This window comes from uncultured Nostoc sp. (genome assembly GCF_964245445.1).
Lineage (GTDB): Bacteria > Cyanobacteriota > Cyanobacteriia > Cyanobacteriales > Nostocaceae > Nostoc.
Genome location: NZ_CAXTNE010000030.1, coordinates 1 through 43,194, shown reverse-complemented (window position 1 = coordinate 43,194; position 43,194 = coordinate 1). Strand labels below are relative to the sequence as shown.

Here is a 43,194-nt window from a genome sequence, read left to right as displayed (position 1 = left end):
GCTGGGGACTGAGGACTGGGGACTGGGGACTGGGAAAGAGTTATTTTAATCCTAATCCCTAATCCCCAATCCCCAATCCCCAATCCCCAATCCCCAATCCCTAATCCCAGGACTAAAATTTGTGTTTAGCATTGCAGTTCAACAGCAACAGTACAAGACCTACATTCTTTCTGATGAAGCCGCAGGTTCTCAATTAGAAGTCGTACCAGAACGCGGTGGTATCATCACTCGTTGGCGCATTCAAGGGCAAGAAATTTTTTACCTGGACACTGAACGTTTTACTCATCCTGAGTTGAGTGTCAGAGGTGGGAATCCAATTTTGTTTCCTATTTGTGGCAATCTACCAGATAATACTTACATTCATAACGGGCAACAATATACTCTCAAACAACATGGCTTTGCCCGTGAATTGCCGTGGAAAGCAACAGAACAAGAAACTGGAGATAAAGCTAGTCTCACTGTCGTTCTTGATAGCAATGAGCAAACCAAGGCTATTTATCCTTTTGATTTTCAGCTGGCTTTCAGCTACGAACTTCAAGGTAATACGCTAGAAGTCCGCCAGCAGTATAAAAACTTGTCATCCACACCAATGCCCTTTTCGGCTGGTTTCCATCCCTACTTTCTGTGTGGTGATAAAACTCAGTTAGAGCTTGAAATTCCCTCTAAGCAGTATCAAGACAATCAAACTAAGGAAATTCACTCTTTTGATGGCAATTTTGACTTTAGTCGTGATGAAATTGATTTTGCTTTTGGACAGTTAACGAGTCAATCGGCCACTGCGATAGATCGCAGCCGGAAGTTAAAACTCACCTTAGATTATGATGATTTCTCTACCTACCTGGTATTTTGGACAGTCAAAGGCAAAGAATTCTACTGTCTAGAACCGTGGAGTGCCACCCGTAACTCTCTCAATACTGGTGATAACCTGACTGTGTTAGCACCAGGAGCTAGCCATACAGCATCTATAAGGTTGACTGCTAATTTTTTCTAAACCTCTTTACAAATCTACAGATATCTGTGCTATGATGGCAAAGTTGCGAAATGCAGCGAAAGGGTCGCTAACTCAACGGTAGAGTACTCGGCTTTTAACCGATTAGTTCCGGGTTCGAATCCCGGGCGACCCATATAAAAGTTTAAGGAGTACTCGCTGAAGCTTATGAGATGAGCGCAGAGGCGAGTTTTATTGTTAGTAAAATTTTGTGAATGTGATCGCTCTAGGGAATAAAAAATCAGATGAGCGATCGCTTTTTGCTGAAGATAAAAGAAAGATTACAGATTAATTGAAATTACTAAGTTTTCAGCTTATCTCAGTAATTTTACGGCTACTTTAGTGCGGGCTGAATGTGAATAACTAAATTTGAGCTTTTCAATAGGAAGTAACAGATGCAGGTGAATTTGAGTAAAAAGCTTTTATTTCCTTAGCAGGTCTGGAAACTCAAAATGCTTATTTACTGATGTTGGCTGTAAAATATGGCTTAAAAACCCAAATTTTGTATATAAGTATACTATACAAAAATCATAAAAACTTAAATGTTAATTCTTTAATACTTAAGGGAATACTAATTAAAGTTGTGCAAGACTGACTCTTTTCCTTTTATAAGAACAAAAAAAGAGTATTTATATCAGGTTCGGTTAAACACTTATAATAACCGTAGGTTGGGTTGAGGAACGAAACCCAACATTTTATCCTTGTTCATGTTGGGTTTCACTGCCGTTTAACCCAACCTACTTGAGAGATTTTATTATAAGTAATCACCCGGACTTGATATTAGAACGCACAATAGTCAAGAATTTAGGTATGCCCTTTATCTATTAATTTAGGAAGTAAATTAATATGGAAAATTTGACAAGCGAGCAAGCTGAAGAAGCTTTGTTTCGCCTAGCGGCAATTGTAGAGTCCTCTGAAGATGCCATTATCAGCAAAACCTTAGATGGAGTAATTGTTAGCTGGAATCTTGGTGCAGAAAGAATATTTGGCTATAAGGTAAAAGAAGTGCTTGGTCAACATGGGACAATAATTATTCCTCCCGATCGCATCAACGAGGAAACCCAAATTGTTCAGAAATTGAGGCAAGGAGAACGAATTGAACATTTTGAAACTGTGCGTCAACACAAAGATGGGACACTGATTGATATCTCGCTAACAATTTCTCCGATTAAAAATTCGACAGGTACAATCATTGGTGCCTCTAAAATTGCTCGTGATATCAGTACTCGTAAACAAATTGAAAAAGCTTTGCAAGAGTCAGAAGCTCATCTGCGTCAGAAAGCAACTGAGTTGGAAACTACCTTACTTGAACTGAAGCGAACGCAAACTCAGCTAGTGCAAAATGAGAAAATGTCTAGTTTAGGACAGTTAGTCGCTGGGATGGCGCATGAAATTAATAACCCAGTGAACTTCATCTATGCCAACCTCAAGCCTGCCAATGACTATACTCAAGACCTATTAAGACTGCTGCGGTTGTATCAAAAGCATTATCCCAGTCCGGTAACGGAAATCCAGTACGAAAGCAAGGAGATCGACCTAGACTTTCTGCTAGAAGATTTGCCCAAGTTACTTTCCTCAATGGAAGTTGGAGCAGTGCGGATTCAAACGATTGTGCGCTCTTTACGGAACTTCTCCCGTATGGACGAATCTGAGATCAAACAGGTCAACATCCATGAGGGCATTGATAGTACGCTGATGATTTTGCAGCATCGCCTGAAAGGCAAGTTTGACCGGGAAATTAAAGTGGTTAAGAATTATAGCAACCTGCCGTTGGTTGAGTGCAAAGCTTCTCAACTGAACCAGGTGTTTATGAATATCATTTGCAATGCAATCGATGCCCTTGAAGAACGAGACCTACAGCGTACATTTCGCGAGATTGAGCAACAGCCCAGTCAAATTCTGATTTGTACTAAGATGCTTGATTCACATCATGTACAGATTCGGATTGTAGATAACGGTCAAGGTATCCCAAAATTCGCTCAAGAACGATTGTTTGACCCATTCTTTACCACTAAGCCAGTTGGCAAGGGGACTGGATTGGGGTTGTCGATCAGCTACCAGATTGTTACTGAGAAGCATAATGGCTCATTGCGGTGCCATTCCATACCCGGTCAGGAAACCGAGTTTGTAATTGAGATCCCGATTCGACAGAAGTGTCTAAACAATGTTTTAGAAATGTAAGTATCTAATCTTAACTTTAGTGCAGAACTTTTCGGTCTACTGAATTTGAAGACTTAGAAAGAGCGATCCCCGATCATTCATTTAGGAAATGCGATCGCTTTTGATTTTAATTGAAATTTTGCAGATGGTTTGAGTTTGAGTGCGATCGCGATCGCGTAGCGTCTCGCAGAAAAGCGTTCCCAACCGTCGTAGGCGCTTACCTTTAGTCAGCAATCTAGGATACAGAGCTACCAAAGCCTTTAAACGTAGGGTAGCTTACCATACAGTAGAATAGGTGAAGTATAGGGCATGTTTATGAGCGATGGCGTAAACTTTTTCAACATAGACACACGACACTAGTTATAATTTCCTATAAGTTGAAAAAACTCTTAAGATTTAGCGTAATAATTACGCTTCTCTCACACAGACTAGCTGACAACCACATTAGGAGGACTATCTATGGCGCTTGTACCACTGCGGCTGCTGTTGGATCATGCAGCTGAAAACGGTTACGGCATCCCAGCTTTCAACGTTAACAATTTGGAGCAGATTCAGGCAATCCTGAAGGCTGCTGTCGAGACAGATAGCCCCGTAATTTTGCAAGCTTCACGCGGCGCTCGTAATTATGCAGGAGAAAACTTTTTACGCCACCTGATTTTGGCAGCAGTAGAAACCTATCCTCACATTCCCATTGTCATGCACCAAGATCATGGGAATGCTCCTGCTACCTGCTACTCAGCAATTAAGAACAACTTCACCAGCGTAATGATGGATGGTTCTTTAGAAGCTGATGCTAAGACCCCCGCTAGCTTTGAATACAACGTCAATGTTACCCGCGAAGTTGTAAATGTAGCTCATGCTTTGGGTGTCAGCGTTGAAGGTGAACTCGGTTGTTTGGGTTCTCTAGAAACTGGTGCTGGTGAAGCTGAAGATGGTCACGGCTTTGAAGGTACACTCGACCACTCACAACTGCTAACCGACCCCGATGAAGCTGTTGACTTCGTAGAAGCAACCCAAGTAGATGCTTTGGCTGTTGCCATTGGCACAAGCCACGGTGCTTACAAGTTTACTCGCAAACCGACTGGCGAAATTTTGGCCATCAGCCGCATTGAAGAAATTCACCGCCGTTTGCCCAACACCCACTTGGTAATGCACGGTTCTTCTTCTGTACCTGAAGATTTGCTTGCACTGATTAACCAGTATGGTGGTGAAATTCCTGAAACCTACGGCGTACCTGTAGAAGAAATCCAAAAAGGTATTAAGAGTGGTGTACGTAAAGTAAACATCGACACCGACAACCGTTTGGCTATTACTGCTGCTGTACGTGAAGCTTTGGCTAAAAAACCAGAGGAGTTTGACCCCCGTCACTTCCTCAAGCCTTCTATCACATACATGCAGAAGGTTTGTGCTGAACGCTATCAGCAATTTGGCACAGCTGGCAACGCAAGCAAAATTAAGCAAATTTCTTTAGAAGATTTTGCTACTAAGTATGCTAAGGGTGAACTCAACGTTGTTACCAAGGCAGCTGCTAAAGTTTAATTTTGACAACAAACAAATAGGAGCATAGTTTTACTATGCTCCTAAAAAACTGATGATTTTAATGTTGTCAGAAACCGGGTGTTTACCCGGTTTTTTGTTTTCTTATAAAGGCTGGGAATGGGGCACTGAAAAGAGGCAGAGGGGCAGGGTGCGGCGGGCAAAGGGGAAAACTCTGCTCCCTACTCCCTGCTCCCCACTCCCTAGAACACCCGATGTTGTAAAGATGGCATTTGACGACGGACTTGTTCGAGCCTAGTGGGCTTGATTTCTGCGATCGCAATTCCCGGTTTTTCCCCAGCATCGGCTAAAATTACGCCCCAAGGGTCGATAATAACGGCGTGGCCGTGAGTTAGACGGCGGGCGTAGTTATTGCCTGTTTGGGCAGGAGCAATGACGTAGGCGGTATTCTCGATGGCTCTGGCTTGTAGTAGTACTTGCCAGTGGTCTTTGCCAGTAAAGGCGGTAAAGGCGGCGGGAATAAAGATAACATCAGCTCCCTTATCTGCCAGATGACGGTACAGTTCAGGGAAGCGGACATCATAACAAATGGAAAGCCCTAAATTACCAAGCTTTTCTGAAAAATGCACAGGTGGTAGTTGCGTACCAGCCACAACCGTGCTGGATTCCCGATAGGTGTTGCCGTCGGGGACATCAACATCAAATAGGTGTACTTTGTAGTAGCGGGAAAGTTCTTGACCGTTTGGGTCGATAAGTAGAGTGGTGTTATAAACTTTGCCTGTATTGTCTACCGGAACTGGAAAGCTGCCGCCCAAGATCGTAATTTGAAAGCGTTGAGCCATTTTTTTCAGAAATTTTTCACTTTCAAGAGCGATCGCATCGCCTTGCGCGAGTTTGTCTTTTTCTTCTCCCATATAGGAAAAGTTTTCTGGCAAACCTACCAATTCAGCACCTTGACGCACTGCAAGCTCTATTAATTCTTCAGCCTGTGCCAAATTTTTTTGTAAATCGGACACACTGGTCAATTGAATAGCGGCGGCTAAATAAGACTTCATAGATTCAACAACGAACAGTTGATTTATGGAAGATAGATTATCAAAATATATCGCTACTTCAACATCTGTGGAACTTAATTAGAAATGCCTCAGCCAAGATTTTCTTTACCAGACTTGTTTTATGCTGATCTTAATCTTCCTCTGGGTTATAGCAAACTGAGCAAGATAAAGATTAGGTTGTGATCAAACCTTGATAAAAACTGTCTACTGTGGATATTTCTATTCTCATTCAAACATTTATCGCTGTGTTTGTCTTGGCGGATGCTGTGGGCAATATACCGATTGTTTTAGTTTTGACTAAGGGCATGATGCCAGACCAAAGAAACAAAGTTATAGATAAAGCAATTGTCATTGCGATTGTAGTTCTTTTGCTATTTGCCTTTGCAGGGCAAATAATTTTAAATTACTTAGAAATCAGTATCGGCTCTTTGCGAGTAGCAGGAGGACTATTGTTGCTGTTAATTGCTTTGCAAATGCTGCGGGGAGAATTAGATCAGCCGATTATTGAAGAAGGACGCGATGTTGCAATTACTCCACTCGCTTTACCACTGTTAGCTGGGCCGGGGACTTTGACAACGGTGATGTTGTTGATGTCGAAATCACAGAGTCCGCATATTGCTGTCGTGGTAGGTATCTTAGGAGCGATGTTTGTCACTTGGTTAATTTTGCGTTTAGCAAATCTGATTGACCAGTGGATTGGTGCAGAAGGTGGAGTGATTGTGACTCAACTTTTAGGTTTTTTGTTGGCGGCGCTAGCCGTGGAAATTGGTAGTACGGGAATTAGGGAGTTGTTTTTGAGCTAGAAAACTCCTAAAAATATTCTGAAAGTGTATACAAATGTAAACAAGTTTGAGAGGCGCGAATTTCTCGTCTCTCAAACTTGTTTATAAAAATTAACCTAAAGTTAGAACAAGATGGATAACTCAAGAAGAGTTTATTGCCAATTGAGTTTCAAAGATACTTTTCGAGAGTGGAAGCTAATGTAGTTTTAGGCACAGCGCCGACTACCATATCCACTTTTTGTCCATCTTTAAAAATCATTAATGTGGGAATACTGCGGATGCCGTACTGACTAGCAACTTGAGGATTTTCATCCGTGTTGACTTTGACGACCTTAATTTGACCTTTGTACTGTTCGGAGATTTCATCGACAACAGGAGCTACCATACGGCATGGTCCGCACCAGGGTGCCCAAAAGTCAACTAAAACGGGTACCTCGCTGTCGAGTACTTCTTGCTTGAAACTAGAATCGGTAACTTGCGCGGCTGTTGACATGCCTAAAACCTTCGTCAATAATATCTGAACTTGGTGAAAATTCTACCATAGCAAAAACCTCAGCTTGGAAGTGCGAGGATGTACATTTGCAAAGAAGCTCTAGAATTTATTTATAAACATAAGGAACCGCCCGAACAGTAGTCCGGGCGGAGTGTGGTGTGAGGAGTGAACGGAAACATTCGTCTCCGCTATCTCTATTGTAGGTGACATATCGGATTTTTCCAGCAATTGTTTAGGGGGCTGGAAAAATTTATTGAAGAATTGAGGAGTGGAAAGAGGCAGAGGGGCAGGAAGCAAGGAGCAGAGGGAAGAGAGAAAGAGGTAATTTTTTATTCTACCCCTTGCCCCCAGCAAGAACTGCTTCTTCATCTCTCCCTGCTCCCTGCCCCCTGCTCCTTGCCCCCTGCTTCTTCATCTCCTTCATTTTTCCCCATTCTCTATTCCCTTATTTCCCCATACCTAATTGTTGAGCTTTTTGATAAACTTTACCCTCGGTTAATAGGGAAGGCGCAATCACAACTTCTACTTGTTGCATTTCTTTAATATTTTTGGCTCCTAAAGTGCCCATACTCGTCTTTAAGGCTCCTAAAAGATTGTGAGTGCCATCATCTAGTCCTGCTGGGCCAACGAGTATTTGCTCTAGGCTACCGGTGGTGGCAACGCGAATCCGGGTGCCACGGGGCAACACTGGGCTGGGAGTCGCCATGCCCCAATGATAACCTCGTCCTGGGGCTTCTGCTGCTCTAGCAAAGGGGGAACCAATCATCACACCATCAGCACCACAGGCAATGCATTTACAAATATCACCACCGGTGATTAAACCGCCATCAGCGATGATAGGAATATAGTTGCCAGTTTCCTTGTAGTAATCATCTCGTGCTGCTGCACAATCTGCGATCGCAGTTGCCTGTGGTACACCCACACCCAACACCCCACGGGACGTACAAGCGGCACCAGGCCCAATTCCCACCAGTACCCCAGCCGCCCCAGCTTTCAATAAATTCAAAGTGACTTCGTAAGTTACACAATTCCCCAACACCACGGGGATGGGCATGGAACGGCAAAATTCTGCTAAATCAAGTGGTACTAAAGACTCTGGTGACAGATGTGCAGTAGAAACTACCGTAGCCTGTACAAAAAATAAATCTGCCCCAGCTTTGGCTACTGCCTCACCGTATTTACTTGCACCGGCTGGAGTTGCACTTACCGCCGCAATACCACCTTGTTGTTTTATTTCCTGAATCCGTTGTTCAATTAATTCTGACTTTATTGGTTCGGCATAGAGTTCTTGCATCAGGGCAACAAATTCATCTTTCCCCACAGAGGCAATCCGATCTAATATTGGCTCTGGGTCAGTATAGCGAGTGTGAATACCCTCTAAATTCAGGACACCTAATGCTCCTAACTGTGACAAACGTACAGCCATGCGAACATCTACGACACCATCCATCGCACTAGCAATTATCGGGATTTCTCGCTCAATATTACCAATACGCCACTTAGTATCTGCCAAACTGGGGTCTAGTGTTCTGTTACCAGGGACTAAAGCAATTTCATCTATTCCGTAAGCTCTGCGAGCTGTTTTTCCCCGCCCAAGTTGAATTTCCACGCTTTAATTTTTCTCAAATCTGTTTAAGCTAGGGTATCAAATTGTGAGATAAGTTGGGGCGTTTTTTCCCTGAACTACACAGATAAATTCGAGTTCCCCAAGCCGCCGCTCGAAACTTTTATGGACGCAAAGTATTTACCAGGCAAACAAATGAGCAAAAATTGTTAATTATTTTTTATATTGTGTTCTTTGAAGGTTGGTGTTGCGCTAGTTTCCGGCAATTGTACAATGATAGTGTCTATTATTACTTAGCTAGTCTCAATATTATTAGCATTAGTTTTCTGAATTTGCCTATATTGACTTAGATCAAGATCGGGCAAATTCTCATAAATGATACCAAATTGAAAAAGTTTGTATAGTTCCAAATCGATAAACCTTTTGAATCTGAAGATTTTCAATTCCATAATCCAAAGTCCAAAATCCAAAATCCAAAATCCAAAATTAGTTTGATTTACCGTTTATTTTTGACTACATTCACACCAGTATAACCAGTTGCTATCCAAAGTATCGCTCTAGCTCCATCGCGAACAGATTTTCCAATAGATTCAGGGGGTTTTTCTGAAGGAACGGGCACTGGTTTTAAATAAATACCTCGACTACCCAAAATAATTTCGCCGATGACACAAGCCCGGCGCATGTGGAAATCTGAAGTAATCAAATAAACGCTCTTAATGCCACGAGCTTGCAAATCATCTACTAACGTAGTAAAATTAGTAACTGTATCTACGGCCTCATAATCCAAATGTAAACGTTTGGGATCAACACCAGCTTTGGTAAACACTCGTTGAGTAAATGTAGGTGGACTACCCCCAGTAATCCAAATTGGTATATTTGGATGCTGGCGGACAAATTCGGCCGTAAACTTCTCTCGCTCTAAACGTCTCGTTGAACCACCCAATACTACAACTGCTTGCGGCTGTACAAATTGGTTTTGTACTTCTTTGTATCCCCACCAAATGATTAGCGGTAGAACAAAAGCCATAAAACGAAAAGATTTACCCGTAAAAAATAGCTTATTCAAGGCTCGATAATTTTATATACTGAGTCCAAAATTTCCTCTGGCTAGAAGAAAAACAACAATTGATAGTAGAGTAGCAAACTCCTATAAAGTCTGTCCAAATTTATATTTGGGTGGTTTTCATGTTGCAGCGCGATTAAGCGCGCTTGAAGTTTTTCCTCTAATTGATGGATTATCCTAACCGATATCGAACAATCCATCAAAGGGTTTTAGCATCTTCTCAAAGAACCCCATTTATACCAATTCACAATTCGCAATTCGCAATGACGCTCGCGGACTCGCTAACGCTACGCTAACGCAATGAAAAAACTTAGATGCAGCAAAGCTTTCAGGGTTTGCATCTGTATCAGATTTTTCGTGAAATGGTATTAGAAGATGAAAATTTAGGTCATTTGGAAAACCTCACTTTTATAGCGTTTTTTAAGCAACTGAGGTACACCCAAATCTTGCTCACCAAGCTTAGTAGCTTTAGAAACGTACCTCACTAGGTCGGGAACCACTATATTTCTCTTTCCTAAAAGGAGGAGCCACTGCGTAGGGCGGCTTTGCCGACTTGAAGCATCTGGTATCAGAGACTTTAAAATTTCCTCCTTAGAACGTCGGGAAGGGGGTTAGATAGATTGATTGACTCATATCTCAACTGTAATTCGTTGAATACCAACAAAGAAATCATCGAAAACTAACTGAATCCCAAAGTTATCAATTAAATAGCGTAAGTCAATGACCTTTGGTTGGATTGTTTGCGTCATATAAAAATCGTATTTGATTTTTGAAATTATCTATGTGGTGCGCGTTCGCAAACCGTCTCGCAGAGAAGCGCAGCGCAAGCGCGATAGGTGGGGAGTGAGGACTTGTACTGAGTGAAGCTGAAGTAGTAGAGAATAGGAAATAGGGAATTAGGCTTTTCGAGTTGTACCGAGCTTTTTCAGAAATCAAATATTAGTCCTATAAATTGTGGGAAGGAGAAAATAGGACTTATATAAAATACCTCTAAAACTTTAATTTCTACCGTACCCCTACGGGGAAGCAAGCTACGCGCAGCGTCTCACTTTGGCAGAAATTCTGAATAATTGTTAATTACGAATTACGAATTACGAATTATTTTAACCTACTCAGTAGTTGCTGGTTCTAGCCAGACTTCCACATCATCGGCTAGCAACTTCTGTGCTGCATCCATCATTGATGCTGCTATGTCTTTAAGGTCTTCGCGGTTGTTCAAGTAAGTTTTCAAGGCTTCCATTGGGTCGATGCTGCTACTTGCAGTCAATTCAGGAATGCGAGGTCGAGCTAATTGACTCACTAATTCTGCTTGAATGGTGTAGGTGTGAGCGGGACTTAAAGCAGTATGTAAAGAGGAACTGTCAATTAAATCCATTTGCTCAGAGCGGAGTTTGTAAATTAGCCGTACTACAGCATCTTGAATATTATATTTAGCGATCGCACTCATTAACACCGCTTGCGGCTCATCTGCTTTCGAGACATCCACTTCAATGGTGCGGAAAGTCCGAACTGTTAAGGGACAAAATTCCCATTCAGCCTTTCCCCGCTCCAGTTCTATCATCACATAGCCTTTGTCTTCTTTTTCTTCACTAAAATCTACCCGCTCAATGCTTCCGGGGTAAATCACTGGCGGGTTATTGGATTTATTCAGATTTTGGTGGCGGTGGACGTGTCCCAAGGCTACATAATCAAAACAAGGTCGCGTTAGCAAAGATAAGGGCAGAGTAAAGCCTTTACCTACTGCCAAAAAGCGTTCTGCGCCCAAGGTGGCATTGTCAGACATCAAATGAGCCAAAAGGATAGTTGGCACATTGGAGTCAAGACGGCGAATTTCCCCTTCTAAAACAACTCGCAGGCGTTCGGTTAATAGTTGGTTGACTTCCGCCAAAGATGAACCTTCAGTCTCTTGGCGAGTCATCAGAGTTGAACGGGTGAGCCAAGGAAGGGTGATTACTTGCACTTTACCATTGCGGGTTTCGATGCAGTGAGTAGTTAATGTGTCACCGACAACAAATCCTGGCACTCCCAAAGTGCGGTAAATATTTAAACTTGCACCTCCCTGCCCTTGGGAATGTTGGTCGTGGTTGCCTACCAACAGCACTGTTGGAATATTGGCATCCATAAGACGGCGAAATTGGCTGGCAAAAGCTTGTTGTACATAAGGCGGTGGTGTCGCATCCGGGAAAGCATCGCCACCGAATATCACCATATCAACAGCATCTGTCAGCGCTCGGTCAATACATATAGATAAGGTATTGACAAAATCCTCCAGTCGTGTATTTAATCCCGTTTCTGGATTAATTCGTCCGTGGGAGAAGCCACTTCCCATGTGGATGTCGGAGAGATGGAGGATTTTAATCATATTTTTCCTTAGTCCTTAGTCATTTGCCCTTTGTTTAATACTAATGACTAATGACTAATGACCAATGACTAAATATGAATTCCGCATTCTGTTTTATCACTTCCCCGCCAGCGTCCGGCGCGTTCGTCTTCGCCTTCACCTACTTTGGTGGTAATGGGTTGGTCGCCGATGCTGGGATAACCTTTGTCGTGTAGAGGGTTGTAGATGACTCCGTGTTCAGCTACGTAAACCCAGCTGTCTTGGCGTGTCCAGGTAGCTATAGGATTTACTTTCAGCCGACCTTTACCGTCTAATTCAAATATGGGCATATTGGCACGGGTTACTGCTTGGTCACGGCGGCGTCCAGTAATCCAAGCGACGCTATTGAGTTCGTCTAGACCCCGTAGCAGTGGTTCAATTTTTGTAATGTGGTGAAATTGGGCAATATCCTTGTCCCAAAGTTTGTCGCCGTACTTGGCTTCAAAGGCTTCGCGGGTGTCTACATCTGGAGTTTTGAAAGTTTGCAGATCCAGGTTGTAGATTTGTATGGCTTTGGCTACTAATTCTAGGCTTTCAGGGAAGTGGTGCAAGGTATCGAGAAAAATCACAGGAACGGGATGCTTCAGTTCACTGTAAAGAATATGGGTAATTATCATATCATCCACATTAAAGGCGCTTGTTTGCACCAGTCCCGTTGGGATATTCTCTATAGACCATGCCAGTATTTCTTTGGGAGTGGCAGTTTCAAATTGCTGATTTAATTTTTCTAAGTCAAAAGCGATCGCTTGGTTTCTAGATGCCGTAGATACTGTCATGATAATCTTCTGTTCAAATATTTTTACCTTGACCTAAGATTTATTTTAATCCACAAAGGTACATATTCCGCTCGGAGATAAGGTAATTCTTCTGTTCGGAAAATACTACATTATCGGCATGGGGAATGGGGCATTGTCTTATTTTTAGGATTCAGTCAAAACGAATACGTAAGTAAAAACAACAGGATTTACTAAGAAACTTTACGGTAATTTAAGTTTTACAATATTTTTATAGATATTTATACTGATTTTGATATGGTTAAGAAACAATTAATAAAAAGGGTTTTACTTAAATGAACACTTCAAAATCCCCCAATCGCTTAGGTGAATCTATAATCATGGGCGCTTTAATGATGTTGACCAGTGTTAGCGTTATTACAATAATGAACTTTTTCTAAGATAAACATTTCTAATTTTAGCAATAAAACTTCACATAGCCCTGCTCAAAACTGAGTGGGGCTTTTAATTTTATTATCCAGAAAATCTGTGTATATTAACTTTCTTCTATGACTTTCAGTAGAAAATAATTTGGAAGGCGTGTTTTTACGTAGTTTTGCAATTAGAGAATTTAAAATTGGGATGCGATCGCTATTTACCCCTAGTACAGCAGGCGCGGAAATAAACATACCATTTTAAATGGCACAAGAAACTCGGAATACAATTATTATGCGTAACTTTTGACTTTTGACTTCCCCGTAAGGGTTGACTTCCGCCTTGCGTTACTAGTGACCGATTGGCGCTTTCGCTTCTGCACCGCCTTTACCCAGGAATAATAACAGAGGTAATGAGCAAAGGAACCCTACCCCTACGACTCGAAAGCAATCTGCGTAAGATAAAACAGCAGCTTGAATATCTACTGTTTGACTTAATAAAGCTAGTGCTTGTTGTTGCGCTGTTGTCGCATCCATGCCTTGGCTTTGGAGTGCCCCATTGAGCAAGTCGAGACGCTGATTGGTTTCTGGGTCATAAGGGCTAAGTTTTGCTAATAGGATGGCTCGATGAAAAGTCTGTCTTTGGTCAAGCAGAGTAGTAAGTAGGGCAATGCCGATACTGCCACCTAGTTGTCGAGTCAGGTTGTAAAAACCAGAACCGGCAGAAACATCTTGTTTGGGTAGCGGCCCTAAAACTGCCAAACTCAAAGGCAGAAACATCAACACAGTAAAAGCTCCGCGCCATACTAATGGCCAGAATAAATCGTCTGTGCCGGTTTGTGGGGTAATTGCTGCCAATTGAAACATGACTCCAGATGATCCGACAGCGCCCATTGCAATTAAAAATCGAGCATCAACTATACTAGACAGTTTGCCTAATAAAACCATAATGATCGCAGACGCTAAAGCCCCAGGTGCTAATAATAATCCTGTTTGTGTTGCCGTAAATTGAAGTACGCTCTGAGCAAATATTGGCACAGCAAAAAGTGCGCCATAAAGCCCCATACCCACCACTGCTGAGAGAACGCTTCCCGCAGCTAAAGAACGGTGACGCAAAACTCTCAAATCCACAGCAGGGTGATCTGTTTTCAGTTCTCGCCAAATAAACAACCCCAAGCCGATAATACCCAGGATAGCCAGAGTGACGATGAAACCAGAAGAAAACCAGTCGTCTGTCTCCCCTTCTTCTAATACAGTTTGTATGCTACCCACAGCCACGATTAAAAACCCAATTCCCCACCAATCAACAGCTTGGTTTTGAGCCTTGTTCCTGTCTTTATTCTTTGGCAAAAACGCCAAAGACATCGCTACTGCAATGATTCCAAAGGGAATGTTAACAAAGAAAATCCAGCGCCAGCCTAAACCATCTACTAAGAATCCTCCCAAGGTTGGGCCAATTGCCGGGCCAGCAATTACACCTACACCAAAAACTGCTTGGGCCAAACCTTGTTCAGCCGGGGGAAAAGTCTCGAATAAAATCGCCTGGGCTTTTGCTAGCAACCCTCCACCGCATAAACCTTGGAGAATTCGGGCAACGATCAACATCGGTAGATTCAAGGACAGCCCACATAAAACGGAGGAAATGGTAAAACCAATCAGTGAGAAGATAAAGTAGGTTTTACGCCCAAAGTAATCTCCCAACCATGCCGATAAGGGAATTAAGACGACGTTAGCGATCGCATATCCGCTAACTACCCAACCCACTTCACTGACAGTTGCACCCAAAGTCGCTTGGATATCGGTGAGAGCTACGTTAACAATACTAGTATCAATTACTTCTAAGACCGCACCAAGGGAAGCCGTAAAAGCGATCGCCCACTTCAATGGCCCGTGGACATAACCAAATTGGTCAAAACTAGAACTTTTAATATTGGTAGCCATTGTTACATAAATAATATTTGGGAGATGTTAAGCAATGCCTTGGTTGGGACACTAACGCCGAAGCTAAAATTAAATTTTGTATACAAACGCTACGGTAGCGTATCATATTAAAACGGTCAAGGGAGAATTTAATGAAAAGTGGCAGAAATACCTATGCTAAGGATGGATGGTCACTGCTGCTGTTTTCATGCATGAGAATTGGGTTATAGGGCTTATTTGTTTTTTATAGGCTATGTTCTATGCCCGAAGGTAGGAGTAAATGGCAAAGAAGATATTGCTTGGGGATGATATTTTATGAGTAAGCAAATCAACAGCCTTTCTGGACGACCACGCAGCATCCACGCCGATCAGGCTATTGTGCAAGCGACTTTGGATTTGCTTGCAGAGGTAGGATATGAAAGCATGAGTATAGAAGCGATCGCTTCTCGTGCTGGAGTTGGTAAAACGACTATCTATCGGCGTTACACTTCCAAAGAAGAACTAGTTGCAGACGCAATAGAAAGTTTGAGAGATGATTTAGTGATCCCTGATACTGGCAGGTTTTGGGGAGACATGGATATTTTGATAAATAATGCCGCCAAAAAAATAGATAGTCCCCTTGGTCGTCAGACACTCGCCTTAATAATTAGTACAGCGTCTAAGAATCCTCAGTTTGCAGAGGTTTACTGGACAAAATATACGAAACTCCGACGTGAAGCCTTTTCTAAAGTACTTGAGCGTGCCAAGTCTAGAAGCGAAATTCACAAGGATGCAGACGTAGACTTAATTATTGACCTTGTAAGCGGGTCACTATATTATGCACTGATATTCAAACCCACAACCGAGCCAGTAGAAGCATATATGCGCCGCACAATAAATCTTCTTTTGAAGGGTATTAGTGTTAGTTAAAAGGGAGTCGAGAAAGATAAGGGAGATGAGGAAGAAGCAGAGGAGCAGGGGGTAGGGGGAGAATAAAAAATTACCTCTTTCTCTTTCTCCTCTGCTCCCAGCTAAGAGCCCCTCTGCCTCTTTCCACTCCCCACTCCCAACTTGTTGCCAAAATAACTTTCCAGCAAAGGTCATAAATGAGATGATGGATTAATTAGAGAAAAAGGTAAACAATTGTTATTTTTCTCCTTCCGCTTCTGGTTCCAGGATGGCATTACAGTATTGAATGAGGGTTGTCAAGCGATCGCTAATCGTTTGAAGTCTCGTTTGTGCAGTAGATGCTTGCCGCGCTCCTTGCAAAAACATCACATCTATTGCCAACAAGCGCAGTTGCTTGCTCATTTCGGTTTGATAAGACTGCACTCGCCAGTTCTCATCAGCCAAAGGTACAATCTCCTGCCCAAAGAATTGCTGCAACGAGGCTACACGCTGCCGCAGTTCAGACGCAATGATTGGGGTAGTTGTGGCATCGGAGCGTAATTGCTCTAGTAAGGTTACGAGTGCCAAATATTTCTCACGGTTTAAAGACATCCAGTGCTAGTTAAGATAGTATTAATGTCAAGTAATTTTTCTTCTACAATAAACTTTCTTAAAGACTTATCAGCACTAAAAGCCTCAAATCAGCATTTGAGGCTTTGTTTGCCATCAATGGATTTTCTTTCTTTATAATCCTTGAAACTCAAACTGGATGACTACCGTCGGCAATTGGAGAATCTATCCTTACACTGTTTTTTCTACCCCTCTCTGGGCAACAGCATCTTCTTAGTATGATGCTGCCAGTTTTATTTATCATTCACTTAATCTACCGATCCTATCCAAACTTAATTGTATGAGCAGTCTAGCTATAAATTCATCAATTGATATAACCATTCCAGAATGGCTAAAGAAATGTTTGAAGGAGTCATCCACAACTAGCGGCGCACCAGAAGATGAGCGAAGGCATAGTGATGCAGTCTTAATTGGTCGCGCATTTGAATTTGCTTTCCAACTGCATCAAGGTCAATTCCGCAAATCGGGAGAACCATACATCGCTCATCCCATCGCTGTAGCCGACTTGCTACATGACTTGGGAGGCAGTGCTGCCATGATAGCAGCTGGATTTCTTCATGATGTCGTTGAAGATACAGAAGTCACAAGTCAAGAAATAGAAGAACGCTTTGGCCCAGAAGTGCGGCAATTGGTTGAAGGTGTCACCAAGCTTTCTAAAATCAATTTCACCAGCAAAACCGAAAGCCAAGCCGAAAACTTCCGGCGAATGTTTTTGGCAATGGCGCAAGATATTCGGGTAATTGTGGTGAAATTGGCAGATCGTTTGCATAATATGCGAACTTTACAATATATGTCAGAAGCCAGCCGCCGCCGCAGTGCCCAGGAAACGCGAGATATTTTCGCACCTTTAGCCAATCGCTTGGGGATTTGGCGAATTAAATGGGAACTGGAAGATTTGGCTTTTAAGTATTTGGAACCGGAAGCTTTTCGGCAAATGCAAGAGCATGTTTCTGAAAAACGGACGGCACGAGAAGAGAAATTGGCTAAAGCTACGAAAATGTTGCAAGAGCGTTTGCAGCAAGCTGGAATCCGCTTTCAGGATATTAGCGGTCGTCCCAAGCACCTTTATAGCATTTACCAAAAAATGCACCGCCAACAAAAGGAATTTCATGAAATTTACGATTTGGCGGCGCTGCGGATTATTGTTCAAAGCAATGAGGAATGCTATCGGGCGTTGGCGGTGGTTCATGATGCTTTTCGCCCAATTCCTGGGAGATTTAAGGACTACATTGGACTACCAAAGCCTAACCGTTATCAATCGTTGCATACTGGGGTGATCGGACTAACTGGCCGTCCTTTAGAGGTGCAAATTCGGACAATCGAAATGCATCATATCGCCGAGTATGGGATTGCTGCCCATTGGAAGTACAAAGAAACTGGAGGTTCTAGTATTAGCCATTTGACAGGCACAGATGACAAGTTTACTTGGCTGCGACAACTGCTCGAATGGCAAACCGATCTCAAGGATGCACAAGAATATCTTGATAGCATCAAAGATAACTTATTTGAAGATGATGTCTATGTCTTCACCCCTAAGGGGGATGTTGTTCCTTTAAGCCCAGGTTCCACCACTGTAGATTTTGCATATCGCATTCATACGGAAGTGGGAAACCATTGTTCAGGGGCGCGGGTGAATGGGCGAATGGTATCTTTGTCAACGCGGCTACACAATGGCGATATTGTAGAAGTTCTCACCCAAAAGAACTGCCATCCAAGTTTGGATTGGTTGAACTTTGTCAGAAGTTCGGCGGCGAAATATCGGATAAAACAATGGTACAAGCGATCGCGTCGGGAAGAAAATGTCGCCCGTGGACGGGAATTGTTAGAAAAGGAACTTGGTAAAACTGGTTTTGATAGTTTGCTGAAGTCGGATGCAATGGAGACTGTCGCCCAAAAGTGTAACTACCACAGCGTGGACGATTTACTCGCTGGTTTGGGTTACGGAGAAGTGACATTGAACTTGGTGCTAAATCGTTGGCGAGAAGTGGTGAAGGCACAACAACCAATTTCCACCGTGTCGCCATTTATCCCCAAAGAACCAACTACATCAAAAGCTTTGCGGGATGCACCTGCACCTATCTCCCGCGCCAGTGATTCGCCAATTATTGGGGTAGAGGGGTTGGTGTATTATTTAGCTGGGTGTTGTACCCCGATTCCTGGCGAACCAATTATTGGTGTAGTGACGCGAGGTAGGGGGATTTCAATTCATCGCCAAGGCTGCAATAATCTGGAAACTGTGGAGTATGAGCGCTTAGTACCAGTTAGATGGAACCCAGCCGCCGAAAATAGTGGTCGTCCGCATACGTACCCAGTTGATGTTCAAATTGAAGCTCTTGACCGCGTAGGGGTACTAAAGGATATTTTGTCACGGTTGAGCGACCAAGGAATCAATGTCCGCCATGCTCAGGTGAAAACCTCTGTTGGTCAACCTGCATTGATGGACTTAGGAATAGATATACGCGATCGCTCTCAATTAGAGCAAGTGTTTGTCCAAATTAAGAAAATGAGTGACATTTTGAATATCCGCCGCGTTGGTCAAATTGACGAGTAGATCCGCCATTAGGGTGCGTTAACGCAGTGTAACGCACCAGTTTAAGTTGCGATTTTACTTTCAAATTTCCTTAAAATAGTCAGCCCTGGTCATAGGCGATGGCTTCTAATGGCAAAATTACTGTAAATGTAGACCCTTTTCCTAGCTGTGAATCTACTTTAATTTCACCATCCATTAACTGAACGAATCGAGAGACTATTGCTAAACCTAATCCTGTACCATCAGAACTTTGTACTTGGGGAGCAGTTACTTCACGAAAATAGGGATTGAAGATTTGTGTTTGAGCATCTAAAGAAATACCAATACCACTATCAGTAATGGAAATAGCCCACTGCTGTTGAGATAGCGTCCAGCACTGCAAATGAATTGAACCAGATTCTGTGTAGCGAATTGCGTTACTCAGCAGATTTGTCAGAATTTGTTGAAGCCGAAGAGGATCTGTGATAACTTGACTTGGAGCGCGATCGCATTCAACAACTAAGGATAATTCTTTAGCACGCGCTAATGGCTCAATCATCTCTAAAACAAAGTTGATTAAACTACGCACATCGGTTAAAGTAGGCTGCAATTTCATCTGTCCGGCATCATAGCGCGAAATTTCCAGAGTATCGTTAATCAACCGGACAAGAAGTCTACCACTCTTGAGAACTCGCTCGATACTTTCAAGATTTCCATAGGTATCTTTAATATCTGATTGTTTACGCTGCTGGCGTAGAAATAAGTCTGCGTAACCTATGATTGAAGTGAGAGGCGTTTTCAGTTCATGAGCCAAATGAGAGAGACTATCTTTATTAGCGCGAACTAAACGAGTTAGTTCTTGGTTAGTCAACCGCAACTGACTTTGCAGTTGTTTAAGCTCTTGTAATCGTCCTTGAGTATAACTGTTAAAGCAACGGCCGATCGCTTCATCAATTACTGTATCAATTAGGCGAACAGCCCTTAGCACATCTTGTGCAGATCCTTGTAATAAATCTTCTTCTAAAAAGGAAAAAATCACAAACCGGAGTAAACGATACTCTCGCGCAATTTCGGCTGGCTCAAATCCCTGTTGGGCGCGGAGTGTACCGTGTTCTAAACTTGCATCTACTACTGTCTGCAAATCGCTCGTTTCCGATTCAGAAAGTACTGTTGCTAATGCTTTCAAAACGCGGGGTAAGCTATCCCGTACAGCTTTGAAAGTAAGTTCATTAGTAGCTTCAATTTGTTCATCTTGGTAAACCGCTTCTACCCATTGATCAAGAATGGCATCACTTTTTGCAATTAAAGTTTGACTAAAATCCATTTTTTGCCCAACCAAACAGAGTCAGCGCGAAGCCCCTTGCGCTAGAGCTAGCTTAGTGCATTTGATGTCAAGTTGGCAACTGACGGAAGATGGAGGTTAGTGAAAAGATAGTTGATTACTGAACTAATTACTTTAGCTTATTTCACGATCAATACAAGAACGATCGCTTAACCAAGTAGATATAGAGTAAGATAACTCAACTTCTTCAAGTCTTATTTATCTAACATACTATTGTTGAAAAATTAAATACATATTGCTTTGCAGATTATAAAAAAAGTGAAGAGATTTATTACAAAGAGTCTGCACCGTAACCGAGAACTCTTTTTCACACTGCCAAAATGTTACATTTATTGTCGCTTCAGTAGGCCGTAGAGATTATATCTCTAGCATAAATGTTTTGTGGTGTAATTGAGAGTTATTTTTTTATCTCAATTTTAGCAATTAAAAATATTAATAAATTACCAATTTTTGCTATTAACTATTGTTTTAAAGCACCAAGCAAAAAACTGACATTACTAATTGGTTCAGCCATATTAACTATATGATAATAAGTGCGATAGATATTTTATTCAGCATTGAAGAACCATTAAAATTTACTCAAGAAGATAAATCATGCCAGTAGACTTCTGGATCGATCCAAAGGGACAACCTTGGTTCTTAGAAGCCGGATTGTATTGTTATTTTGTTCCCAAAAGTGTGATTTATTCTATGGCGAAAGCAGCAGGAATCCATCTCAATGATTTATTAATAACCGCTATCAATGAAACGTTGGGTAGTAATAAAAAGGCGTTGCAAAATTGATAGTGAATTTGTTGAAAAAATGAAGAGAGTAAGGCTGCACTCAATAGAAGCAAGACTTACGCACAGGTAAGGGAAAATCAAACCGCAGAGGACACAGAGGACACGGAGAAATAAGAGTTTCAGAGAGTTTTTATTCTGAGTACTGGAGCGATCGCAGAAAAAATAAAGAGCATGAATAAAGCAATCAAGCGGACATGATATTACTTAATCGCCCCCTAATTCCACGAGTTTACCGATATTGAAGTCAATCTTGACCCTGCCTTTGAGTTGTTGCAGATTTTGTAGCAAAAGTAAAGTAATCTGCCAATGATGCAAAGTTAAAAATGGTAGAGAATCATCTATTTTAAAGAGATTGATTGAGCCATAAGTTTTTCCTTTACGTGGAATGCGGTTTTTTGTAGGAGCGCACAACTGTGCGCCCCTACGGGTATTGCATCCAAATTAGAATCGCTATAAAATTCCCTTTTTGTGATGCTTTGAATTGAGAAGCGCCTGTTACACCAAGCGTCTAATCAGGGTTATACCATCTCGGATCGGTAACAGAACTTGCTCTACACGAGAATCTGCGGCGACTATGCGGTTGAATTGAGCGATCGCCTCACCATTAGCAGTACGCTGTTCTGATGGTAAATAAACTTGTCCCTGCAACAAAGTATTATCTACGCAGATTAATCCGTTGGGAGCCAGCAAATAGCTATCCAAGATAATTTGGAAGTACTCTACATACTCCTTTTTGTCGGCATCAATGAAGATCAGATCAAATGATTCTTCTGCCGCCGCCAGCTTGTGCAGTGTCTCTAGTGCGGGTGCTACTTCTACAACAATCTTGTCGCCGTGGGGAGACTCCTGAAAACAAGTTTGAGCAAATTCGGCCACATAGGAGTCTACCTCACAAGCAATGAGTTGCCCATCGGCTGGTAACGCTTCCGCCATCGCTAAAGCTGAATATCCTGTGAACATTCCCACTTCTAGGATGCGCTTGGCCTTGGTCAGATGGACAAACATCTTTAGTGTCTGTCCTTCAAGATGTCCTGAGAGCATTTCCTGCTCTAGTTGACGCACTGTTTCACCATCACTGAAGCGTTTACTCCAGTCTTCTTTGCTGGTCTTCTGTGCTAGTGCTGTCAATGCGGCCGATTCGTGGGTAGTGCAATCATCCAGGTAGGGATCTAAACCTGCTGCTAATTGCAAGCCTTGACGCAGAGAAGTCAATATCTCTAAAGGTATATTGCTTTCTTCTGCCATTCTGAGGGTTTTTTGTAACTGCGCTACCAGAATGCTGTGTGGGGTTATCGGTCTAGCGGTATCTCGTCCTAAAATACTGGTCATGTTTTCACACTCCCAATAGTTCGGATTCTTCTTGAGTTTCTATGTAAGCGTCAATCCCATCTCCGCCACGAGGGTATGTAGCACATAAACGTTTGTGTTCAGCTAAAGCTGCATCTAATTCTTCACGGGTGAAATCGTTGACAAAGAAGCACTCACCAATGGGTTTTGGCATAGCTGCACGTTGTTTACCATCTCGCGTCAAGCTGATAGATTCGGTAGCATCCCAGAGCAAATCGCTATCTAGTAGAGGATGATCGATTGATAAACCTATACGACTCATCAAGCCCAAAATGCGATCGCGTTCTCCTGATGTAATGTAGCCACGTTTTGCAGCAATAGTTGCAGACAAAGCCATGTCTATATTGACTGCATGACCGTGAAACAACGGTATCATCGGAGCTAACTCTAAGGTAGGACTCCAAGTGTGGCCGTAGGCAATGACGCGATCAAGGTCTAACTCATGCAAATTAGGAGTTTCTAGCTCCAGCATAGTTTTAATTGCCTCGTAATTGAGTTTATGAGCGATCGCTTTCAGTTCATTTGTGCCATTCACATATCCAAAGTGAGTACGCAGCAACTCTTCGCCATACTCATCCAGCATTTCAAAGACTTCAGAGTTTGAAACAACAGCAATTTTGACCAACTCCGCCATACCATTACGAACTTGAGCCGTTGGTAATGTTTGCAAAAAGGAGAAATCAAGGATAACTTTCAAAGGAGCATGATACGCTCCCAAGCGATTTTTTAACTTGCGATGGTTGACCGCAACCTTAATCGCCACACCTGCATCAATCAAACCAATCAGTGTAGTAGGAATACGAATGTAGTTGCTCTTGCGGCGGTAAGAAGCACACGCAAACCCAGCTACATCAGTCATTAAACCACCACCCACTACTAACACCGGTTCTTTGCGGATTAAGCCAAAATCAGAAAAAGCGTCAACAATTTTTTCAAAGGTTGCAAGGGTTTTAGTCGGCTCGGTAATGACAATGGGAACTACAGTTAGATCAATGTCATAGTGTTTAAAATATGACTTAATTTGCTTACCGTATAGCCTATTGACATTGGCATCAATCACCGTCAGACAGCGGCCAAACTTCTCATAGCTGTCTGCAATTTCTCTGTTATTGATATCAAATGCGCCGTTTACATAGACAAGACTAAACTCAATTTTTTCGTAACCTTCCACGCGAAATTCAGCTTCTGTTGCTTGAAACGATGCTTGAACATTACTCATTATTTTTGACCTTGATAGAACTGAAAAATTTGTAAGAATTCAGGCAATATTTTCGATTTAACCTAGTGCATGGCAATAACAAATGATGCTCTTAGTCGCCCTAAATTAAAGGCACTCTAAAGCAAGCTTTCCCTATAAAAGCTCATTCTATTGATGGCTTGCGATGTTACTCAACAAGTCCATGTACTTAGATAAATTCTGTTGTAGGCTAACCTCTAATTTTAGATCGCCTTAAGACTAATCAACTAGTCCCATTAAAAATTTATCGTCATAACGCTTGCGCTCTTTTGGGATTGTTGACCTGAGTTCAGCAAGTTAACCTTAATTTAGATTAACTCCAGTATAAACTTCTAGGAAATGAACCTGAATGCAGATTAACTTCACGATGAACTTGCTATATCTATGCTATGGATATAGAGTTACAAATGTTTTAATTCGCAATATTTCTAACAGAGAAAACTGGATAAATAGTTTATCTCCGGGCTTCCATTTAAGATTACAGCCCTGATTAACCTTCAGTTCGCTGTTTTTTAGCATTATTCTCGAACCTTTTATCGCTAAACTTGCTACACTCTGTTTTATTCAGAATGCCAGTGGACTTTTAGTTTGTTTTAGTTAACTTTCTGTTCAGTATTTAATATACCAACGTCAGTAACTTTTGAAAACCCAAAATTTTAATTTATTAGAGTTACTAATTACACATATCAGTTTAACTCAATACACGATCAATTATATATTTACAAATCTTAAAAAAGAGTTAAGTTGGCTTTTTCGTTCCAAATCATGGGATTTTTTCATTCTAAAGTAATAGATTACTTGCTGGTGACTAACATAAAATGTGATACATGTATTCTGCCAAAAGTATATTAAGTGAATATTTTTTAATACTAAAAGTTGCTCCTGCCGATGTAGCGTGTACCTCAGTAGTGATAGATGATTAATATTGATTAATATGTATATTTGTTCCAATCACCATGCAACAGCTATTTCCCGGAGAGGTATTTGTCAACCTGCTGATTTTGGCACTGGTATTCGCCAACTCTTACCGAGATATGATAAGATGTTGGAGGTAATTAGCAGTTGTTTACCTACCACAAGTCGGCGTATTTTAGAATTAGGTTGTGGTACAAGCGAACTTAGTCTCAAGATACTCAACTGCTTTCCAGATGCCCAAGTAGTTGCCTTAGATTACTCACTGTGAATGCTGCAATTTGCCCAAGATAAAATCACAGCAGCAGGATATCAACAACACTGGACTGGTACACAAGCAGACTTTGGCGATTAGGCAGATAATCCAGAGAAATTTGATATTGGTAGAGAATTTGATGCTTGTGTCTCATCTTTAGCAATCCACCATCTCCAGGACGAGATGAAATTGAAGTTATTTGGACGAATTGCTGCTAGCCTCAGTAAAGACGGCTGTTTTTGGAATGCAGACGCGATTTTACCGGAATCACCAGCCTTAGCAGAAGTTTATAAGGCGGCACGAGAAGAATGGTCAGTTCAACTGGGAACTAATTTAACAAATATTCACGCAAAGCTTGGTGCAAGTAGCACCCAAGGTTACTCCAGTCAAGACCAGCTAGCTAGCTAAGATGCTCATTTAGAAATGTTAACCAAAGCTAGATTTAAGAGAGTTGCAGTACTTTGGAAATATTATGGTCTGGCGGTGTTTGGTGGCTGGCTGTGAAAATTTTAGATTTTGGATGCCTGAATTTGGGATTTGCCTGTCTCCAATGGATATTTATAGCATTAACAGCTTGATAGTAACAAAACACAATAAATAACATTATTTCCCTTGATTAAAATTAATATATAAACGCATTAGGTCTGTAAAGGAGGTTTTGCTAACTCACGCAAGGATTTTAGCTGAAACTTGCGGTCACTAAGCTTGCCTTGTGTTTTTATGCAATATTTCCACATCAGAAGTACCCGTGACGGTACTTATCCATCCTCCACAGACCTATCCGAAAATACAAAGTAGAAAAATTTTTTCAGAAAACAAACCAGAAACATACGATTTGGCTTCGTTTTTCTGCTCCTTTGTTTGTCAATATTTAATTTTAAAAGGAGAATATCTTGAATGGCTCGAAATAAAAAAAAATCAGCCGGATTCAAGTCTGAGCATCCACTTAACTCTAGATGCCCTATTTGTTGTATTATCCCACCCCATATCCTGGAAAATGTCGTTGTAAATGGCAACCCCCAGCAGCGTAGTTGGGCTTTTCATACATTAAATATTTCGGCACAGCTTCGTGGACGGAGAGATGTTATAGGTAATGTCTCATTTGCACCTTCTCCGGGTGAAAAGCGGCGCACTATCTACGATGCAAAATATGGCCAGCAACTTCCTGGTACACTAGTGCGTGGTGAGGGAGATCCTCCCAGCAGTGATGAAGCAGTTAATGAAGCCTACGATGCTGCTGGTGCTACTTATGAATTATTTTATGAGATATTCGATCGCAATTCCATCGACGACAAGGGACTACGTTTAGACTCTACGGTGCATTATGGCGTTAAATATGACAACGCCTTTTGGAACGGTGACCAAATGGTTTATGGTGATGGCGACGGAGAAATGTTTCAATGCTTTACGAAGTCAATAGATGTTATTGGGCATGAACTAGTTCATGGTATAACCCAGCATGAAGCGGGTTTACAGTATTATGGCGAACCTGGGGCACTGAATGAATCGTTTTCTGATGTCTTCGGTTCGTTAGTGAAACAAAAGAGTAAAAATCAGACTGCACAAGAGGCAGATTGGCTCATTGGCGAAGGTCTGTTAATACTCACTGTCAAAGGTGTTGCCTTGCGATCGCTAAAAGCACCGGGAACAGCATACAATGACCCAGTATTGGGTAAAGATCCGCAACCAGCCCACATGAAAGATAAATATACTGGTACTAATGATAACGGTGGGGTGCATATCAACTCAGGAATCCCTAACCATGCCTTTTATCTAGCGGCTGTTGAGATTGGTGGTTATGCTTGGGAAACAGTTGGTAAAATCTGGTATATTGCTTTACGCGATCGCTTGAATGCCAAAGCAGATTTTAAAAAAGCTGCCAACGTCACCATTAAAGTTGCTGGCGAACTCTACGGTAATGACAGTGATGAGCAAAAAGCTGTACAGAATGGTTGGCAAAAGGTAGGAGTTATTTAGAGTTAAGAGTTTTTTTTTAACTTCTAACTTTTAGATGTACTATTTGTTATTGCTAAACAGGGAGGTGAAAACTATCATCTGACAGTATTTGTATTTCTCCTAACTAAGTAGCATAACGGAGAGCAAAAAAAATGCGGATATCCTTTGAACGCACGGGCGGCTTTGCTGGGATTACCAAGAAAACAACCGTTGATACAGACACTCTTTTGCCAAATGAAGCCAGCACCCTTGTCCGACTGGTGGAAGTTGCTGATTTATTTAGGCTACCTGAACACATTACCTTGCTAAATCCTCAGAGCGATCGCTTTCAGTATAAATTAACTGTAGAAGATAACGGTAAGCAGCATACGGTGACTGTCAGTGAAGCAGCATTGCCAGGAACCTTAAGACCCCTAATTGAATGGCTACAAAATATAGCACAGAAAAGGTAATTTGCTGAAAAAGTTAACTTAAGGCTGACTTAACAATTCAAAATTCAAAAATAAATTCTAAATGGATTGTGGTGTGATGAATAAACCAATCAAGCGAGCTTTTTTAGACACCGAAGATGGACAAATTCTTTACCGTATTGGTGGCGAAGGAGAGCCTCTTTTACTACTACACATGAACCCACGTAGTAGTGATGAATACCGCGAATTAATGCCAATTCTGGCACAAAATTACTGCGTGATAGCAATGGATTTTATGGGTTTTGGAGATTCTGATAAACCGCCAAGGTTGTATTCAGTGGCTGACTACGCTAAAACTGTCATTGCTTTGTTGGATGAGTTAGGTATTGAAAAAACAAACATTCTGGGAAACCACACGGGAGCTTTTGTTTCTGGAGAAGTAGCAGCAGCTTACCCAGAACGTGTTAATAAATTAATTTTATGTAATGTAGCTGGCTTTGGTGAAGCAGGAAAAGTCGATTTAATTAGGAGATTTGATGAAGGTTTCGTCATTAAAGAAGATGGTTCGCACTTAATGGAAAGATGGTTGGCTCGTGCAAGATATGTAGGTTCTGCTAAGTTAAATCATCGATGGGTTTTAGATGATTTGAAATGCTTTGGCTATCCATTGTATGCAGTTTGGGCTGTGGGAAATTACTGCATTGAGGCTGCCGAAAGATTTAGTTTAATTAAATGTCCAGCTCTCATTGTTTGGGGAATTGATGATGTGGAAGAATTTGAGCGATTGGGTTTAGCACTAGCACAAGATAGATATTTTCTCTCTCAAGCTCTTCCTCATAGTAAAGTTGTCGAATTTGCAAGCGGAACTATTTGCATGATGAACCAAATACCAGAAAAAATTGCAAAGGCAGTACTCGAATTTTTGGATAGTACGAATCTTTAAAGACAGTAATATATTAGTATTTTTTGGTGGAACATTTATTTTAGTTTCTGGATTGTCACCCACTATGAATCTTCTATTTAGACAAAACAGCTGTACATTTAATCTCAACTATCAATCCTGGTGTAGATAAACCAGTAACGCCGATACCAGTCCAGGTAGGATAGTTATTAGTAAAATAGCGGTCTTTTACTTGCATAAACAATTGTAAAAATGGAATGATATGCAGTGATTTATTAAAAGCAGTTGCTTCAGCTTGGAATTCTCCTAAGCCAGTACCAGTGACATGGTAAGTAATCATTTCTACCACATCATCAAAGGTACTTCCCCCTGCATCTAGCACCTTTTTGACGTTTTCAAAAGCTTGAACAAACTGAGCTTCTATGCCTTTAACAATTTGCAAATTTTCATCTCTGCCTACTTGCCCAGAGATGTACAAAGTATTACCAACTTTAACACCAGGGCAATAATGAAATTTTTCATATAAAATTTCCATGCCCTTGGGAACGATCACTTGGCGAGTGGACATCATGAATTTCCTTATAATATTTGTTTGGATGACAACGAGTATACAGTTTAGTAATAAACACTAATTTAGATCAATTTAAGATGCCACCATAGCAAAGAAATGAAAAAGTAATTGATTCAAAATTATTTTTAGTTTATGCATTCTTATTTGCCTATTATATTTTAAAATTTAAATAACGTCCTCTAGGCGCACCTATTACCTGTCCTTGATGGTAAATTAAATTTCCGCGCAAAAAAGTACTTTTCACCCGCCCAGTTAACTCCACTCCTTCAAAAGGTGTATAACCTTGTTGTGACTCCGACTCAGCAGCACGTACCACAAAGGTTTCATTAGGGTCTAACAGCACCAAGTCAGCATCATAGCCAATTGCGATATCGCCTTTTTCTAACAAACCAAAGCGCCGGGATGGGTTCCAAGATAGCAATTTAGCCATGTGATTGTAGGACATCCCCCGTTTGCTACCTTCACTAAATACACCAGAAAGTAAATATTCTGTACCGCCAAAACCAGACTTTGCTAACCAAATATTATTCGGGTCTTTAGTACTTCTTTTTTGTTCAGCAGAACAGCAAGCATGGTCGCTAACTATCCAATCTACTTGATTGTTGAGTACTGCTTGCCATAAGTATTCCACATCGGCACGGGGACGAATAGGAGGGTTGACTTTTGCCCAAATTGTATTGGGAGTATCGACATCCAATAACAAATGTCCGATAGTAACTTCTCGCCGAAAATTGATATGAGGAAAAGCAGTTTGCATAGTCAAAGCTGCTTCCATTGCTTTACGCGAACTCAGGTGCAACAAATTAATATTTGCACAGTTAGTCTCATGCGCCAAATAAGAAGCAATGCAAATTGCTAAACCTTCAGAATGAGGAGGACGTGCTGCACTGTAAGCGTGTAATCCACTAAGACTAGAATCGTTTTCAACTATTTTGGTATAAGCGTTGAGAATTTCTGCAACTTCGCAATGCAAACTCAAGCTGATACTATCTCGCGCTTCTGGATGCTTTTCCATCAAGCGAGTTAGACCACGCATAATAAATTCAAAATGGGCGAAATCGTACCGTTCCTCTTTATTAATCATCAAGAAGAGGTTTTGCTGGTCTGACAAACCATGCAACCCATAACCGCCATAAAACATGAAGATTTTAAACGAAGAGACACCGTGTTCTTCAAACAATAAAGGTATTTCGTCGATATGCTGGCTAGATATAGGTGCGATGTGATAGCTGTAATCTACAAAAAAATTACCTGCGGATAACGCCAAGACCTCTGGAAAAAAATCGCGGTAGGAGCCACCTTTGTTAAGATAATACTGCCCTGTACGGATGTAATTCAGGCTGGTAGTCACGCCTCCCATTGCGGCTGCTTTGGTTTCAGTTACAGCATCTTTGTCGAGAGGTTGATAGATACCGATATGCATGTGGGCATCCACGACCCCAGGAAAGCCTAGTAGGTTTTTGCCATCAAATACCTCTTTACCTGTGTCTGGGCTAATATTAGGGGCAATCTGAGCAAATTTTCCATCCTTAATGCCTAAATCAAGTAGTTCGATTGCATCCTGATGGGGACGAACTACCCGCACATTTTTGATAATTTTATCTAATACGGGAGTTTCAGACACAGTAAACCTCACACTAAAATGAGTTTAGTCAGGAATTCCAACATCGAATCGGGACGAAGACCAAATCCCATCATTATATAACGGTTTTTTATGAAATCATCTTCAGGAGAAAAGACAATGGAAAGTTTTAATGAGTATCATATAGACCCCAAAAAATTTACTTTCCTCAAAAGTTTTGCAGATAACTGGCAAGTGATTAGAGATGAGTTTACACGTTTTATTAAGAATGCATCTGATGACGAGTTAAAGTCAACTTATGATATTTTAGGCCCTAAAAGTCAAACGATTAAAACCAAGGGTGATGCAAAATACAGTGCTTTTGGGATTTTATTTCAAGGTATGTTTATCGAAAAATATATTCAGGCGCATCAAATACAATATCCTGATTATGATCCAGATGATGCATTACAAAAAGCACTTATATTAAGAGAGAAATATTTCCCCAATTTGGCTAAAGTAATAGAAAAAGTCAACTTTAGCGATGATGGAATCATCAGAAATGTGTATTTTGGAACATTCCATCCAGGCTTGGATATCAAACTACATGTAAACTATAACCCTCACATGAATCGTGGCTATTTAGGATTAATTGTGCCAGAGGGAGATGTGGCTATGAAAATATGCTATGAGCAACTTTATTGGCATGAAGGAAAATTCCTGGTTTTAGATCACAGCTATCCACACTGTCCGCATAATTACACTAATTATGATAGAACTGTCTTGGTTGTAGATTTTTTTAAACCGGATAAGCCTAGAGATGAAGTTATCCGATTTGAAAAAGAGCAAGTTACACAACGGATGCAAGATAATCCTTACAGCTTAGGTGTTTTTGGTAAAAGCGATAAAGCTAAAGAAGAAGATTTTATCAAGTATGGTTTAGCTCATCAATTAAAGTGGGATAAAGCTTTATAAGCTTAGTATAATGCACCTTAGGTTTTTGATGGTGCGTTATGCTTTTAGCTAACGCACCATACATTTATATTTATTAAATTAATATAGGTAAATGAACGCAAAAGTTTACAAAAAGTTAATAGCAAAGCAACTTAATCAAGATTTTAAATCTGCCGTTGAAGTTATCGAAATTCCTATTTCTAAACCTGCGTCTAGTGAACTTTTAATTCAAAACAAATTTGCTGGCGTTAACGGTGGCTTTGACACCTTACTTTGTCGTGGTGATGTTCCCTATGTTAACTTGATTCCTCCCTTTGACTTGGGTGTGGAAGCAGTGGGAAAAGTTGTTGCTGTGGGTGAAAATGTTAAAGATTTTCAAATAGATGATGCTGTAATAACTACGGCGCGTGGTGGCGGTTATCGAGAATATCAGCTTATCGATGCAAACTTAGCAATGAAGGTGCAAGAAGCAACGCCAGAGGTGCTAACACTAATACCTACAGGTGTATCAGCTTTGGTTGCATTGGAACAAGTGGGAGAGATGAAAAGTAATGAAGTGGTTCTAGTGACAGCAGCAGCAGGAGGAACGGGTCATATTGCGGTGCAATTGGCAAAATTAGCTGGTAATCATGTCATTGGTACTTGTAGTTCTGAGGCAAAGGCAGATTTACTAAAGGAATTAGGGTGCGATCGCATTATCAACTATCGCACAGAAAACCTCAATCAAGTCCTCAAGCAAGAATACCCCAATGGGATTAATCTAATTTTTGAGTGTGTAGGCAAAGCAGTATTTGATACTTGCGTTGAAAACTTGGCAGTGCGCGGACGTTTAGTAGTGGTTGGTTTTATTTCCGAATACGCAAATAATGTAGAGCAAATTACACAATCACGCATTTATCATCAGCTATTTTGGAAAGCTGCTTCTGTGAAAGGCTTTCTTATGCCTCATTATAAAGAATATATGGCAGAGGCACGCGATCGCCTTTTAAACCTGTTCTACACAAACAAACTCAAAGTTGCCGTTGACCCAACACAGTTTCAAGGCATAGAATCTATACCCGACGCTGTAAAATATCTCCTCAATGGCCAGAATTGTGGCAAAGTGGTGGTGAGATTTTAAGTAACACGGTATTACTTTATATCCAGTCGGGGGTGAGAATGACACAAGATTCAGAAAATACTTTAAAAGTTGCTCAACAGGCATTTGAGAATCTGACGCATGGTATGGCAACAGGAGAGTGGGAAGCATTGTTAGATATGCTCACAGAAGATTTTACCTTTTGGTTCCCAATGGGAAAATTCCACGGTTTGAATGTGGGAAAAGAGCGAGCTAGAGAATTTTTCGAGTACGTTTCTAAATCATTCAGTCCTGGTTTGAACCTGACTAGTCTAGACCGTGTTACTAGTAATGAAACGACGGCTGTCTTTGAGTTTCGGGATGAGGGACTTTTGTTCGGACAGCCTTACAAAAATCGGGTAGCAGTTTCTTTTGATGTGCGTGGAGACAAAATTTGCAGCTATAGAGAATACTTTGGCAGCGATGGAAAATCGAATTAAATAATTCGTAATTACGAATTACTAATTATTTAATACACTCTTCTTAATTACTCTCAGGGTTGAGTTCGCTAATTTCTCGGCATTTAGCCTCTGCGGCTTGATATGCTGCTAAATAGTCTTGACCACCCAACATCACATCACCGTAATATTCATAAGGTGGATCGCCATAGATTGGCAATGGATCATCTTCTGGATAATCTTCTTTTGATTCTTCAATGATAGCTTTCAGTTTTTTAACGGTCAGCCTTTGTGCTGCAAAATACCAAAGTTCTTGGGGATTTTTGTTTAGGTGCGGTAATGTGGGATCGACAATACGGACATCGGAAGCGTCGCCTACCTCAATCCAACCGTGTTCAATCGGTCTGTATGGTTTCCCTGCAAAAGCTAAAAATCCCTGAATATATCTTGCTCCCTCAGTTGATAATGCTGCTTTATAAGCATTATCAAACGGAGTGCTAGCTCTGCTGTTTATACTTTCAGCAATTTTAATTGACAGCGTTTCATCCAATAGTTTGTTCATCAATAGCAAGGATTAGAGCAGCCGTAAAAATATATTACCACTGCTGCTTACAATTTTGCTTGGGCATCGGGCATTCACTAATCACAAATGAGTAACTCTACTTTGTATTAATCACCATCTGTAAATTTCTTAACAAGTCCCTCGAGGTGTAGGGCTTGGACAATAGGAGTTTGACACCTTTATCTACCTCGTCAGTCATGCTAGTTATGAATATCACGGGAATATCTTGAGTAGCTAGATTTGTTTTCAAAAGTTTGCAAGTTTTAAAATTGTCGATTTTTGGCATTAATACATCCAATAAAATCAGGTCATGTGAGGCAGATTCTGCAAAATTAAGTGCAGTTTTTCCATCTTCAGCTACTAAGACTTTAAAGCCATAAAACTCTAAAAATCAGATAATACTTTTAAGTGAATATGAGTATCATCAACTATTAAAATGATATTTTTGTTAAAATTCATACTTGCCTAGTATTAAATTTATTTTAAAGATTAGGAACCGCTATATAAATAGAAAACAAAGGTAGCACAGCTAGCTGTGCTACCTTACTATGTTGTTTATCCATCAAATCATGGGGTTGTGGGGGGATCAAGTTTTATGCGAACTGTCTTGGAACAACAGGGGCTTCCCCAACAAACTTGCCCAGCAGGCATATTAGTAAAAACACTACTACGAGCGCCAATCACAGTATTAGCGCCGATTTGCACTCCCGGCCCAATGAAACAATCTGCTGCTACCCATGCACCATTGTCAATGGTGATACTCGCTGTTTTCAACCCAAAGGCAGGGTCTTGGATATCATGACTACCAGTACAGAGGTAACTTTTTTGCGAAATTACACAGTGTTCACCGATGCGGATCTGATCGAGGCTATATAAAACTACGTTATCTCCAATCCAACTGTGGTTGCCAATGGTAACTTTCCAAGGGTAGGTGAAGCGGGCGGTGGGTCGAATTAATACGCCTTTACCGATACGAGCGCCAAATAGTCTTAGCAAAGCACAACGCAGAATATTTAACGGTTGAGGAGTAAGGGGAAAGGCGATCGCTTGCACAAGCCACCATAATAAAATATACCAACCTGGACGCCCCCGATCAAACCAGGATTGGTCATATTTGCGTAAATCTACGAAAGGTTGGTCATTAGTCATTAGTCATTAGTCATGAATTTTAGATTTTAGATTTTAGATTTTAAATTTTTCCTTCAATCCAAAATCTAAAATTGGCAGAGTTAGGAGTCAATAGTCAATAGCTCTACTTCTGTTCCCCTGCTACCCTGCTCCCCTACTCCTTCTTTGGGGGTAGTTGCAGTATTTAAGTGACCACCACAGCTGCGTAATTCGTAGAGTTTAACGCCAATTTGATATTCATATTGACTCAGCAAGCGTGCATAGATATATCCGGCTTTGCCATCCAAAAAACCGCGTTGAATAATATAAAATAAAACAAACCGTAAAATGGGTTTAAATGGCAGGTGTACCCACACTTTTTTCAAAAAGCGCTTGCGTTGCACTGCATCACCAAATAGATTCGCGCCGATAGTGCCGCTATCATCTTTACCTGTAAGAATATTAAAATAAACGCTGGCTTCCCAGTTAGAATAGCGGTTGTGTCGTTCTAACCAGTGATAAAGGTCGCGGAAGTCCTCGTGGAGCATATCATTTTTGAGATACCCAACTTTCCCCTGCAAAATCACATGTTCGTGAACTTCGTTATCACCAGTATTGGGAATCTCTTCTGTATGTAGGTTTTCGTAACGACCTTTTTTATGTTGAAATAAACGTAGATTCCAATCAGGATATTTCCCGCCATAACGAATCCATTTTCCTAAGAAAAATACGCGGCGGTTGAGATAATAACCTGTATATTCCTTGTTTTGAATTACTTGATCAATTTCTTCCCAAAGTTCGGGGGGAATGCGCTCATCGCAATCTACAATTAGCACCCATTCGTTACGAAAAGGTAGATTATCTAAAGACCAATTTTTCTTTTTGGGCCAGCGTCCATTGAAGTTGAATTGTACAACATTTACACCGTGACTGTTAGCGATTTCAATGCTGTTATCAGTACTTTGAGAATCTACTACAAATATCTCATCTGCTCTCCTGAGGCTAGCAAGGCAAGCAGGCAAGTTTGCTTGTTCGTTTTTTGCCGGAATTAATACAGAAACTGGTATTTTAGATGACATATATTTATGAGTTAGGAGTTAGAAGTAAAGCATTCTGAATTTTGAATTCTGAATTCTTCTTTATTTCTTATTTGATCTGGATAAAAGACCTTGAATAGCAGCATTTAAGTAACCAATCTGACCGTAAGCATATACAAGTTTGTCAAACCGTTCTGCTGGATCAGAAAAATATTGCAATGTCTTATACAAGCCGCGCACAAACCGTTCGCTACCTCGCTGTAATTGAGTAATTCCAGCTTTACCAGCGAGTTGTTCTCGATAGCATTCACTGATACCCTGCCACCAGCCCCGGTTTAAAAACCAGGAACGTTGGAGGCGTTCTGAAGCAACATTGTGAGCAACCAGCGCTTCGGGAAGATAAGCGACTTGCCAATTACGCTGTAGGGCAAATTCGGTCATTTGCAGTTCTTCATTTGATAATAAATTTTTTCCCACTCGACCAAGATGAGGATCAAAACCGCCAATTTCTTCTAGAAAACTGCGGCGGATGGAGTAATTTAAGCCTCTAGGTGTTAAGCCAGGTTGCTCGATATAGATGATACTGTCACCCAAATCGTATGCACCGAGATTTGCAGCTAATCCTGGAGATAGCCACCGTGGTTGTTGAATTCCTGGAGGCCAGATGAGAGTGACTTTGCCACCTGCGATCGCTAGTTTAGAATTATTGTAATAGGCAAAATATAAAACTTGTAGCCAGCCCTTGCTAGCAACGGCATCGTCATCCAGATAAGCAAGAATATTACCACTAGCTACTTTTGCACCCGTGTTGCGGGCGACAGATAAACCAATGGTAGGTTCAAATACATACTTCAGGCGCGGATTGTGGGCCCTTTGTTCTACAACCTCACGAGTGCGATCACTAGATCCATTATCAACTACCACAATTTCAAAGTCAGCAGCAAAATCCTGCGCTAAAAGACTATCAATTGCAGCCCCTAAATAGGTATCTCGATTGTGGGTACAGATAATGGCAGAAATTTGGGTGTCTGGCATAGATTTTATTTTGGATTTGAGATTTAGGATTTTAGATTAAAATCTTAAATCCAACGTACACCTGCTGAGAGTTAATCTAAACTAAAAATTACCGACCCACCAACCGAGTTTCTTCGGAAATAATCTTTAAAAATTTACGTTTGTTGAATATGACTGTGTAAAACTACAAGTGTTTGGGCTAGTTGACTCAGGCGAGTTTCCAAAGATTGCTTGCGCCCTAAAAGTTGACGTAACTTTTGGTAACGTGCGATCGCCATGCTAACATTGGGAATCTGATCTGCTGGACACGGGCGCGACCAGACTTTACCAGTATCGTCTATACCACAGAGACGGTAGCCAGTAATAGATGATTGATAAGATACTTTCCCACCAGTGGCGCAAATTTCTTCTACGTAGTTCATCAGGCGGTCAACTTCTGCATGGCGCAGTGTTGCAGTTCCTCCTGCTTCTGGTTCTTTGGGATTGGATTCTAACCAGCCATTGACAATTGGCCCTTCTAAGTAAATATCCTGAATTTGCTTCAAAATATTTTGTAGTTCTATTTGCCACCCGGCGACAGTTTCCTGAATTTCTTGCAATAAATTCATCGCCAATGCTGGATTTGCTCCGTGGCGATGGCTACTAAAGCTTGGAGTTTTCAACTTGGGTAGGCTGGGTGTTTTGTTACCATTCTCTTCTGCTTGAAAGGTCTGCACAGAGTCATGGTGAGGAAAGAAATTTTGTTCAAGAGGATAATCACTCTCAGTCTCTACGCCCAAGTCAACTGTTTTTTCTTCCTGAGAGGATGGAGTTTGTGTACTTTCTGTGGGTTCGTTGGCTCCGACACTGATTCTAAAGGAGAAAGGCCGTTTTGTCGTCGAATCACCAGCTTCTGCGGCAGAGGCAGTGCCGCGATTCCCTAAATCATGTAGAGTTGCTTCTATGCGTTTTAAGCCTGCGTTCATAAAGACATCCTGAGGTTTGCTGTCCCCGATGGTGTTGGATAATTAAGAATGGGGTTGTTGGGATTTTCGGCTTTTGCCAATTGTGACATCAATGATGCTGGTGCTAATTTTATCTCTTAAAAGTTATTTGAAACTAAAAATTTTGCCGATGAAGTAAAAAACTGCGGTAATAAATTGCAACATTAGGCATATTGTTAAAATACTCAGGAAAGAACTTTGGGTAAAATCATTTTAGTAATAGGGCCAGCACGATCTGGTAAAAGTGAATGGGCGGAAACTCTGGCTATGCAGTCAAAAAAAGCAGTTGTTTATGTAGCAACAGCCACTGATAACCCAGATGACGAAGAATGGCATCAACGCATTTTAGAACATCAACAACGTCGTCCCCAAGACTGGATAACTTTATCTGTACCTGTGGAACTGTCTGCTACTCTCGCCGATGCCAAACCTTATACCTGTCTTTTAGTTGATTCTTTAGGAACTTGGGTTGCGAATCTCTTAGAAGAGGACGAATCTAGCTGGGAAAACATTGTTACAGAGTTGTTAGAGACAGTGGATCTGGTAGCTGCTGATATAGTGTTTGTAGCAGAAGAGGTAGGTTGGGGTGTGATACCAGCTTATCCCCTTGGGAGGGCGTTCCGCGATCGCCTGGGTTCTTTAGTCCGCCAGCTAGGTGTACTCAGCAATACTGTTTATTTAGTTACTGGTGGTCATGTTCTCAATCTCAGCAGGCTTGGTTATCCATTGCCAAATAGAGGGGAAGGAGAAGTGAGGAGTCAAGATTCTTAACTATTGATTCAAATTAATCCAAAATCTAAAATCTAAAATTTAAAATTGTAATATGGCAACCAAACAAGAAGTTAGAGGATACCTTGCCTACTGGTTTCAGTTGGGTAAGAAACTGATTATGAGCAACGGTAAGGCAAGCCTTTTGCCCCAATCGGTGCTAAATGGCGATCGCTATAGTGAAGAATTTGAAGAGTGTTGGCAAAAAATTCTCTCACCGGAATCGGGTGATTGTTACCTAGAGGGTACACATGAAACCATTGCTGAACTGTTGACGCCAGCCTGGGAGATGCTACCTTGCAGCCGTTGCAGTATGCCAGTAGCAGCGCGAAACGTCGGGATGCCGGCGTTATTATGTCCCTGTAATGATTTACCTAACTGGCCTAATACCGAATTACCAGCACCGCGAAAGCCAATTAAGACTCAAGACCAACTCAAAACAATCCGCGATCGCTTGTAGACTTATTAATTGAGATATTACGTCGGTGCAACTTAGGAGATTTAGCCAATTTCCAGATCGAATAATATTGATCGCTGTAAACAATATCTGTCTTTAATTTATAATTTTTTTCGATTGTTTCGCGCCAAGTGTCTGAAGGATTGAGTAAAAATACATCAGCAAACCCATTAGGGATTTTAGGGATTTGTTGGTTGTTCACCAACAAAAATCGTACTTTTGGTTCCAAAAGATAGCTTAGAGAAAAAATATTCCCATAATTATTGCCCAAAGCATCACTAACCAAAAGTGGACTACTCGTCTGATTGATGATTTGGGCAACTTGTGGATTACTATAGCTCATACCCTTATTCCACCAAGTTTCTGCCTGGGAACTCACCTTAGAAGAAATTAGTCCACAAATAATCACTAATGTCATGATTATCTGCCAAATGCTCCGGCGTGACACGCTTTCATTATATATTTGCGTAGCTAGTAGGTAAGCAACAGTTACTTGGATTCCTAAATAAGATGGCATGAAATATGGTTCAGTAGATAATTGTATGCCATCGCCACTTGACAGTATTAAGGGTAGTGCTGGCACTACAATCAATGTGATAATAAAAAACCAAACTTTATAGTTAGTTGTTAGACAAAGAAAACAAATTGAATATCCTACCAGAATTAAAAATATTAGTGTAATTAAATAGTTTAGAGGATTATCTAGCTTAAGGTCTATATCAAAAAAAACTCGGCTTAACTGCATCAGTAAGAATGGAAATGTAGGCATCAAAGATGACTGGATTCTTGTTTTATCTGTTGAAATCAAAAATTGGAAAAAGTCACCCATCACAATTGTTATCCAAGGCATGAAGGCTAAAAAACCTACTAGTGATACTAACAGATAAGTTCTGACAGTTTCAGTCAACTTCAATTGGGCAGCGATAGTTACATAAATTCCGTGAGCAAGTGCTACAAATGCACTCCAAAGACATGTATAAAGACTGATAGCTAAAGTTACTGCATAAATGCTCCAGATAGCGAATAAATCTGGTCTTTTTTGTTCTTTTACTGGCTCATCTTTATCTTGTGATTCTAGCCGCATTACTCGTAACAGAGATGCACTAGATAGTAATATGGTAACTAACCAGAGAATATATTCTTGTGCTTCTTGGGCATAAACTAGTTGAATTGGAGAAATTGCCATGAGTGCGATCGCTACACCAGGAACCGATAATGGCACATTAAATAATTCTCGGCATAGCCAATAAACACAAGGAAAAACTAGTAAACTGATGCAGGCAGATAAACTTCTAATTGCCGTCACCGAATTACCAAAGATTTCCATCCACAATCTGGCTATTATGTAATAAAGCGGTGGATGGTAAGGATCTTCTTTTGCCAAATTCATGATTGTCTCATTTAAGCTTTTTTGTTGATTTGCACCTTGAAACTGGGCAAAGCGTTCTCTAGTAATGACACGATTATTAAAAATTTGTTGCTTTACTTCAGTTATTTTGTAACCAGAAATCCGCAATGAAGTATAAGTTTCATCGTGCCAGTAAACTTTACCGTCAAGGTTAAAAAAGCGAAACAATATACCCATCGCCAATAAGAAAATAATTAAAAATCGCAACCAACTCGAAGCAAATTTGAGATGGCGCATAAGTAATTTTTCCCAATAATTTGTCTAAAATAATCCAGTCAGGCAGGCGTATTAGATGAAGTGCCGCAGCTACGCCCGTTGTAAACATCGCTAGTTATTATATCTAAACCTGCTCATCTTTATCGCTAACATACTTTGAGTAAGAATCATGTGATTTGAAATATTGACAATAAATATCTCTCTTCTATTAACTCTGAAAACAATAGCACAAGGTTGTATCCAAGACGGCAAAACTGACCTTCCTTTTACAGCCGAGATGCAAATGAGAAGTAAAATATCATAAATATTCATATTTTTACAGGCCGTGTAGTGCGCTAGCAATAGCACAATAGACTAGCTTTGTTCCTGTAGTTGCGACTGAGTGTCGTTAAGACAAAAGAGAATTTTTACAATATTTGCTAACGTTATCTAGAAAAGTCGTTGGTATTAGATATAGTTAAAAAATCAATAGTCTTAAAATGTCGGTCAATAGCTGGAATACTGCATATTTTAGCTCCAATATTCAAGTATGCTTGCAAAATTTTAGGTATTTGAACATTGGATAAATCTGGACATCTCTGAGGGATTTTTAGACAAAATTGTGAATTTGGATAAACCAAAATACTTGGATGCATCAAGCCATTCTGCTGAAAATAATCATAAGTGCAAGTAGCTGTTGAAGGACATTGTGTTAGTAATGATGCACAGCCAAAGAAATATTGATTTCTACTCCAGATGAGATAATTTGCTAGCCCTTTCCATAATAGTAAAAGTGCCTGACTGTTGCGGTATTCTTTAGCTATACATGCACGTCCAACTTCAACTGATGCCTGAAGCACAGAATTGGGAATCGCATTAAGATTAAATATATCGGCAGCATCAAAGCCTAATTTTTGAGAAGCCATTGCATAGGTTTGCATCCGATAAGTTCCAATGGTTTTACCAGTTTGTTTGGAGATCATGATTAAATGATGGCAAACCGTATCAAACTTATCTATATCCATCTGGGTAAAGTTAGAAGCAGAAAATCCCAAGCCTAGTTCAAGATTAAAAACTTCAAAGCGTAATCGAAAAATTGATTCTAATTCTTCTTCAGTTGACGCTAGCCGTAGGATATATTTTTCAGTTTGAAGGACGGGAAAATCTTCAAGAGTGGGAGGAGGATTCAGTGGGTAATTGATGTTGCGTCCAGAAACTTCCATCTATCTTCCTACTTAGATTTGCAAAAATATTTTACTAGGATTTAGGGACTATACAAATAGCTCACATTATGCATTAATGTGTTGAAGTTGATTGAGACGGTTTTTGATAAAAGAACCTCTAGAAAGCTTTTTTACACCAATTCATGGAAACCCTGAAACATATAAATTTCTCGTAAAGGCATGGCAAAGACAAGCCCCTACCAACGTATTTGTATCATTATTAAAGTGAAATGGTATTAGTCTCTTGGATTAGAGGTAGAGTGCTTTTATTATGGAGATTAATTCCGAAAAAATCTGGCAATAAGATACAAAATTTTTATTTTATATAGGCTATAAATCAATACGGTTAAGTAATGTATCGAACTTAGGTTAAATTAAAGTGAAACAGTATCAGCATAAGTCAAAATCAAGGCAGAAAGCCCCCGGATAAATCCAGGGGCTTAGATAATTTTGGTTGCGATCGCCTATGGCAGGCGGGCACGTGATCGCAATCTGCGGTAAATGCACTCTAAAATACTTAATTAATTACGATGATTATTGCTGTAGTGAACCCTTGTACCAGCCCAAAGCAACTTCTCCCGTAGCGTTTGATAGTAGGAATTGTTCTCGCGCAAAATAATAAATTTAGCCCGACAATCTGCCATCCGCACATCAACGCGGTGTCCCGGCCAAATTGAAGTCCCTAAAACCCCATCTGTCCACAGCTTAGTACTCAAATCGTAATCCCCCAAAGGCCAAATACTCACCACAGAACCAGGGGGTAAAACGAGGGGGCGACTAGAAAGGCTCATTGCACAAATGGGAGTGATGGTAATCGCCTCCATACCATCATGCATAATTGGCCCATTAGCAGAAACAGTGTAACCAGTGGAACCTGTGGGAGTGGAAATAATTAACCCGTCCCCGACGTACTGATCGACTACCTCACCGTCAATTTCCATTTCCAGAATTGAAGTAATCATCCGATCTGCGGAGGCGGGTTTGACACAAAACTCATTCAGAGCCAGATAATGCTCACTAACTGGTTCTAAATTAGACCCGTGACCCTCATACACAGCAGCTTGTAGCATCATCCGTCGTTGGATAGCATAGCGATCCTCAAACAGTCGATCCCAAACTTTCTCAGTATCCTGAAATTCTTCCACCGACTCGGTTAAAAACCCCAGATGACCTCCCACATTCACTCCCAGAATAGGGATGCCAGCTGGGGCTAAATGTCTGGCACCAGTTAAAACAGTACCATCGCCACCGAGTACCAAAGCGAGATCGATTGGTTGAGCCGCCGAAGCCAAAAAGACAGGATAGGGGTTGTCTTTCGGCCCGCTAGGCCCCATCAACACCTGGCACTCGCGGCTTTCTAGTTGTTTAGCACAGATTTCTGCCCATTGTTTACTCCGGGCATCCCGCGCTTTATAAGCAATGATTACCTGCTTGAGTTGCACGCACAATTACCATTTCAGGAGATTAAACTGCTCCATATCGACGGTATCGCGGTTGCGATAAATGGCAAGCACGATCGCTAAACCCACCGCCGCCTCGGCTGCGGCCACGGTAATCACAAATACTGTGAAAACCTGACCCTTAATTAATGTTGAGTCGAGGAAGTTGGAAAATGCCATTAAATTCAGATTAACAGCATT

39 protein-coding genes, 1 tRNA gene and 3 pseudogenes are annotated in these 43,194 nt (G+C 41.0%); 18 read left to right on the top strand and 25 right to left on the bottom strand.

What is annotated here, in order from left to right:
- The first annotated feature begins 121 nt into the window (after positions 1-121).
- The 3 genes from ACFE90_RS08115 to ACFE90_RS08105 all read left to right on the top strand — a co-directional run bounded on the left by ACFE90_RS08115 (position 122) and on the right by ACFE90_RS08105 (position 3,169).
- The gene (locus tag ACFE90_RS08115) at positions 122-991 is read left to right on the top strand and encodes an aldose epimerase (protein ID WP_375499369.1); all 870 of its coding nucleotides are present in this window, start codon (positions 122-124) and stop codon (positions 989-991) included.
- A gap of 61 nt (positions 992-1,052) precedes the next feature.
- Positions 1,053-1,124: transfer RNA gene (locus tag ACFE90_RS08110), tRNA-Lys, on the top strand.
- Positions 1,125-1,834: 710 nt separating this feature from the next.
- Positions 1,835-3,169 carry a sensor histidine kinase gene (locus ACFE90_RS08105; protein ID WP_375499367.1) on the top strand — a complete coding sequence of 445 codons (1,335 nt, stop codon included), beginning with the start codon at positions 1,835-1,837 and terminating at the stop codon, positions 3,167-3,169.
- Positions 3,170-3,250: 81 nt separating this feature from the next.
- Here ACFE90_RS08105 and ACFE90_RS08100 read toward each other — a convergent pair whose 3' ends face one another.
- Entirely contained in the window at positions 3,251-3,403 is a 153-nt protein-coding gene (locus tag ACFE90_RS08100) for a hypothetical protein (RefSeq protein ID WP_375499365.1), read from the bottom strand.
- Between the two features lie 204 nt (positions 3,404-3,607).
- Between ACFE90_RS08100 and fba the strand changes: the two genes are divergently transcribed.
- Positions 3,608-4,687, top strand: coding sequence for a class II fructose-bisphosphate aldolase (fba, locus tag ACFE90_RS08095; protein WP_375499363.1), 1,080 nt, complete (start codon positions 3,608-3,610; stop codon positions 4,685-4,687).
- Positions 4,688-4,887: 200 nt separating this feature from the next.
- Here fba and ACFE90_RS08090 read toward each other — a convergent pair whose 3' ends face one another.
- Positions 4,888-5,700, bottom strand: a complete 813-nt coding sequence (locus tag ACFE90_RS08090) for a carbon-nitrogen hydrolase family protein (protein WP_375499361.1) — start codon at positions 5,698-5,700, stop codon at positions 4,888-4,890.
- Positions 5,701-5,909: 209 nt separating this feature from the next.
- On the opposite strand from ACFE90_RS08090, the gene ACFE90_RS08085 reads away from it, so the two are divergent.
- A complete protein-coding gene (locus ACFE90_RS08085) occupies positions 5,910-6,503 on the top strand; it encodes a MarC family protein (protein WP_100898836.1) in 594 nt (197 codons plus the stop codon).
- 148 nt (positions 6,504-6,651) lie between these two features.
- On the opposite strand, the gene trxA is transcribed toward ACFE90_RS08085, so the two are convergent.
- From trxA to ACFE90_RS08055, 6 genes are all read right to left on the bottom strand, one after another.
- Positions 6,652-6,975 carry a thioredoxin gene (gene trxA, locus ACFE90_RS08080; protein ID WP_229553437.1) on the bottom strand — a complete coding sequence of 108 codons (324 nt, stop codon included), beginning with the start codon at positions 6,973-6,975 and terminating at the stop codon, positions 6,652-6,654.
- Between the two features lie 445 nt (positions 6,976-7,420).
- On the bottom strand, positions 7,421-8,584 hold the full coding sequence (locus ACFE90_RS08075; RefSeq protein ID WP_375499359.1) for a GuaB3 family IMP dehydrogenase-related protein: 1,164 nt from the start codon (positions 8,582-8,584) through the stop codon (positions 7,421-7,423).
- Between the two features lie 451 nt (positions 8,585-9,035).
- Positions 9,036-9,566, bottom strand: coding sequence for a YdcF family protein (locus ACFE90_RS08070; protein ID WP_375499357.1), 531 nt, complete (start codon positions 9,564-9,566; stop codon positions 9,036-9,038).
- A 1,144-nt stretch (positions 9,567-10,710) separates the two neighbouring features.
- Positions 10,711-11,964 (bottom strand): exonuclease subunit SbcD, encoded by a 1,254-nt coding sequence (sbcD, locus tag ACFE90_RS08065; RefSeq protein ID WP_375499355.1) that lies wholly within the window; start codon positions 11,962-11,964, stop codon positions 10,711-10,713.
- 68 nt (positions 11,965-12,032) lie between these two features.
- Positions 12,033-12,758 (bottom strand): phosphoadenosine phosphosulfate reductase, encoded by a 726-nt coding sequence (gene cysH, locus ACFE90_RS08060; protein ID WP_375499353.1) that lies wholly within the window; start codon positions 12,756-12,758, stop codon positions 12,033-12,035.
- A gap of 722 nt (positions 12,759-13,480) precedes the next feature.
- Positions 13,481-15,070, bottom strand: coding sequence for a DHA2 family efflux MFS transporter permease subunit (locus ACFE90_RS08055; RefSeq protein ID WP_375499351.1), 1,590 nt, complete (start codon positions 15,068-15,070; stop codon positions 13,481-13,483).
- 294 nt (positions 15,071-15,364) lie between these two features.
- Between ACFE90_RS08055 and ACFE90_RS08050 the strand changes: the two genes are divergently transcribed.
- Positions 15,365-15,958 (top strand): TetR/AcrR family transcriptional regulator, encoded by a 594-nt coding sequence (locus ACFE90_RS08050; RefSeq protein WP_375499349.1) that lies wholly within the window; start codon positions 15,365-15,367, stop codon positions 15,956-15,958.
- 216 nt (positions 15,959-16,174) lie between these two features.
- Here the strand turns inward: ACFE90_RS08050 and patD are convergent, their stop codons facing one another.
- Positions 16,175-16,528: a heterocyst frequency control protein PatD gene (gene patD / locus ACFE90_RS08045; protein ID WP_375499347.1), complete on the bottom strand. Its 354-nt coding sequence runs from the start codon at positions 16,526-16,528 to the stop codon at positions 16,175-16,177.
- Between the two features lie 298 nt (positions 16,529-16,826).
- On the opposite strand from patD, the gene ACFE90_RS08040 reads away from it, so the two are divergent.
- Complete coding sequence (locus ACFE90_RS08040) at positions 16,827-19,097, top strand: RelA/SpoT family protein (RefSeq protein WP_375499345.1); 2,271 nt, start codon at positions 16,827-16,829, stop codon at positions 19,095-19,097.
- Between the two features lie 79 nt (positions 19,098-19,176).
- On the opposite strand, the gene ACFE90_RS08035 is transcribed toward ACFE90_RS08040, so the two are convergent.
- The gene (locus ACFE90_RS08035) at positions 19,177-20,379 is read right to left on the bottom strand and encodes an ATP-binding protein (RefSeq protein WP_375499343.1); all 1,203 of its coding nucleotides are present in this window, start codon (positions 20,377-20,379) and stop codon (positions 19,177-19,179) included.
- Positions 20,380-20,991: 612 nt separating this feature from the next.
- Between ACFE90_RS08035 and ACFE90_RS08030 the strand changes: the two genes are divergently transcribed.
- A complete protein-coding gene (locus ACFE90_RS08030; RefSeq protein ID WP_375499341.1) occupies positions 20,992-21,180 on the top strand; it encodes a hypothetical protein in 189 nt (62 codons plus the stop codon).
- 204 nt (positions 21,181-21,384) lie between these two features.
- On the opposite strand, the pseudogene ACFE90_RS08025 reads toward ACFE90_RS08030, so the two are convergent.
- The 3 genes and pseudogenes from ACFE90_RS08025 to ACFE90_RS08015 all read right to left on the bottom strand — a co-directional run.
- Positions 21,385-21,519, bottom strand: a pseudogene (locus ACFE90_RS08025) (ATP-grasp enzyme); the annotation flags it as partial.
- A 156-nt stretch (positions 21,520-21,675) separates the two neighbouring features.
- The gene (locus ACFE90_RS08020; protein ID WP_375499339.1) at positions 21,676-22,509 is read right to left on the bottom strand and encodes an O-methyltransferase; all 834 of its coding nucleotides are present in this window, start codon (positions 22,507-22,509) and stop codon (positions 21,676-21,678) included.
- Positions 22,510-22,513: 4 nt separating this feature from the next.
- The gene (locus ACFE90_RS08015; protein ID WP_375499337.1) at positions 22,514-23,746 is read right to left on the bottom strand and encodes a sedoheptulose 7-phosphate cyclase; all 1,233 of its coding nucleotides are present in this window, start codon (positions 23,744-23,746) and stop codon (positions 22,514-22,516) included.
- Between the two features lie 974 nt (positions 23,747-24,720).
- Between ACFE90_RS08015 and ACFE90_RS08010 the strand changes: the two are divergent.
- From ACFE90_RS08010 to ACFE90_RS07995, 4 genes and pseudogenes are all read left to right on the top strand, one after another.
- A pseudogene (locus tag ACFE90_RS08010) lies at positions 24,721-25,436 on the top strand (class I SAM-dependent methyltransferase).
- A gap of 393 nt (positions 25,437-25,829) precedes the next feature.
- A complete protein-coding gene (locus tag ACFE90_RS08005; protein WP_375499335.1) occupies positions 25,830-26,909 on the top strand; it encodes a M4 family metallopeptidase in 1,080 nt (359 codons plus the stop codon).
- 131 nt (positions 26,910-27,040) lie between these two features.
- Positions 27,041-27,340 carry a protealysin inhibitor emfourin gene (locus ACFE90_RS08000; RefSeq protein WP_375499333.1) on the top strand — a complete coding sequence of 100 codons (300 nt, stop codon included), beginning with the start codon at positions 27,041-27,043 and terminating at the stop codon, positions 27,338-27,340.
- A gap of 76 nt (positions 27,341-27,416) precedes the next feature.
- Positions 27,417-28,241: an alpha/beta fold hydrolase gene (locus ACFE90_RS07995; protein WP_375499331.1), complete on the top strand. Its 825-nt coding sequence runs from the start codon at positions 27,417-27,419 to the stop codon at positions 28,239-28,241.
- Positions 28,242-28,314: 73 nt separating this feature from the next.
- Here the strand turns inward: ACFE90_RS07995 and ACFE90_RS07990 are convergent, their stop codons facing one another.
- Together ACFE90_RS07990 and ACFE90_RS07985 are read right to left on the bottom strand one after the other, a co-directional pair.
- Positions 28,315-28,770, bottom strand: a complete 456-nt coding sequence (locus tag ACFE90_RS07990) for a RidA family protein (RefSeq protein ID WP_375499329.1) — start codon at positions 28,768-28,770, stop codon at positions 28,315-28,317.
- Between the two features lie 151 nt (positions 28,771-28,921).
- The gene (locus ACFE90_RS07985) at positions 28,922-30,394 is read right to left on the bottom strand and encodes an amidohydrolase family protein (protein WP_375499327.1); all 1,473 of its coding nucleotides are present in this window, start codon (positions 30,392-30,394) and stop codon (positions 28,922-28,924) included.
- Positions 30,395-30,441: 47 nt separating this feature from the next.
- Between ACFE90_RS07985 and ACFE90_RS07980 the strand changes: the two genes are divergently transcribed.
- From ACFE90_RS07980 to ACFE90_RS07965, 4 genes are all read left to right on the top strand, one after another.
- Entirely contained in the window at positions 30,442-30,525 is an 84-nt protein-coding gene (locus tag ACFE90_RS07980) for a hypothetical protein (RefSeq protein ID WP_374108391.1), read from the top strand.
- Positions 30,512-31,306 (top strand): aspartyl/asparaginyl beta-hydroxylase domain-containing protein, encoded by a 795-nt coding sequence (locus tag ACFE90_RS07975; RefSeq protein WP_375499371.1) that lies wholly within the window; start codon positions 30,512-30,514, stop codon positions 31,304-31,306. Before ACFE90_RS07980 ends, ACFE90_RS07975 begins: the two co-directional genes overlap by 14 nt.
- Positions 31,307-31,397: 91 nt before the next feature.
- Complete coding sequence (locus ACFE90_RS07970) at positions 31,398-32,405, top strand: zinc-binding dehydrogenase (protein WP_375499325.1); 1,008 nt, start codon at positions 31,398-31,400, stop codon at positions 32,403-32,405.
- 38 nt (positions 32,406-32,443) lie between these two features.
- Positions 32,444-32,842 carry a nuclear transport factor 2 family protein gene (locus ACFE90_RS07965; RefSeq protein WP_375499323.1) on the top strand — a complete coding sequence of 133 codons (399 nt, stop codon included), beginning with the start codon at positions 32,444-32,446 and terminating at the stop codon, positions 32,840-32,842.
- Between the two features lie 43 nt (positions 32,843-32,885).
- Here the strand turns inward: ACFE90_RS07965 and ACFE90_RS07960 are convergent, their stop codons facing one another.
- The 6 genes and pseudogenes from ACFE90_RS07960 to ACFE90_RS07935 form a co-directional block, all read right to left on the bottom strand.
- Positions 32,886-33,362: a hypothetical protein gene (locus ACFE90_RS07960; RefSeq protein ID WP_375499321.1), complete on the bottom strand. Its 477-nt coding sequence runs from the start codon at positions 33,360-33,362 to the stop codon at positions 32,886-32,888.
- A 97-nt stretch (positions 33,363-33,459) separates the two neighbouring features.
- Positions 33,460-33,738 (bottom strand): annotated as a pseudogene (locus tag ACFE90_RS07955) (response regulator); the annotation flags it as partial.
- Between the two features lie 191 nt (positions 33,739-33,929).
- Complete coding sequence (hpsU, locus tag ACFE90_RS07950; RefSeq protein ID WP_375499319.1) at positions 33,930-34,511, bottom strand: hormogonium polysaccharide biosynthesis acetyltransferase HpsU; 582 nt, start codon at positions 34,509-34,511, stop codon at positions 33,930-33,932.
- An 80-nt stretch (positions 34,512-34,591) separates the two neighbouring features.
- Complete coding sequence (locus tag ACFE90_RS07945; protein WP_375499317.1) at positions 34,592-35,548, bottom strand: glycosyltransferase family 2 protein; 957 nt, start codon at positions 35,546-35,548, stop codon at positions 34,592-34,594.
- Between the two features lie 60 nt (positions 35,549-35,608).
- Positions 35,609-36,541, bottom strand: coding sequence for a glycosyltransferase family 2 protein (locus ACFE90_RS07940; protein WP_375499315.1), 933 nt, complete (start codon positions 36,539-36,541; stop codon positions 35,609-35,611).
- A gap of 134 nt (positions 36,542-36,675) precedes the next feature.
- Positions 36,676-37,485: a hypothetical protein gene (locus ACFE90_RS07935; RefSeq protein WP_375499313.1), complete on the bottom strand. Its 810-nt coding sequence runs from the start codon at positions 37,483-37,485 to the stop codon at positions 36,676-36,678.
- Between the two features lie 216 nt (positions 37,486-37,701).
- Between ACFE90_RS07935 and cobU the strand changes: the two genes are divergently transcribed.
- The gene (gene cobU, locus ACFE90_RS07930) at positions 37,702-38,274 is read left to right on the top strand and encodes a bifunctional adenosylcobinamide kinase/adenosylcobinamide-phosphate guanylyltransferase (protein ID WP_375499311.1); all 573 of its coding nucleotides are present in this window, start codon (positions 37,702-37,704) and stop codon (positions 38,272-38,274) included.
- 52 nt (positions 38,275-38,326) lie between these two features.
- The gene (locus ACFE90_RS07925; RefSeq protein ID WP_375499309.1) at positions 38,327-38,731 is read left to right on the top strand and encodes a hypothetical protein; all 405 of its coding nucleotides are present in this window, start codon (positions 38,327-38,329) and stop codon (positions 38,729-38,731) included.
- Here the strand turns inward: ACFE90_RS07925 and ACFE90_RS07920 are convergent.
- The 4 genes from ACFE90_RS07920 to nuoK all read right to left on the bottom strand — a co-directional run.
- Positions 38,706-40,373: a glycosyltransferase family 39 protein gene (locus ACFE90_RS07920; RefSeq protein WP_375499307.1), complete on the bottom strand. Its 1,668-nt coding sequence runs from the start codon at positions 40,371-40,373 to the stop codon at positions 38,706-38,708. The two genes, ACFE90_RS07925 and ACFE90_RS07920, sit on opposite strands and share 26 nt — an antisense overlap.
- Positions 40,374-40,777: 404 nt before the next feature.
- A complete protein-coding gene (locus ACFE90_RS07915) occupies positions 40,778-41,554 on the bottom strand; it encodes a GNAT family N-acetyltransferase (RefSeq protein WP_375499305.1) in 777 nt (258 codons plus the stop codon).
- Positions 41,555-42,075: 521 nt separating this feature from the next.
- Entirely contained in the window at positions 42,076-42,996 is a 921-nt protein-coding gene (locus ACFE90_RS07910; protein WP_100898810.1) for an NAD(+) kinase, read from the bottom strand.
- Between the two features lie 6 nt (positions 42,997-43,002).
- Positions 43,003-43,194: NADH-quinone oxidoreductase subunit NuoK (gene nuoK / locus ACFE90_RS07905; RefSeq protein WP_375499303.1), on the bottom strand; the 192-nt coding region annotated here is incomplete at its 5' end.

Bases quoted from the DNA above. Each gene is read 5' to 3' on its own strand.
- ACFE90_RS07925 (WP_375499309.1), top strand. From the start codon at position 38,327: ATGGCAACCAAACAAGAAGTTAGAGGATACCTTGCCTACTGGTTTCAG.
- ACFE90_RS08070 (WP_375499357.1), bottom strand. From the start codon at position 9,566: ATGGCTTTTGTTCTACCGCTAATCATTTGGTGGGGATACAAAGAAGTA.
- ACFE90_RS07960 (WP_375499321.1), bottom strand. From the start codon at position 33,362: ATGAACAAACTATTGGATGAAACGCTGTCAATTAAAATTGCTGAAAGT.
- sbcD (WP_375499355.1), bottom strand. From the start codon at position 11,964: ATGATTAAAATCCTCCATCTCTCCGACATCCACATGGGAAGTGGCTTC.
- ACFE90_RS07970 (WP_375499325.1), top strand. From the start codon at position 31,398: ATGAACGCAAAAGTTTACAAAAAGTTAATAGCAAAGCAACTTAATCAA.
- ACFE90_RS08050 (WP_375499349.1), top strand. From the start codon at position 15,365: ATGAGTAAGCAAATCAACAGCCTTTCTGGACGACCACGCAGCATCCAC.
- ACFE90_RS08055 (WP_375499351.1), bottom strand. From the start codon at position 15,070: ATGGCTACCAATATTAAAAGTTCTAGTTTTGACCAATTTGGTTATGTC.
- cysH (WP_375499353.1), bottom strand. From the start codon at position 12,758: ATGACAGTATCTACGGCATCTAGAAACCAAGCGATCGCTTTTGACTTA.
- trxA (WP_229553437.1), bottom strand. From the start codon at position 6,975: ATGTCAACAGCCGCGCAAGTTACCGATTCTAGTTTCAAGCAAGAAGTA.
- ACFE90_RS07990 (WP_375499329.1), bottom strand. From the start codon at position 28,770: ATGATGTCCACTCGCCAAGTGATCGTTCCCAAGGGCATGGAAATTTTA.
- ACFE90_RS08040 (WP_375499345.1), top strand. From the start codon at position 16,827: ATGAGCAGTCTAGCTATAAATTCATCAATTGATATAACCATTCCAGAA.
- ACFE90_RS07975 (WP_375499371.1), top strand. From the start codon at position 30,512: ATGGAAAGTTTTAATGAGTATCATATAGACCCCAAAAAATTTACTTTC.
- ACFE90_RS07945 (WP_375499317.1), bottom strand. From the start codon at position 35,548: ATGTCATCTAAAATACCAGTTTCTGTATTAATTCCGGCAAAAAACGAA.
- ACFE90_RS08035 (WP_375499343.1), bottom strand. From the start codon at position 20,379: ATGGATTTTAGTCAAACTTTAATTGCAAAAAGTGATGCCATTCTTGAT.
- ACFE90_RS08105 (WP_375499367.1), top strand. From the start codon at position 1,835: ATGGAAAATTTGACAAGCGAGCAAGCTGAAGAAGCTTTGTTTCGCCTA.
- patD (WP_375499347.1), bottom strand. From the start codon at position 16,528: ATGTCTTTAAACCGTGAGAAATATTTGGCACTCGTAACCTTACTAGAG.
- ACFE90_RS08015 (WP_375499337.1), bottom strand. From the start codon at position 23,746: ATGAGTAATGTTCAAGCATCGTTTCAAGCAACAGAAGCTGAATTTCGC.
- ACFE90_RS07935 (WP_375499313.1), bottom strand. From the start codon at position 37,485: ATGAACGCAGGCTTAAAACGCATAGAAGCAACTCTACATGATTTAGGG.
- ACFE90_RS08000 (WP_375499333.1), top strand. From the start codon at position 27,041: ATGCGGATATCCTTTGAACGCACGGGCGGCTTTGCTGGGATTACCAAG.
- ACFE90_RS08005 (WP_375499335.1), top strand. From the start codon at position 25,830: ATGGCTCGAAATAAAAAAAAATCAGCCGGATTCAAGTCTGAGCATCCA.
- ACFE90_RS08020 (WP_375499339.1), bottom strand. From the start codon at position 22,509: ATGACCAGTATTTTAGGACGAGATACCGCTAGACCGATAACCCCACAC.
- ACFE90_RS07915 (WP_375499305.1), bottom strand. From the start codon at position 41,554: ATGGAAGTTTCTGGACGCAACATCAATTACCCACTGAATCCTCCTCCC.
- hpsU (WP_375499319.1), bottom strand. From the start codon at position 34,511: ATGACTAATGACCAACCTTTCGTAGATTTACGCAAATATGACCAATCC.
- ACFE90_RS07940 (WP_375499315.1), bottom strand. From the start codon at position 36,541: ATGCCAGACACCCAAATTTCTGCCATTATCTGTACCCACAATCGAGAT.
- ACFE90_RS07965 (WP_375499323.1), top strand. From the start codon at position 32,444: ATGACACAAGATTCAGAAAATACTTTAAAAGTTGCTCAACAGGCATTT.
- ACFE90_RS08030 (WP_375499341.1), top strand. From the start codon at position 20,992: ATGCCAGTAGACTTCTGGATCGATCCAAAGGGACAACCTTGGTTCTTA.
- ACFE90_RS07920 (WP_375499307.1), bottom strand. From the start codon at position 40,373: ATGCGCCATCTCAAATTTGCTTCGAGTTGGTTGCGATTTTTAATTATT.
- ACFE90_RS08090 (WP_375499361.1), bottom strand. From the start codon at position 5,700: ATGAAGTCTTATTTAGCCGCCGCTATTCAATTGACCAGTGTGTCCGAT.
- ACFE90_RS07995 (WP_375499331.1), top strand. From the start codon at position 27,417: ATGAATAAACCAATCAAGCGAGCTTTTTTAGACACCGAAGATGGACAA.
- fba (WP_375499363.1), top strand. From the start codon at position 3,608: ATGGCGCTTGTACCACTGCGGCTGCTGTTGGATCATGCAGCTGAAAAC.